Source organism: Bacillus sp. JHAA, from assembly GCF_036961585.1.
GTDB lineage: Bacteria > Bacillota > Bacilli > Bacillales > Bacillaceae > Bacillus > Bacillus velezensis.
On record NZ_JBAMDE010000007.1, the window covers coordinates 113,464 to 169,835 of the forward strand.

Genomic DNA, 56,372 nt, shown 5'->3' on the forward strand with positions numbered 1-56,372 from the left:
AGGACGGGAGCTGATTGAAATGCAAGGCCCGCGGTTTTTCTGAGCTCTCTGATGTCCCAGTGTCTTATTTCTTTTCCGAATACAAGCACTTCCCCTTCATCAGGTGTATTCATCAGATTGCACAGTGACAGCAATGTGCTTTTTCCCGCGCCGGAAGGGCCTATCAACGCCGTGATAGAACCTTTTTGAATATGTCCGGTTACACGGCTTAGGACATCAAAGGACGTATTGTTTTGTTCAAAGCGTTTGCCGGCTGACAGAAAAGATATTGCCGGAATTTCTTCTTTCATACAGGAGGACACCTTTCGTAAAAAAATCAGGAACCGGTGAGATTGGCTGACGTTTGCTCAGCCGTTTTCTGGTCTGTCTGCCGGGAAGCGAATGTATGCATGACCATTCCCGCAATAATAATGAACAGTCCGGCAAATGAAAGAAGTGACGGAAACGCCGCGGATAAAAAGACGATTTCGCCGATCAGTGCAAAAAGAACCTCTCCGGACTGCGTCGCTTCAACAGCAGCGAGCTTCTGCGGCTCATTCCTCACCATATCGGTGGCGCGGAAAAATAATACTGTTGCGATAACGCCAGAGCTGAGTGCGACGATAAAGGATTGGAATGACTGTCCCATTGACGGAAGCCCGTCTCTATGCCAGCCGAAAGCGGCGATCAAAAGCCAAAACGGAAGGCTTGCGAGCGTCATCCCGAGCACCCGCTGAAACGTATCGAGTTTTCCGCCGTATTGTTCCAGCATTTTGCGGTTGCCGAGCGGATAGGCAAAAGCGGCGATGACGACCGGCACCACGCTGAATAGTATCGTGCGGCCGGACAGAGAACCCGCATGCTGAAGCTGAATCAGACCGGCTCCGATCAGGATGATGACGGAAGTAACCAGCGAAATCAGCGGGATCTTTTGTCTGGCGGAAACCGGGCCCGCCGGTGAATGTTTTGTTTCGTAGAAAAACGGCGACAGAAGCACACCCGCGACAATTGTAATCTGCCACGTGCCGGCGATCAGCCAGCCCGGCCCATATGCCGCCGCAAACGTAATCGGGGCATAAAAAAGCACGAACCCGGTAAAACTCCACTTCAGCCAAAAAAACGGTTTTTTCCGGATTTCATGCCAGAGCGGCGCCCATTTTCCTTTCGCATAAACGATCAAAAATAAAAACGGAACCATAAAAAGAAAACGCAGGGAAGAGCTCCACATCCAGCTTCCGCCGGAAAGCTCCATCGCCCTGTTTAAAATAAATGTGACTGCAAAAAACAGAGATGCCAATATTCCGATCACGATGGCTTTCATTAAATCCCTCATTTTGACACATATTTTTTTATACTATACTATTCACCGGCAGGCTTCGCAATGGAATATGAGAAAATAGCGTTTTAACAAATGATGAATGGGAAACAGACATATACGGAGGTGAAAACAATGCAGAAAGAGGATATTCAAGTGCTTTATTTTGAAGATGACGGCCGCATTCCGAATAACCCGAATCTTCCGCTTGTTATTTATAAAGCGGTATTTAATGAAGAAACGGTGCAGAAAGCAGAGTCCGTCCTCAGCCGGCACGATTGGTCGAACAGCTGGACGGGCGGAGTATTTCCGTATCACCATTTTCACAGCACCACGCACGAAGTTCTTGTCGCGGTAAAAGGAAACGCGGTTTTGAGGTTCGGCGGGGAACAAGGAGCGGATGCCGTTCTTCAAACGGGGGACGCAGCGGTCATTCCGGCCGGCACCGGACATAAAAAACTGTCGGGCAGTTTTGATTTTACCGTGATCGGGGCTTATCCGGGCGGCCGGCAGTACGATACAAAAACGGAGAAAAATGATAGAACTTCAGAAGAAATCAGCCGTGTCCCCCTCCCGGAATGCGACCCCTTTACGGGAAAAACGGGCCCGCTATTAAAATTGTGGGAAAAATGACAGGGGAAAAGCGGATGGTCTGTAAAAAAATAGCCTAAAAGAAACGTTATTACACCCCCGCCATATAAATAATTTCATAAACGAAACAATTCACGTTCAAATTTTGTTCAAAAAGTGTTATTATATAAGAGTAAATCAAATTGGGGTTTTTTATGTTTGCTATTTTCAGAGAGGAAAAAGAAATTTTGACTTATTCAATTGTTTTTGTTGATATAAAAATAATACTGGATATGGCAAAGTGAAAAACTGGGTAGTAAACATTTATTTTTGTAAATGATTGTGCATGAATTCACAATCTTGCTTTTTCATGCTTTTCTGCATGAAGGGGGAAAGGCTACCCTTTCCAAAAAAATCAGCATACTGCTTATAGTAAAGGAGAATCGGATATGCCAGAAACAATCGATCAAACAAATGCATCTGTCAGCCAAGGCCAACGCGATCTTATTGATCAGCTGCTAAAACCTGAAGTTCAAGAATCACTGACTGTTTTAGTGGATCAGCTTCCAAAACTGACTGAGTTAGTAAATATTTTAACGAAGTCTTATGATTTTGCACAGTCTGTAGCGACAGACGAAGTATTGAAGAGCGATACAGTGGGTGCGCTTACAGAAATTCTTGAGCCGGTGAAAGAAACAGCGAAAGAAGTGGCGGCTACTGCGATCGAAGCAAAAGACCGCGCGGATGCAAGCAATGAAACGATCGGACTTTTCGGCCTGCTGCGCATGCTGAAAGATCCTCAAGCTCAAAAGCTGTTCCGTTTTGCTAACAGCTATCTTGAAATCATGAACGAAAAACAAAAATAATCTCAGATTCAAATTGATATAAAGGACGGAGGATATACGATGTCAAAACATATTGTCATTTTAGGCGCTGGTTACGGCGGAGTTCTTTCTGCTTTAACCGTTCGCAAACATTACAGTAAAGATGAAGCACGCGTAACCGTTGTGAACAAATACCCGACTCACCAAATCATTACGGAACTGCACCGCCTTGCAGCGGGCAACGTGTCTGAACAGGCTGTTGCTATGCCGCTTGAAAAACTTCTGAAAGGAAAAGACGTCGACATTAAAATCGCAGAAGTCAATTCTTTCTCAGTTGATAAGAAAGAAGTTGCCCTTTCTGACGGTTCTAAGCTGACTTATGACGCGCTTGTTGTCGGACTTGGTTCTGTTACGGCTTATTTCGGCATTCCTGGACTCGAAGAAAACAGCATGGTGCTGAAATCTGCGGCTGATGCCAACAAAGTATACAAACACGTGGAAGACCGTGTGCGTGAATACGCTAAAACGAAAAACGAAGCTGATGCAACAATCCTTATCGGCGGCGGCGGCTTAACAGGCGTTGAGCTTGTCGGTGAGCTTGCTGACATCATGCCGAACCTTACGAAAAAATACGGCGTAGATCCGAAAGCAATCAAACTGAAATTAGTAGAAGCAGGTCCGAAAATTCTTCCTGTTCTTCCTGATGACCTTATCGAACGCGCGACAAAAAGTCTTGAAAAACGCGGCGTTGAGTTCTTAACAGGTCTTCCTGTTACAAATGTTGAAGGAAACGTTATTGATCTGAAAGACGGTTCAAAAGTCGTTGCCAACACATTTGTATGGACAGGCGGCGTACAAGGCAACCCGTTAGTCGGCGAATCCGGCCTTGAAGTGAACCGCGGCCGTGCGACGGTTAACGATTTCTTACAATCTACTTCTCATGAAGATGTATTCGTTGTCGGAGACAGCGCTGTATACTTTGCGCCGGACGGCCGTCCGTACCCGCCGACAGCGCAAATCGCTTGGCAGATGGGTGAACTTGTCGGTTACAACCTGTTCGCTTACTTAGAAGGAAAAACGCTTGAAACATTCAAGCCTGTAAACTCTGGTACGCTTGCAAGCCTCGGACGTAAAGACGCGGTTGCCATCATCGGAGCGAACTCTACTCCGCTGAAAGGTCTTCCGGCATCTTTAATGAAAGAAGCAAGTAACGTACGTTATTTAACACATATCAAAGGATTATTCAGCCTCGCTTACTAATCCTTAAGATCACACAGAAGACATTGCCGGACTTTCTCGGCAGTGTCTTTTTTTGTATGAAAATGTTAACGGATGAAATTTTCTGAAAAATAAAATAAAAATGATTGATATGTGAGAAAGAGGAAGCTAAAATAAAAAAGAACCATTTTGTTAACGTTAACATTTTTTAAGAGGGAGGATGAAAGTGTGAAAGCTTTTATGGGTGATGATTTTTTACTGGATAGTACAACGGCCGTAAAGCTGTACCGGGAATACGCCGAAAACATGCCGATCATTGATTATCACTGTCACTTAAGCCCAAAGGAAATCTATGAAAATAAAACCTTCGCAACGATTACGGAGGCATGGCTTTACGGTGACCACTACAAGTGGCGGATCATGAGGGGCAACGGCATTGAAGAGCGCTGCATTACCGGAAACGCTTCAGATGAAGAGAAGTTTTTCGCCTGGGCAAAAACGGTGCCGATGGCGATAGGCAATCCGCTGTACAGCTGGACGCATTTAGAGCTGCAGCGCTGGTTCGGCATTTATGACGTATTGAATGAAAAAACGGCCGCGGCAATTTGGAAAAAAACGAATGAGCTCCTGCAGGGAGACGGGTTTGGCGCAAAGGATCTCATTCTGAAATCAAATGTCAAAGTCATTTGCACAACAGACGATCCTGCCGATGCGCTGACATACCACGAACTGTTGAAAGAAAGTGATTTTCCGGTTCAAGTGCTGCCCGGATTTCGGCCTGACAAAGGACTGGACATCAGCAGCCCGGGTTTTGCCGATTGGGTCCGTTCGCTGGAGAGCGCTTCCGGAATGGCTGTCACCACCTACCAATCGTATTTAGATGCGTTAGAATCCCGCGTCCGCTTTTTTCACAATGCCGGGGGAAGAGTGTCGGATCATGCGTTAGATCAAATGGTTTATGCCGAGACGACCGAAGAGGAAGCGGCCCGGATTTTTGCAGCCGGATTAAGCGGAGAGCATGTGTCTTTTGAAGATGAAAAGAAATTCAGAACACGGACGCTGCAATATCTTTGCGGTCTTTACGCCGAACTGGACTGGGCGATGCAGTTCCATATAAACGCGTTAAGAAATACCAATACAAATAAGTTCAGCAGCCTCGGTCCTGATACGGGATATGACTCAATTAATGATGAACGTATCGCAAAACCGCTTGCCCGGCTGTTAGATTCCGCCGAAAAAAAGCGGCAATTGCCTAAAACGATTTTGTATTCTTTGAATCCGAATGACAACTATATTATCGCCAGCATGATCAACAGCTTTCAGGATGGAAAAACACCGGGGAAAATTCAATTCGGCACAGCCTGGTGGTTCAATGACACGAAAGATGGAATGCTCCAGCAAATGAAAGCGTTATCAAACATGGGCCTGTTCAGCCGTTTTATCGGGATGCTGACGGATTCAAGAAGTTTCCTGTCCTATCCCCGCCATGAATACTTCAGGCGGCTTGTCTGCATGCTGATCGGCGGCTGGGCGGAACAAGGCGAAGCGCCTTACGATATGGAGCTTTTAGGAAAAATTGTCGAGGGTATTTGTTACCGGAATGCTGAGGAATATTTCCGCTTTTAAAAAATGGAATGAAAGAGGTGGCCTATGAGTAATGTGCCTGTCGTGACAGCACCTGCCGCAAAAGTGAAGGAGCATAAGCTGAGTCTGAAAGAAAAAGTATCCTATGGTTTTGGAGATTTTGGGAACGGATTTATGTTTGATCTCGGGCAGATCTATTTGCTGAAGTTTTTCACAGATGTCGCAGGCATTCCGGCAGCGTTCGCCGGCAGTATTTTTTTGGTCAGCAAGCTGTTTGCGGCTGTGACTGATCCGATTGTCGGCTCGGCCATTGACTACAGAAAAAAGATCGGCCCCCGGGGGAAATTCAGGCCGTACTTATTATTCGGAAGTATTATTCTTGCGGTCATGACCGTATTGATTTTTGTGTCACCGGACGTGAGCGTCACCTGGAAGCTTGTGTACGCCTATGCTTCTTACATGCTGTGGGGGGTCGCTTATTCTTTCGTCAATATTCCGTACGGCTCCCTCGGCGCGGCCATTACACAGGATGCGGAGGACAGAACGGCGCTTTCCGCATTCCGCCAGATCGGCTCCCTCGGCGCGCTGCTCATTACAAGTGTCATCGTCATCCCGATTCTTGTTCATTTTGATAACGTTCACATCGGCTACCCGGCAGTCATGGGAATGATGGCCGTAATCGGAATCGCGGGATTTATGATCTGCTACCGAAACTGCAAAGAAAGAATTATCGTCCGTGAAGCGCCGAAAGAAAAGCTTTCCGTCATGTCGGTTTTCAAATGCTTTATCGGCAACAAACCGCTTCTGACCGTCGTTTTCATGACGATTTTCTCAATATCGGCATACAACATTAAATCCGCAATGCTTGTTTACTTCGCCCAGTACAATCTCAACAATGCGGAGCTGATGTCCTACATGAGTTTTATCATCATCGGTTCTTCATTTTTAGGTGTTTTGTTTATGCCGAAACTCGTCAAACGTTTCGGAAAAAAGCAAACGGTGATGATCGGTTTCGCCGTCAGCGCCGCGGCTGATGCGCTGAATTTCTGTCTCCCGTCAAACGTATTTATCTTTACGGCGTTAGCGAGCATTGCTTTTATCGGGATCAGCATACCAAACGGCATTACGTGGGCGCTCGTGTCGGACATTATTGATTACGGAGAATGGAAGACGGGTGAACGGAAGGAGGCGACGACATATTCGCTTTTCAACTTCTCCAGAAAACTCGCCCAATCTTTATCAGGTTTTCTTTCAGGCATCGGGCTGAGCGTTATTGGCTATATCCCGAATGCATCTCAGACAAAAGGCACGCTGATCGGGATTAAAGCGCTTCTGCTGCTGTACCCGGCTTTCGCTTTAGCGTGCGCCATGCTGATTATCGGTTTGATGTATAAGCTGACGGACCGGCAGCATGCCGAGCTCGTTCAGGACTTACATCATGCAAAACCTTAACTTTAGTGATTTTATGGACTGCCCGTTAATGGTACAATAGAAATAAATGACAGTATACAGAAAGAAAGGAAAACCGAATGGTAACCATAAAAGATATCGCAAAACTCGCCAACGTATCCCACACAACCGTATCCCGGGCACTTAACGGCAGCCCCTACATTAAAGAGCGTACAAAACAGAAAATATTAGAGCTCGCTTCACAGCTGAATTACACACCGAATGTAAATGCAAAAAGTCTTGCTATGCAAAAGTCCCATACGATCGGACTGTTTTTTACAAGCATCACAAACGGAACCTCACACAGCTTTTTTTCCGACACCATCAAAGGTGTAAACCGCACAATCAGTGAGGAATACAATTTGTTCGTGCGCGCGATTGATGATCTGAAAAGCTTTGAAACCATTACGACTATGAGGTATGACGGAATCATCTTAATGAGCCAAAGCGACAGCGATAATTCCTTTATTTATCATATCCGCGAGAAAAACATCCCGCTCGTTGTGCTAAACCGGGACATTGACGACCGGAGCATCACCAATATTTTATCAAACGATAAAGAAGGTTCCAGACAAGCGGTCGACTGCCTGATTGCAAACGGACACAGAGATATCGCGATTATTGAGGGGAAGGAAGGATTCAGGTCAACAGCACAGCGGAAAGAAGGCTATTTGACGGCTTTAATTGATCATTCTATTCCGATTAAGCATGAATACAGTGTAAAAGGCCGCTATGATATGGAAAGCGGCAGTCAGGCGATGGAAGAACTATTAGCGCTTCAATCACCGCCCACGGCTGTTTTCTGTTCAAATGATGATATGGCGATTGGGGCGATGAATGCCATTTTCGCCAAAGGCCTGAACGTTCCGGAAGACATATCCGTTATCGGGTTTGATGACATCGGGATTTCCCAATATATGACGCCGAGGCTTTCAACAGTAAAACGCCCGGTTGAAAAAATCAGCATACTCGGCGCAGAGAAGATTTTGGCGCTTATCGCCGACCCGAATACGGCGGCGGAAAAAATGTATGAAAACACCGAGGTGATGATAAGAGATTCAATCAAAAAACTCACATAACGGCTCGTCTGAATAACCGGGTTTTCGCGAGAAAAAATGTTAACGTGTGCAAAAAGCAGAAGGAGGCGGACAGCTTGCGGCAGCTGAATAAAAAAATGTGCGGCGAATACATTCAATATCCTGAAAAAGTCCTTCAGTTCGGCGAAGGCAACTTTTTGCGGGCCTTCGCAGACTGGCAGATCGATCAATTGAATCAATTAACGGATTTTAACGGAAGCGTGGTCGCAGTACAGCCGAGAGGCTCTGAGAAAATCAAACGTTTAAACGAACAGGACGGTTTATTTACGCTTTTTTTGCAGGGGATAAAGGATGGAAAACCGGCTGAAGAACACACGATCGTCAAATCCATCAGCCGCGGCATTGATCTTTTTTCTGACTATGATTCCTTTAAACGGCTGGCAGCACAAGAGGAGCTTCGTTTTATCATTTCCAATACGACGGAAGCGGGAATTACGTTTGAGAAAGGCGACCGGCTTGAGGATAGACCTCAAAAAACATTCCCCGGGAAATTAGCGGCGTTCCTTTATTTCCGCTATAAGGCATTTGCGGGTGACGCCGAGAAAGGGTGCATTATGCTTCCATGTGAACTGGTCGAAGAAAACGGACGGAAACTGAAGGCGGCCGTGCTTCAATATGCCGGGCTGTGGGAGCTGGAACCTGGTTTTACTCAATGGATTCATGACGCGAACATCTTCTGCAATACCCTCGTGGATCGGATTGTTCCCGGATTTCCTGTTGATACCGCGGAAGAACTTACCGATTTTCTCGGATACGAAGACCGTCTGCTTGTGGTTGGTGAGCATTATTATTTGTGGGTGATAGAAGGGCCGGAACAGCTTCAGAATGAGCTTCCTTTTGCTGAGGCCGGGCTGAACGCACTGATCACGTCTGACCTTACGTCTTACAGGACAAAAAAGGTGAGAATCTTAAACGGCGCTCACACGGCATTGGCGCCAGTGGCTTTACTATACGGACTGCAAACCGTCCGGGAAGCGGCTGAGCACGAGGTGACGGGCAGATTCATTGAAGAGCTGATCAATGAAGAAATCCTCCCTGTGCTGCAAATGGAGGGTGTCATCCAATACGCGGCAGATGTGTTACAGCGGTTTAAAAACCCTTATATCCACCATTATCTGCAAAGCATTACCCTTAACGCCGCCGCGAAATTCAAAACAAGAAACCTGCCGACGCTGAAGGCTTATATCGAACAGGAGGGCCGGCTACCTGAGAAGCTGGTATTTTCGTTCAGCGCCATGATCTATTCATACTGGAACGGACCGAACAAACCGGCAGACGGCGAGGAGGTTCTTAACCGTTTTCAAATGGCGCGGTCCCGTTGCAAAGATGATATGTTTCAAGCGGCATCTGCCATATTAGGAGAAGAGCGATTGTGGGGGGAGAATCTGAATCATCTTCCGGGGCTTACTGAACGAACGGCTTTTTTTCTGTCTGTCATTCATAAGCGGGGTATGAAGCATGCGTTACATGAATGCTGCGGAAAAAAGGGGGAAGTGAAATGAAAGAGGTCATAAAAATCCATAAAAACGATAACGTGCTTCTCGCCATGCGCCATTTTAACAAAGGGGAGCGGCTGCATACAGACGGACTGACGATTGAAGTGAAGGACCCTGTAAAGCGGGGGCATAAAATCGCGCTGCAAACCATTGAAGAAAACGGCAGCATCATTAAATACGGTTTTTCAATCGGGCGTGCGACAAGGCGGATTTCGGCCGGCGAGCATATTCATACCCATAATCTGCAAACAAATTTATCCGATGTGCAAGAATACACGTATTCACCGCGCTTCGAGGACAATCCTTTTACAAATGAGAACCGGACATTTAAAGGCTACAGAAGAGAAAATGGTACATCCGGCGTCCGGAATGAACTGTGGATCGTGCCTACAGTCGGCTGCGTAAACGGCGTCGCTGAGAAAATCCTGCAGCGCTTCGTAAAAGAGGCGAAAGACATTGCGCCCTTTGACAATGTGCTGGTTTTAAAGCACCAATACGGCTGCTCCCAGCTTGGCGATGATCATGAGAATACGAAACAAATGCTGATGAACGCCATCCGTCATCCAAATGCTGGCGGTGTACTGGTTTTAGGGCTCGGCTGTGAAAATAATGAGCTTGCGGCGATTAAGGAAACGCTTTCTGAAGTGAATGGAGATCGGGTGAAATTTCTCGAATCACAAGCTGTCACAGATGAAATTGAAGCGGGTACTGCGCTTCTTAAAGAGATACACCTTGCGGCAAAGGGAGATAAACGTGAGGAGATTCCGCTGTCAGAATTGAGCATCGGATTGAAATGCGGCGGGTCGGACGGTTTTTCCGGCATCACCGCAAACCCTTTATTAGGGAGATTTTCAGATTACTTGATTGCACAGGGAGGGAGCACGGTCTTAACGGAGGTGCCTGAGATGTTCGGCGCTGAGACGATTCTCATGCAGCGTGCGGCGAGTGAAGAAGTGTTTCATAAAACAGTCCGATTGATCAATGATTTCAAGCAATATTTTATGAAGCATGAGCAGCCGATTTATGAAAACCCGTCACCAGGGAATAAGGAAGGCGGCATTTCAACGCTCGAAGACAAGTCGCTCGGCTGCACCCAAAAAGCCGGTCTTGCACCGGTTTCTGATGTGCTGACATACGGTGAAACACTGAAAACAAAGGGATTGACACTGCTCAGTGCGCCCGGCAATGATTTAATCGCTTCTTCAGCGCTCGCCGCGGCGGGCTGTCACATCGTTTTGTTTACAACCGGAAGAGGCACGCCGTTCGGCACATTTGTCCCGACTGTGAAAGTATCAACAAATACCGATTTATTTCAATCAAAGCCTCATTGGATTGATTACAACGCGGGCAGATTGGCGGAAGACCAAACAACAGAAGATCACATTGTAAGAGATTTTATTCAATACATTATTAAAGTTGCAAGCGGAGAATTCGTCAATAACGAAAAAAACGATTTTCGGGAGCTTGCAATCTTTAAGTCCGGTGTGACGTTATAAGGGAAAAGGCGATCTGACAACAGACCGCCTTTTTTATATTAGTTTTATTCCGCTGATTAAAATAATCGCCGCCATCACAAACTGCAGGGGGCGCGGTGAGAATTTCGGCGAAAAGAAGCTGCCGAGAAGCACACCCGGCACAGAGCCGATCAACAGATTCAATACAAGCAGGTAATCGACGCTTCCAAAGCTTGCGTTTAACAAACCGGCAGCAGTTACGAGCAGAAAGGCATGTGCGATATCCGTTCCCACCACTTCTGCCGTTTTCATTCTGAACAGGTATAACATGGCGATCGCAAATAATGAGCCGGATCCAATAGATGTCAGGCCGACGATGAAACCGAAAATGACGCCGATCAGTATCATGAGTGTCCGCTTTTCTTCAAGCGTTTTTTGCTGCCAGCGGTTCGGCCGCAGTCTTTTATCGAAAAAAAGGCGGGCGATAATGGAAATGGCGACAAGGGTCAGTACGTAGCCGAGCGCCTGTTTGATAATCTGCTCCTGATGCTGGTGAAAAGCGGGAAACACGTGAAGAACACCGATGGCGGCTGTTGCGCTGGGAATGCTTCCGAGCGCCAAGTAACCGACAAGTTTAAATTGAACGGTGCGCTGCTTCCAATGAGAAACGACACCGAACAGTTTGGTGATGGAGTTATATAAAAGGTCAGTGCCGACGGCGATTGAGGGGTTGATCCCCAAAACGATCAGTAAAGGAGTCAAAAGCGCTGCTCCTCCCACACCCGTCAATCCAACAAGCGTTCCGACAAAGAAACCCATAAACACAATGCTTACTGTCATCTGTGTGCCTCCTGAATAATCCTACTATTTTTATCAGATTATATATGATTAAGAGGCGGTAATCAATTAAATTTTCGGAAAATTTTATACAGAACAAAAAATCCGCCAGCCTGCTGTTATGTCGCAGACCGGCGGATGGCCGGATTATGATTTTTGCTGATAAAACGGAAGTTCCGTGTGGCCCATTTCTCTGACATACACGAAAAGATTGCCTTTATGATGAATTTCATGCTCCATGGCAAGCTGAAGGAGAGCCGCGCCGGTCACTTTTCTGCCGAAAGAGGCGGTCAGGTCAATTTCGCGGTTCAGCTGCTCTTCTGTCAGCTGTGACAGGATGTCTGTCGTTTTTTCAGTACACGTTTCAGCCAGTTTGACGAGGTCTGTTTCTGCTTCTTCTTTCGGTTTGTTCTGGATGGCTGATGCGTTTCCGTCGTTAATGACGTTTGCAAACATAAGAAAAGAATAAACCATGTGTTTTACAAGTTCCTGAGCGGACATTGATGTCTCTGCCGGCTTGTAATCGTAATGTTCGCGGCTGATTTTTTCCGCCAGCTCAATCGTCACGTTTCGATGTGACAGAAAGTGGCTGACCAATTGATTTTGTGCTGTCATGTGAAAACCCCCATTTAATACAGAATAAAAAGCTGCAAGGATATGCTATATCAACGGCACGGAAGAAACAAGCAATAAGCTTGTGACGGAGATAAATCGTTGCGGATATCCGAAATTCGACAATTGCGGTCTTTTTGCGTTCTTCTTTTTCTAGCAAATATGATAAAATATGACATATCTCGGTCATTCCAAAAGGGGGGATTTATTGAGGATGAAGCAGACTATTCCGTCCTCTTTTGTCGGGCTCAAAATTAATGAATGGTATACCCATATCCGGCAGTTTCACGTCCTTGAGGCGGAGCGCGTCAAACGTGAAGTAGAGAGAGAGATCGAGGATATGGAAGAAGATCAGGATCTGCTGCTGTATTATTCATTAATGGAATTCAGACACCGTGTCATGCTGGATTACATCAAGCCCTTAAAAGAGGACCCTTCTCAGCCTGAGTTTTCAGAATTATTGGAAGACATTGAAGGCAACCAGTATAAACTGACAGGACTGCTTGATTACTACTTTAATTTTTTTCGAGGAATGTACGAATTTAAACAGAAAATGTTCCTAAACGCCATGATGTATTACAAACGGGCTGAAAAAAACCTTGCACTCGTTTCTGATGACATCGAGAAAGCTGAGTTTGCTTTTAAAATGGCCGAGATATTTTACAACCTGAAACAAACCTACGTCTCCATGAGTTATGCCGTTCAAGCCCTTGAAACGTACCAATCGTATGAGACGTACAACGTCCGCAGAATCCAATGTGAATTCGTTATTGCAGGGAATTATGATGACATGCAGTATCCAGAAAGAGCATTGCCCCACTTAGAACTTGCTTTAGATCTTGCAAAACAAGAAGGCAATCCCCGTCTTATCAGTTCAGCCTTATATAATCTCGGAAACTGTTACGAAAAAATGGGAGACCTCTCTAAAGCAGCCGAATATTTTGAGACATCCGTTTCCATTTGCAGGTCAGAAAAGTTCGATAATCTTCCGCATTCTATTTACTCATTAACACAGGTTCTTTATAAACAGAACACTACAGCCGAAGCAGAGAAGCAATACCGCCTCGGGCTCAGTATCGCCCGCGAATACAATGATGAATTGTTTGTGAATCTGTTCCAATTTTTACATGCGTTATACGGCAAGGAAATGGATAACGCATCCGTCAGGCACACGTTTGATTTTCTGGAAGAACACATGCTGTATCCGTATGTGGAAGAATTGGCGCATGACGCTGCCAAATTTTACATGAAACACGGACAGCCTGAAAAAGCGCTCACGTTTTATGAAAAAATGGTGCACGCCCAAAAACAAATCCAGAGAGGAGATTGTCTATATGAAATCTAAACTGTTGTCAGGATTGCTGCTTGTTGCTGTCGGGTTCAGCTTTACACAGGTGATCGGCCATGAAAGCCATTTGGAAAACCAAGCGGACGGCACATTCCATATTGCCGCGCGCAACCAAACATAACATAAAGACCCTTCTGTGGAAGGGTCTTATTTTTTGCGTGCGTATCCATTCCATTTTTATCCGAATGCAGGGTCTATATGCTCAAGTTATCTGTCCTACGAATGCCACCTATTGATGAAAAAGGCATAAGGAGAGATGAAGAGTGGGGATTGAAGTGAAAAAACGGCTCGTATCGGCTGATAAATATGCGTTAAAATGTCCGAATCCGATGACGCCGGAGTATATTACCATTCATAACACGGCAAACGACGCATCCGCCGCTAATGAAATCAGCTATATGACGGGAAACAGCGAATCAACGAGCTATCATTTTGCGGTTGATGACAAAGAAGTGATCCAGGGAATTCCGTTGGACCGGAATGCCTGGCATTCGGGAGACGGCACGAACGGTACCGGAAACCGAAAGTCGATTGCTATAGAAATCTGTTACAGCAAGTCAGGCGGCGAACGGTACAGAGCCGCAGAAGAACTGGCGATTGCGTTCGCGGCGCAGCTTTTGAAAGAACGGGGCTGGGGGATTGACAGAATCAGAAAGCATCAGGACTGGAACGGAAAGTACTGCCCGCACCGCATTTTGTCTGAAGGCCGCTGGGATGAAGTGAAGGCGAAGATTGAAAAAAAATTAAGCGGGAGTATGCCGGCGAAAAAAGCCTCTATTGCTTCTTCCGCGTCTGATTACCATGTGAAAAAAGGCGACACCTTATCGGAAATCGCCGCATCGCACGGTGTCAGCGTAAAATCGCTGCAAAGCATCAACCATATCACCGATCCGAATCACATTACAGTCGGACAAGTGATCAAGCTCGCTCAGACGGGTTCTTCTTCAAAAAGTCAGGCTGTGTCTTCCTATCCGCTTCCATCCGGTGTGATCAAAGTGACGAAACCGCTGACGAAAGGGACAAACGTAAAACAAGTGCAAAACGCTTTATCCGCTCTTTATTTTTATCCCGATAAAGGAGCAAAAAATCATGGGGCGGACGGCGTTTACGGTCCGAAAACGGCAAATGCCGTAAAACGTTTTCAATCCGTCAGCGGATTAACGGCAGACGGAATTTACGGCCCGAAAACGAAGGCGAAAATTGAAGAAAAACTGTAATCAATAAAACGGAAGCCCCCCGGGCTTCCGTTTCTTCTTACATACAAACTGCTGCAAGGGCCTTTTGAATATCATAAATGCTTTCATCTTTTTTAAACTGCTTTGAGACAGCGGGAAGCTCCGCGCCTGAAATCCAAATTTTCAGCTCTGAATCAAGGTCAAAGCGGCCGGCAGTTTCTACGCTGAATCTGGAAATGCTCTTGTACGGAATGGATTGAATCTCCGTTTTCTTCCCTGTGAGTCCCTGTTTATCAACAAGAATAAGACGCTTATCCGTAAAGACAATGATATCTCGGACAAGCTTAAATGCGGCGTTGACATTCTCACCTTCCAGCAGAATACGAGCCAGTTCTGCTTTTGCTTCAGCCGTCGATATTGTCGACGCATTGCCCAGCAATCCATTGATGAACCCCATGATATATCCCCCCCTGATACGTATTCTATCAAATCATACTATAAAAAGGTTTCCATTCCCAGGTGAGTAGAGTAAACTGGTGCTGACTGGAAAAGGAGAGCATGTTACACATGAAAGATAGATATGATAATTTCGCAGCCCTATCTGCTGCTGAATCGGAATACAGAATTATTTATGAAGAAAAGGAGGGAAGTAAATGTATCGTCCTCGCTCCCCACGGCGGCAGGATTGAGCCGGGTGTCAGTGAGCTGGTGCGGGCATTTTCTGACCAAAGCTCAATTTATTTATTTGAAGGAACGAAGCGGTGCGATAACCGTTCTCTCCATTTGACAAGCACACGCTTTGACGAACCCCTGGCTTTAGAAAAAGTGACCGCCCATCATTACGGATTGGCTTTTCATGGGTATCATGATCTGAAAAAGGCAAATACACTCGTCGGGGGCGCGGATCTGGAAAAAGCAAGACTGATTTGTGATCTGCTGCGTGAAGCGGGGTTTGATGCCGAGCTGACAGAGAAGAATGATCGGCTGGCAGGTGTAAATCCCCGCAACATTGTCAATCGGACAAAAAGGAAAATGGGGCTGCAATTGGAAGTGAGCACGGCGCAGAGACACGCGCTGTTCAGCAATTTTGGCTGCCGGGGAGAAAAATATACGCCAACCGATCTGTTTTTTCGGTATGTAGAAGCCGTGAAGGCCGGTTTTTATGATAAATGAACAGGGGGCCCGTTCTTATATTTACTGGAGCTGCTATGCGGCGCAAGAAGTGCGTGGCGGGCAGCACGGTGAGAATGATGACATTCTGCCGGCTGCGTTCCAAGCCGGCAGAGTATCGCTAATTTTCAATAAAATACGGCGTTTTTTCTTCAGCGGCATGCAAGTGTGTCTGTCCGCTTTCATAATACACATTCGGCCGCTTGTCGGATAACAGACAAGCGAGCCGCTTCTGAAATTGAATACCTGCTTTACGCCGTTCAAACAGCTCCAGCCTTTTTTCCGCAAATGATGCCGTCACCCGGAAAGCGGCTGCGATTAAAATGACGGCGTGGCTCCTTCGCTGGGGAAGCTCCATGTTTAACAGCATAAAGGTCGGCACACAGAAGTGGTACATAAAATGGTTGGCCTGAAATTCCTGCAGTTCTCTGAACAGCTTGTTCATATGAAAATGGTTGCCGGTATGCTTCAGCACATGGCACAGTTCGTGCGCAAAATCCTGCCATTGCTCTTCGGGTGACTTTTTTTGATTCAGGACGATGCTGTACATGCCGTCCCGCTTCAGCATCATACTGTGCGTATCTTCAAAATGAATCCAAATGTCAAGCTCCTTGGCAATCATCTGCATATCAATATGGAGAGGGGCGGTCATTCCCATGCGGCAATATAAGTTTTTGACGTATTCCTCAAGATGTGTTAAAAAATCGCCCAATTGAATACACCCTTTCGAACATATGTTCTTTTTTAAGCGAGAAAGAAAAGCCCTGATCGGACTTTGAATCAATTCCCTTTTCTTTTAAAAATAAACATTCAGCTTTTATATCGGCTGAACGTTAAGCAGTTTAAAGGAAAAGAGCGGATTATTTATGTTTCGGCCTGCGGTTTTTCTCTTTTTCTTTTAAATAATTAATGAATTCAATGGCCTGCTGTTTGCTCTCCGGGGAAAAGTCCTGCATGTCCCGATATGCGATCTGCAGGTCGGGATCGGCAAACATGTCTTCATCTGAAGGTTCTTTTCCGGTTAACAAATAATCAGTCGACACTTTGAAATAATCCGCAAGCTTTTGCAGCGTGTCGTAATCGGGTTCAGATCGGCCGTTTTCATAATGAGAATATCTGGCGCGCGAGACACCGATATGATTTGCGACTTCTTCCTGTGTTTTCTTTCCTCTGAGACTCTTTAATCTTCCGCCTATCATCCGAATGACCTCTCTTTTTTCAACACCCTAAGTTACTTATGATTATAGATACAAAATGTATCAAAATAAAGAGATGATAAAAAAAGTATCAAAAAGGTCTTGATGATACGAAATGTATCGTATATAATCAACATCATAAGGATACAAAATGTATCAATGTACGATAAAAAATTGATCAGGAGGGTGAGAGATGCAGCCGATAATCATCCGTTTCAGCAGCGATCCGGCTGACCAGAGATGTTTAGGAAAAGCAGGCGGTTCGATATCTTTTACCGCTTGCGGACTTCCGGTATTCCGATTTGATAACCGATTGCAGTATGAACGCTATATAGGTCTGAAGACAAACGGAGACGTCCCTTATGAATCGTAAAAGCTACCCGTTTTTCATCTATTCCGGATTACTGAATTCAGAACATTATGACAAAATAGGGTCCGCCATTTGGCTGTTTTTATGGTTCATCAGCTCAACGACAAAGGAACACGTAAAAGACGGTGTAAAGTGGGGGATCGTCCTTGGTCATAAGCCCGTAAAAGCAAGAGAGATGGCCGATGTATTTGCCGTCAGCGAAAAAACCGTCAGACGGTGGCTTGAGGTTTTGGAACAGCATGAATATATCAAAACCGTCCGCGCCCCTTACGGACTCATCGTCTCCGTAAAGCACTCGAAAAGATTCACGCCGAAAAAGACATTGACCCGCCCGGAAGCAACTGACCGGACAATATCGGCGGATCACCGGGACAAAAATGTCCGGAGAGAAATAGATATAACAAAAAATCATACTGCTGAAGAAACGATTAACGACATTGCCGCCCATTTTATCAGATTAAGGTCTGCACAGGAGGGGCGGAGCGTATACCCGTCGCCCCGGGATTATCAGGCCATCGCCCGTATTGTTTCCCTCGGTGCGTCAGCACAAGAAGCAATCAAATGGCTCGGCGAATGCTTTACCGCTTTTGAACAGCGGCGCACAGCTTCAGCTGAAACGATCAAGGCTTTCAGCTATTGCGCCAAGTATATGGAAGACCGCTTGAATGCACGAATTGCGGGAAGGACAATCACAACAAAAAAAGAGAGGAATACGATACATGACAAAACGAACGATCGAGCAGATACTGGCCGACCTGAAAAACGGAAAACGTCCATTACTGGCGGACAGACCGGAAGAATCAGACGAAAGCCGCTTTGACTGTCCGCTCTGTAAAGATCAGGGCGGTTATCTCAAAAACCAGCTGGGAATGGATGTGTGGGTTAAGTGCCGCTGCGCCGCCGAACGAAAAGCAGAGCGCATCCTCAGCGCAAGTGAGATTACAGGCGCCTTTCGGAAGCTGGATTTCAAAGGATTTATCACGCGGGGCAAGCCTCAGGCAGTCGTCGACGCATATGAGTGCGCCCTTGAATATGTTGAAAACTTCGACAAGATTAAAAACTGCCGGAAAAACAGCATTGCCCTTTTAGGGCGTCCGGGGTCGGGAAAAACCCATCTTTTGACCGCTCTCAGCAATTATGTCATGAGACAGAAGCAGACACCCGTGCTGTATTTTCCTTTTGTGGAGGGATTTACGGATTTAAAAAATGATTTTGATCTGCTTGATGCAAAGCTTGGCCGTATGAAACAGGCGGATGTGCTTTTTATTGACGATCTGTTCAAACCGCTGAACGGAAAACCCCGGGCGACCGATTGGCAGATTGAACAAATGTACGCCGTCGTGAATTACCGCTATTTAAATCATAAACCGGTTCTTATCTCGAGCGAGCTGGCCTGTGACGGACTGGTGCAGGTTGATGAAGCCTTAGGCACAAGAATTTATGAGATGTGCAGCGATTATTTAGTCATCATTAATGGCAATTCATTTGACGTAAACCACAGATTAGAGGGGGCGAGATAATGTGTAAGCTGTGCGGGCCGAAGAAGGTCATTGTGACGGAAACGGGTTTCGGCGCTGTCTTTCACCCTTGCCCGAACTGCAAAACAGGCACTGATTTAACGCCGGTCATTAAACGTCTTGAGCGAATGGTTCAAGACGCAAAAGCGAGGCTTGATGCACGTGTATAAATATATTAAATGGCTTTTTTGCCTGCTGTTCAGGGCGAAACGGATAGAAAAGCAAATTGAAGCATGGCATGAGGCTGATGGAAAGTGAGGATAACCATTGCAAGAAAAACACAGCCCCGCTCCATGGCGGGCCGTACACAGCGGAGAAGAAAAAACCATTTACATTTATTCCGCTTACAGCGAAGCGGATAAAGAGAAGTTCCCTTATTCAAACGGAAGGCTCATCGCGGCCGTTTTCAACTTAAGTTCATACTCTCAGCAGATCAACGCGGCATTGATGGCAAAGGCTCCGGAACTTTTTGAGGCGGCCGAAACGGCTCTCCGCCTGCTCCGGTGAGAAAGTTCTGAAGAAAAAGAAGCGTTCATAAATGAGCTCGGAAGTCTCATACATGAAGTAAACATCCTGAAAAAAACGGAGGACGTAAAACATGAATCCTAAAAAACTGACTGACATTGAACATACAACATTACAAAGCCAGCTGGAAGAAGGCAAGGTTCGGGTGATTATTATAGACGGACTGAAGAAGGAAGCATGGCTCGCCGAAGCGCCGGAGCACGGCAAAACGCTTGTCGAAACGCGAAAAGGGGATCTGGCCCGGGTCGAATATGAAATCGGCTTTAAATTGAATTAATCGAAAAAAACAGAATACGTCCAAGACGGAAAGCCTGCGGACACTGATCAATCGCGTACATGCTGCGCATTGGTTGGTGTCCTTTTTTTGTTCCGAAAAAGAGGAGGATCTGCATGGAAGACTTACTATTTGAATATAAACGCACGCTGAAAGAGACGAAAAAGTGGTACAAGCAGCTGGAGGAAGCCGATGAAACGGTGCTTACTTCAGAAGAACTGAAAGATAAAAAAATCATCAGAACGATCATTACAGATGTGGAATATGTCATCGAATGGCTTGAAAAAGGCCGGCAGCCCGGCATAAGAAGAGCGATAGACCGCAGAGACGCTTATCAGAGAATGCTGATTAAAGATCCGAGAATCATAGAAACCTATTCGCAGGCGCTGATGTTTGAACCTTCCGGGAATGTGACTGAAGAAGACAGAATCAGACTGCGGGACGCATTAGCCGTTTTAACGGATAGAGAAAAAGAAATGCTGCTGCTCCACAAAGCGGAATGCTTTTCATATGAACGGATTGCCGCCTTGCTGAATGTAAAGAAATCAACCGTACAGACGACGGTCAAACGGGCGCTTCTGAAAATACAAAAACAGCAGGAACAAAGAAATCAATCGCCTGCTTCATAAGTTGTCATACGTTTGCCACCTAGAAGTGAACAGACGATCACAAAAAGCGGCCCGATTAGAAGCCGCTTTTTATTATAGACAATCATGTCGGAGGTGGCGGTGATGCCGTAGCATGAAAAACGCAAAAAGAGAACAGGCATTTACAATCTATCAGTCTCATAAAGGCCGCATCACAAATCGCGCCCTTGCCGGCAAATCAGGCGTATCCGCAAGAACGATCGGCAGATGGAAAAAAGAAGGGCGCTGGGACGAGGCGCTCCATAAGAACGCGGAAAGCGGCGGAAAAAGCACCCCGGGCGAAGGTGATGAGTTAAACGAACGCCAGCGGCTGTTTTGTCTTTATTATGTGAAAAGCTTTAACGCCACCCAATCTGCGATAAAAGCCGGGTATTCACCGGAAAGCGCGCATGTGACGGGAAGCAGGCTGTTAAAAAACGAAAAAGTCGCCAAAGAAATCAGCCGCATGAAAAAGGAAATGGTCAATAAAGTGTTTGTCGAAGCGATGGACGTTCTTCAAGTCTATGTGAAAATCGCTTTCGCCGACATTACCGATTATGTAACCTTCGGAAAAAAAGAGGTTCAGGCCTTCGGAAAATCAGGGCCGCTCTTTGACGAAAATGATAAGCCGATTATGCAGGAAATCAGCTACGTTGACGTTAAAGATTCGCACCTTCTGGACGGAACCATCGTCACAGAAGCAAAACTCGGAAAAGAGGGCATTGCAATAAAGCTTGCCGACAAGATGAAGGCTCTTGAAAAGCTGTCCTTGTACTTTGACCTTTTCCCTGATCAATTTAAACAAAAAATCGAAAATGAAAAATTAAAGCTGGCACAGCAGAAGATGGAAAAAACAGAAGACAGCCAAAAGCCGATTGACATTGTCATTACGCGGAAAGAGGAACGGTCATGATTGAAAAAGCGGTCAACCCGCGCTTTGAAGATTATTTGTTCAATTGGAATGAAACGTACCAATTTCTCGTCGGAGGCTACGGTTCGTCAAAAAGCTATCATACCGCGCTGAAAATCATCCTGAAGCTGCTTCGTGAAAAGCGGACGGCGCTTGTCGTGCGGGAAGTTTTCGATACGCACAGAGATTCTACGTTTGCCTTGTTTGAAGATATTATCGGGGAGCTTGAGCTGGGACTTGCCGTAAAAGCCGTGTCTTCACCGATGCAGCTGAGATTTTCAAACGGAAGCCGGATTATGTTTAAAGGGATGGACAACCCGGCCAAATTGAAATCCATTCATCATATTTCACTGATTTGGATTGAAGAATGCTCTGAAGTGAAGTATGAAGGCTTTAAGGAGCTGATCGGGCGTCTGCGCCATCCCGAGCTTTCGCTTCATATGATATGCACCACAAATCCCGTCGGCACCTCCAATTGGACGTACCGGCATTTTTTTCGTGATGAGCAAAAAAAACGCTTCGTATTGGATGATCAGACGCTGTATGAAAAAGGCACCGTCGTTAAGGGGGATACGTATTACCACCACTCCACAGCGTGCGATAATCTGTTTTTGCCGAAAAGCTATATTAAGCAGCTGGACAGTTTACGGCATTACGATCCCGATTTATACCGGATCGCCCGCAAAGGACAGTTCGGCGTCAACGGCATCCGCGTGTTTCCGCAGTTTCAGGTCATGGAGCACAACGAAGTAACGGAGCGGATTGCTTCCATCAGGCGCCCCCTGTTTCGGACCGGCATGGATTTCGGTTTTGAAGAGTCATACAATGCGGTCATCCGGCTTGCCGTCGATCCGGATCAAAAAGAGCTTTATATTTTCTGGGAGTATTACAAAAACAAAATGACCGATGATCAGACAGCTGAGGAGCTTCAGGAATTGGCGGATCAAAAAGAGCTGATCAAAGCGGATTCGGCTGAGCCGAAAAGCATCCAATATTTTCGCAGGCAGGGCTTTTGCATGGTTGCGGCCAAAAAGTTTCCGGGCTCAAGACTTCAGTATACAAAAAAACTGAAACGGTTCAAACACATCTATTGCTCAGACAGCTGTCAACATACGATCCGCGAATTGCAGAACTTAACGTACGCAAAAAACAAAAACGGCGTTCTGTCGGAAGATGAGTTTTCAATTGATCCCCACACACTTTCAGCCATTTGGTATGCGCTGGATGACTATGACGCGGCGGATTTGAAAGATGCATCACAAAAACGGAGACGTCCGAATCGGGAAAGGAGGAGGTAGGCGTTGCCGAACTATCAAAACGTTAGAGCCACCGTCTTTAAATCAAAAATGGCCGCGCCGCAGGCAAGGCAGATGAACGAAGATCAATTTGCCGATCTGTACGGCGAAGACATCATTTCACCGCCCTATAATCTCATTGAACTGAAAACAATCGCCGAATACTCGACGATTCTTCAGCAGTGCATTGACGCGTATCGGGTCAATATTACGGGTTTTGGGTTTGATGTGGAATATACCTTTGATGTAAATAGCCCAGATTGCTCCCCGTCAAAAAAGGCCCGGGCCGAAAAAAACTGGATGAAGCTGGAGAGCTTTTACAAATGTCTTCATTTTGATGAATCGGCCGAGACGATCCTCGGATATGCGATAGAAGACCGCGAAAAAACGGGCAACGGTTTTCTCGAAGTGCTTCGGGATGGGGCGGGAAAACCGGCGGGGATTGAATATCTGGATGTGAAACATATGCGCGTCTGCGGTGTGACTGATCCCGTTGAAGTTACATTTTCTTATGAAGAAAATGGCGCATCCAAAACGATTAAAAGGCAAAAACGGTTCCGTAAATATGTTCAGATGCTGAACGGTCGGAAAGTGTTTTTTAAGGAATACGGCGATCCCCGCATGATGGACATGAGAACCGGCGAATACGTAAAGACCCTGTCTGAAGAATACCGGGCAAATGAAGCCATTCACTTAAAAATCGGCAGCGGCACTTACGGAATTCCGCGCTGGGTCGGCAATATCGTCAATCTGTACGGCGCCCGGAAAGCGGAAGAACTGAATTTTATGTATTTCAAGCAGGGCCGTCACGTGCCGGCCGCCATTACGGTTGAAAACGGCATGCTGTCAGAAGCATCGTACAAAGAGCTCCAGGATTATATGAATGACCTGGAAGGGGTGGAAAACGCCCACAAATTTCTGCTGATTGAGGCGGAAGGCATTGCGAAGGAAAAAGACCTTCACGGAGGCGAAGACATTACGCCCGTGTCTGTGGAAATTAAATCACTTGCCGAAATTCTGCAGGATGATGCGCTGTTTCTTGAATATGACGACAAAAGCAGAAATAAACTCCGTTCCGCTTTCCGTCTCCCGCCGCTTTATACGGGCGAGGCGCAGGAATACAACAAAGCCACCGCCGATACGGCACGGAAAATAACGGAGGAGCAGGTGTTTCAGCCGGAGCGGAAAACGCTGATTAATAAGCTCAACACGTTATTTTTGCCTGAACTGGGGCTCCACGATGTACAGCTCACATTAAAGGGGCCTGATTTTCGCGATCCGCTTGAAATTGCGAAGGTGCTTACGCCATTTATTTCCGCCGGCGCGGTCTCTCCTAATGACCTCCGTGATCTGGCCGGAAGAGTGCTCGGCAAGACGCTTGAGGAATGGCCTGAAGAGTACTACAGCCGGCCGGTGCTGAAAGGGAAAAAGGAGCAATCCTGAAAGGGGGTGAAAACATCTCGTGCCGAGAGAATTGAGAAATGCCGTCATCAGTTTTGTGAGCTATGTCGATAAGGCGGCGAACCAAACGGAATTCTTTTTTACAAAATCAGCCGGAGGCCTTCCGTCATTTGAAAAAAAGGTGCAGGTGTTTACAAAAAGCGAATCGGATGAGCAGAAGCTTGTTTACGGCATCGTTTACGAGCCGGATGTCCCGGATGCCCATGGCGATTATATGACGGCTGAAGAGATTGAAAAGGCCGCTCACGGTTTTTTGGCGGACGCCCGCAACATCGATACAAATCATAATTTTGAAGGCGGGACCGGCGAGGTGGTGGAGTCGTACGTCGCCCCGGATGACTTTGAAATCGGGAATGCTGTGATCCGGAAAGGATCTTGGGTGCTTGTCACCAAAGCTTCCGATGAAGTATGGGATCAGATTAAAGCCGGTATCATTACGGGCTACAGCATGGCGGGAACCGCTGACGTTTACGAAGAGCCGGCAGAAAAGCAAGCCGGCTTATTCGGCGCGGTCAAGCAATTTCTCGACCGTGACCGCAAATCAAGAAACCGCAAGGGAGAGGACTTGAACAAGATGAGAAAAGAAGACGTTAGAGAATCGATTGAGCACGCGCTGCACCCGCTTTTAAAGCGGCTTGACAGCTTGGACCAAAACACGGAAGACAAAGACGGGGCGGCTGCGCCGTCTGATGAAGAAAAGCTGAAAACGCTTGTCGAGGACATGCTCGCGCCGATTATTAAACGCATTGAAGCGCTTGAAAAAGTAAGAGGCGCATCAAAGCAGCCGGAAGAAGAGACGGGCGGCCAAGAGCCTGTTAAAAAATCCATTTGGAGCGGACTGCTTTAAGCCCAGTCAGAAGGAGGAACTGTAGAGTGAGAAATCAAGATATCATCAGAAAGGCGGAAATGTCACTTTCCGCTTTAAAAAGCGGCGGTTTAATGAACCCCGCACAAGCTTCAGCATTTATCCGCATGGTGCAGAACACGCCGACCATTTTCAGCGAATCGCGTGTGATTCAAATGGAAAATGACTCGCAGAAATTTGAAAAAATCGGTTTCGGTCAGCGGATTCTGCGTGCCGCTGAGGAAGGAAAAGCCTTAACTGACGATCAGCTGACCGTCCCGGCAACAAGTACGGTGCAGCTGAATACGAAAGAAGTCATTGCGGAAATTAATATCACCTATGACACGCTTGAAAATAATATTGAAAAAGACGGCCTGCAGCAGACGATCATGCAGATTTTGGCGGAGCGGGCGGCAGTCGATATTGAGGAGCTTGTCGTAAACGGCGATACATCTTCTTCTGATCCGTACTTGGCACAGCTTGACGGAATCCGTAAGCAGACTGTATCTCACGTCATTGACGGAAACGGGGAAGAGCTGTCCAGAGCCACATTTAAAAAAGGCTTAAAAGCCATTCCGGCAAAATATTTGCGCCTGCCTCAGGAATTCAGATTTTACACATCTCAAGGCATGGAGATTGAATGGAAAGACCGTGTGGCTGACCGTCAGACCAATCTGGGGGATCTTGCGGTGCAGGGCGGTTTGTCTTCAGCATTCGGCGTTCCGGTCAAAGGAGTGTCCAATCTGCAGCCGTACTCGGTCGGAGAAGGTGACTCCCAGTACGATGCGTCTGACATCATTTTGACTCACCCGAAAAATATCATTCTCGGTTTTTCACGGAATATCCGAATCGAAGTAGATAAAGATATTCGCAGCCGCAAATTTATTATCGTACTGACGGCTAAACTTGACAGCAAATTTGAAGAAGAAGATGCAAGCGCCAAAATCGTAAACGTTAAAGAATAAGACGGAGGTGGCAGTTATGTTAATTCAGCCGTCTGACGTTGTTTCATATTCAGTTTATGATCAAGTCAAAAACAGGCCGGAGCCGCTTCTAATACAGGACATTCTGGAGGCGGAGGCGGAAGCGGCCAGAATGGCGGGGCATTCGTTCACTGACCCTATTTACTCACCGCTTCCCGAAGAGATTAAGCTTGCGTTATTAAAGCTTTCTCAATATTTTGCGCTGATCAACCAGAATGAAGCAGCCGCTTCCGCCTATCAATCTGAAAAGATAGGCGACTACTCGTATACGGTGGCAGGTGAAGGCGGAATCAGAAAACCGGCGGTGCACCATCTGCTCTGTGAATATATCACGCCGGGTTATTCCCCGGTTTCTGCAAACGCAAAGGTGAGACCTTTATGAGCTACGAACGGCTGCTCACTGACAGATGCGATATTTATCATGAGACGGTGTCAGTTCCGAAGGCCGGACGCTTCGGGATTCCCGCCGAAAAGCTCCAGCCTGTCTTTTCTTATCCGGAAGTGCCCGACGCTGAAGACGTGCCGTGTCTGTTTGTTGAAAAACAGCAGCAGCTTATTCAGCTTGCGCCTGATCATAAGGTATATCAGCGGTTTCTCGTTCATTTTCCGAAAGAGGCCGCTGTGCGTGTCAATGACAAAATCATTTGGGAAGGACAGGCGTATATTCTGGAAATGCCGAAGAAAGCAAGACAGCACCATTGGGAGGTTATCGCTGTGAGAGATGACAGACTATGAGCATAAAAAACCTTGAGCAATGGAATCGGTCGCTGCAAAAGGCATCATCCGGAGAATTTGCCCGTCAGGCAGGCGAATGGCTGGAACAGTCAGGAGAGGATTTTCTCGACATGGTAAGGGAGGAGCTTGTTCATTCGGGAGGAATTGAAACAGAAAACCTGCTGTCTTCTTTCCGAAAAGGAGCGCAGGATCATGTATGGATCATTGAAAACGGGGGACTGACCCTTGAAATCGGCACCAATGTAGAGTATGCCTCATTCATAAATGACGGACATTGGACCGTCTCAGATGAAAATGTCAGATGGGTGCCCGGGTATTTTCAAGGCTCCCGGTTCATCTATGATCCGTCAGCTTCAACGGGAATGGCGCTCAAAAAACAGTGGATCAGCGGGAATGGGTTTTGGGACAAAGCCCTTCTTTTGTATGAAACACTCTTCGCCGAATCGCTGGACAAGCGTTTCAATCAGTGGCTTAACACGTTGGGGGGAGATATCGGATGAATCGCGAAACCGGTTCAATCGCCGCTTTTTTGTATCAGCAGTGCGGCGTGCCCGTATATGAAAATGAACTGCCTGAACAATTTCAGGTACCGTCACTATACATTCCGCCCCCATTTGTTTTTGACGAAAATGATACAGTCTCCACTTATAAGAAAACGTACAGTCTGAATGTGAAGCTGTTCCATGCCGACTCGGTGCAGGCGCTCTATGCAGCCGACCGGATCGCTGATGCGGTGAGAGAATCAAGACAGCTGATTCCGCTGCTTACGGAATCAGGGGAGGATACCGGTGATTTCGTCCGCATCAGCCGTATCGAAACAAGAGTCGGAGACAAAGGCGAGGCAGTGATCACAATCCGCTGGACGAGCCGCTACTACTATCAGAAACAAACATCTCCCGCACTGCGGGATGTGGACATTAACAGCGGGGTGAAAGAAAAGTGAAACAACATAAAAAGAAAAATGCCGCAGCGGCGGAACGAGCGGTTCTTTATGACACGGCGGATTTAACAAAGCACGCGAAGGAGCTTTTCGGCGTAAAACCTGAGATTCTCCAGGGGGCTTTATTCGGCGTGAAGCAAAAACAAATGACAAAAGCGCAAGCCAAGTCTTACATTGAAGCATTTTTAACCAAGGAGGTCATGCAATAATGAACGGCGGAACATTTACGCAAGGAAAAGAAAAAGAACGTGCCGGGATCTATTTTAACTTTAAAACAACCGCCCAGGAACGGGTATCGATCGGTGAACGCGGGATTGTCGCCCTTCCCGTCGCATCCGGCTGGGGGGAAGCGAAAACATTCGTTTCCATTTCAAGCATTGAAGATTTGAATAAAAAAGTGGGGCTCAGCATTGAAGATCCGTCACTGATTCTGCTTCGTGAGGCGAAAAAGAAAGCAAAAACCGTTTTGATGTACCGTCTGACAGAGGGAATCAGAGCGAGCGCCGATCTTTCACAAGGTGTTAAAGCAACCGCTTTGTACGGCGGTTCAAAAGGAAATGACATCATCATCCGCATCAGTAAAAACGTCCTTGATCAGACCGCTTTCGATGTGACCACTTACATGGATGGAGCGGAAGTTGACAAACAAACGGTGAAAAAAGCCGAAGAATTAAAAGCAAACGGCTATGTCACATTCACGGGAACGGGCGAACTGTCGGCTTCCATCCCGCTGACAGGCACTGAGGAAGAATCCGGGGAAACGTTAAACCCGCAGGCAGGCATCCGTCTCGCGGGCGGAACTGATAAAGCACCGGTCAACTCAGACTATACGGATTTTTTAGCTGCTGCTGAAACGGAGAATTTCGATGTCATCGCTCTTCCTGTCGCGGAAAACGATCAGCTGAAAGCGACATTTGCCGCATTCATTAAACGCCTTCGCGATGCGCAGGGACAGAAAGTGCAAGGGGTGACCGCCCATTACAGCGGGGATTATGAAGGCATTATCAATGTAACTGAAGGTGTCCTGCTGGAAGACGGAACCGAGATTAAAGCTGAAGATGCGACCGCCTGGGTGGCAGGCGCAAGTGCCAGCGCCGCATTTAATCAATCCTTAACATTCGTTGAATACGAAGGCGCCGTCGATGTGCTGCACCGCCTGACTCATGATGAAGTGATCGAACGTCTTTCCAAAGGTGAATTCCTTTTCTCTTATGATGCCCGTGATAAGTCAGTCAGCGTTGAAAAAGATATCAACTCATTGGTGACATTTACGGCAGAGAAAAACAAAAAGTTCGCGAAAAACAAAATCGTCCGTGTGCTTGATGCGGTGAATAACGATTTGACACGTGAACTGAAAGCCTTAATTAAATCGAAAAAAGGCACGGGCAGCGATCTTCCTGCGACAAATGACGGCCTTCAATTCGTCAAAACGATGATCATTCAATATTTGACTACGCTTCAGGATGCGGGCGGCATCGCCAACTTTGATTCAGACAAAGACATTACAATCGGGCTGAATGAAGACCGCGACGGCTTTTTAATCGATCTCGCCGTACAGCCTGTGGATGCGGCAGAAAAATTCTACTTTAACGTGGAGGTAAACTAAGATGGCATTAAAAGCGCAAAACACGATTTCAGGAAAAGAAGGCCGTTTATTTCTCGACGGAGAAGAGATGGCGCATATTAAAACGTTTGAAGCAAACGTGGAAAAAAACAAATCAGAAGTAAACATCATGGGCCGCCGCATGACGGGACATAAAACAACAGGCGCCAACGGAACGGGCACGGCAACATTCTATAAGGTCACATCCAAATTCGCCGTCCTTATGATGGATTACGTCAAAAAAGGCAGCGACCCGTATTTTACGCTGCAAGCCGTTCTTGATGACAAATCATCGGGCCGCGGAACAGAACGCGTCACTCTGTATGACGTCAACTTTGATTCTGCAAAAATCGCCGGACTGGACGTAGACTCAGAAGCACTCGAAGAAGAAGTGCCGTTTACCTTTGAAGATTTCGATGTGCCGGAAAAGCTTTCTGAAACGTTTTAATTAAGATCGGTATGAGTGAAACAGGCCTTTTTACAGGCCTGTTTTTTATAAAAAAAGAGTAAGGGAGTTTTCATCATGAGCGAAAAAAACGAACAAGTATATGATCTATCATTCTTTATGCCAGGTAAAACAGTCGAGGCTGAGGAGATTCGGGTTCCGCTTTCAAAGCGTTTTGTCGATAAAAAAGGAAACATCGTGCCTTTTATTTTTAAAGCCATTACGACTGAGCGCATTGATGAACTGGAGAAGGAAAGCACGACATATAAAAATGTGAAGGGCAGAGGCCGCGTAAAAGACTTAGACAGCCAGCGCTTCTATGCGCGGATCGCGGTTGAATCTACGATTTACCCTGATTTCCGGTCTAAGGAGCTCCGCGACGCTTACAAAACGGCAGATCCGGTCGAGGTGGCAAAACGCGTGCTTTCAGTCGGCGGTGAGTATGCAAATTGGCTGAATAAAGCGATTGAGATCAATGGTTTTGAAGATGAATTAGAAGATCTGGAGCAAGAAGCAAAAAACTGATAAAAGATGGGAATAAGGAAGCCGTGTATCTCTATTACGCGATGCATGAGCTTCATTATTCTCCATCAGAACTGAAAGAGTTATATGAAGCACCGAGACATTTTAAGGCGCTGTTGTACGGTTTAATCGGTTACAAGCTGGACATTCTTGAAAAACAAGCGAAGAAAGGGGGAGCGACATCATGGCAAAGCTGACCGCCCGTTTTGAATTGGAAGATCGGGTTTCAAAGAAAATAAGGAAAATCCAAAATGGCTTCAGAGCGCTTGAGAAATACAGGAAAATGACAAAACGCCAAAGTGAAATTGATATACGCAAAGAGAGTAAATCAGTTTTAAGAACAATTGACCGCATTCAGCGCTCTATGAAAAGAAAGCTGGGCGCACAAATGATCTCTATTTCAGCTGAAGACGGAGCCAGTGCCGTCATTCAAAAGGTGCAAGCCCAATTAGCGGGTCTGCCTGCGTCTTTAACCATTAAAATAGGAGCAAAAGACAGCGCGACAGCGGCATTTGAGAGATTGCGGGATCTGGCTGCCGGTTTTAAAGGATTTACCGTTTCACTTTATGCGTCAGACGAAGTGACCCCTGCCATGGAACGTATCAAACGCTATATGCAATCTGCGTTAAAGAACGGGTACTCTGTCACTATACGCGTCATAGATCACGTCATGAAAACAGTCGGCCGAATTTCAGCGGGCATTGATTCGCTGACGGGAAAAAACAATGTTATTCAATTATCGTTAAACGAAAAGGTGACAGCACAGCTGGCTGCAATGCAAAAGAATATGCCGGACGTCGGAAAAGCTTCTGCATCTGCTGCTCCTGCTTCGCCGAAAAACGATTTTTCAATGCTTGACTCCATTGCAGACACCTTCATGAAAAAAGTCAATGACATCGCATCCAAATTTTATCCGGAAACAATCATAGCGGAACTGGATAAATTCGCTGCAAGCTTTATGAAGAAAGCGGACGAAATCGCAAGCAAATTCAGCCCGGAGACGATTTTAGCAGAACTCGATAAGTTCACAACGTCATTCATGGGAAAAGTGGACGAGATCGCGAGCAAATTCAGCCCGGAGACGATTTTAGCAGAGTTGGACAAGTTCACGAGCTCATTCATGGGAAAAGTAGACGAAATCGCGAGCAAATTCAGCCCGGAGACGATTTTAGCAGAATTGGACAAGTTCACGACATCATTCATGGGGAAAGTAGACGAAATCGCAAGCAAATTCAGCCCGGAGACGATTTTGGCAGAGCTGGATAAGTTCACAACATCATTCATGGGAAAAGTAGACGAAATCGCAAGCAAATTCAGCCCGGAGACGATTTTGGCAGAGCTGGACAAGTTCACGAGCTCATTCATGGGAAAAGTAGACGAAATCGCGAGCAAATTCAGCCCGGAGACGATTTTAGCAGAGCTGGATAAGTTCACAACGTCATTTATGGGAAAAGTGGACGAGATCGCAAGCAAATTCAGCCCGGCAACGATTTTAACCGAACTGGATAAGTTCACAACGTCATTCATGGGAAAAGTGGACGAGATCGCGAGCAAATTCAGCCCTGCAACGATATTAGCCGAACTGGACAAGTTCACGAGCTCATTCATGGGGAAAGTAGACGAAATCGCGAGCAAGTTCAGCCCTGAGGCGATATTATCAGAACTGGATAAATTCGCTGATTCGTTTATGAAAAAAGTAGACGGGGTCGTGAGTAAATTCAGTCCGGAAGCCATATTGAAAGAACTGGATAAATTCACTGATTCATTTATGAAAAAGATAGATGACGTTGTCAGCAAATTCAGTCCGGAGGCCATATTGAAAGAGCTGGATCATTTTACTGATTCGTTTATGAAGAAAGTCGACGACGTTGTCGGCAAATTCAGTCCTGATAAGCTAATCGATCGCGCCGAACAATTTGTAAATGACACGATTGACCGAATTTCTGAGAAATTCGATTTTCTCAATCCGGATAAGATTTTGGAAAAAGTGGAGCAGTTTACATCCTCACTGTTCGGAGGCATTGATAAAAAGTTCGGCAAATTCAGTCCTGATGCGATCATCGAAAAAGCCGAGGCATTTGTTGATAAAATTGTCAGCAAGATTGCCAAGAAATTTGAGAAATTCAGCCCGGACAAAATCATCGAAAAAGCCGGGGAATTAATAGAAAAAATATTTTCAGGAATCGCTGAAAAATTAGGCAAACTCAATATCGGCGGATTATTAGGAGGCGGCACGAAAAAAGAAAAGAGTAAGGGCGGCCTTACTGCCGGCGGCTCCAACGGCCCGAAGCGTCCTGATCTGACAAAGGGTTCACAGCGCACGGTAACAGCGTCAAAATCTTCAGGAAAGTCAGCCAAAAAAACCGGCGGGGCTTTGGGGGGCTGCTGCTGCTGTACCGGAGTGACGAGGGGCAAAAGCAGTAAAGTCGAAGAGCGGAATAAATCCTCGAAAAGAAGTTCCTCCGTAAAGGAAAGCAAACAGGCATCCGTAAACACGCCGAAAACAAAAGGGGCAGGTAAAGGCATCGGCGCGCTTTTGAAAGGCTTGGGAGATTCAAAGGCGCTAAAAGGCGGTATGAAAGGGTTAAAAGGTGCCGCTAAAGGAATTCCCGGCATAGGTGAATTGTTATCACTTACTGATTTAGCCGGCATCAATAAAGATAATGCAGGAGAGAAGGTCGGCTCAGCAGGCGGCGGTCTTGCCGGAGCCGCGGCCGGAGCGGCAATAGGAAGCGTTGTTCCTGGAGTGGGCACGCTAATCGGCGGCGCGGTAGGCGGCATCGCCGGCAGTTTAGGCGGTTCCAGCTTGGGAGAGGCCTTTGATTCAGGGGCTTTGAAAGACGCTTGGAATGATATTTCCAAAGCGGCGCAAAGTGCTTGGACAACAATACAAGATACTTGGGGAAGCGTTTCATCCTGGTTCATGGAAAATGTATGGACGCCGGTTTCATCAGCTGTCGTCGGAGTGGCGACAAGCATCTGGTCAAATATCGTGAATGCGTGGACGACGATTCAAGGGATTTTCAGCACGGTGTCATCCTGGTTCATGGAGAATGTATGGACGCCGGTTTCATCGGCTGTCGTCGGAGTGGCAACCAGCATCTGGTCAAATATCGTGAATGCGTGGACGACGATTCAAGGTGTCTTCAGCACAGTATCCGGCTGGTTTATGAGCACGGTGTGGGGGCCCGTAAAATCGGCTGTCGTCGGAGTGGCGACGTCCATTTGGAGTAAAATCACAGGAGCTTGGGATAAAATTAAATCCGTTTTCAGTACGGTTTCCGGCTGGTTCATGGATACTGTCTGGAATCCGGTGAAAGACATGGTGAAAAATGTCGGTAAAGGAATATCAGATGCTTTCCAGACTGCTTTAGATACGGTAAAGGGTATATGGAAAGGGTTAAGCGGCTGGTTTGAGAAACATATAAAAGAACCTCTTGTAAAAGTGGGAACAGCCATATCAGATGCTTTTTCTGCAGCATTCGACTGGGTGAAAAAGATTTGGGATAAAACCGGCGGCAAAATGATTTCAGGCATAATGAACTTTGTCACAGGAGGCGGCGGAGATAAAAAGAAAAAAACGGACAAAAACGCCACGGGCGGCTACATTACAAAGCCGACCATTTCCTGGATCGGTGAAGCCGGTAAAGAATTTGTCATTCCCGTTGACAACAATCGCGGACGCGGAAAGATGCTGCTTTCACAAGCTGCGTCTAAGCTCGGCATGCGTGTTGTCGATGATATGGGCGCGGCTTCGGCTCAGTCTTCTGCTGTTCCGGCGGGAGCGGGCGGTGTTTCTTCTTCTGCATCTGTGTCGGCCGCAGCGTCTGTAGAGACATCCGGACTTGGCGGGACGGCTTCATCACTCGGCAAACAGTTTACTGAAGGCTTTGACAGCGGAATCAGCAAAAAAGCGGTGGATATGGACGGCTGGAAGGAAAAAAACATCGGAATGCCGTTCAATGCCCTTATTTCGTCTTCATCCGGTTACGGAAAGCAAGTCGTTGCGGGCTATGCCAAAGGTCAGAATACTTCGCCGACGGGCACCGATTCATTTTTAAAAACAAAGGTGAAAACACCTTATCAATCGGCGGTTAATCAATCGTCATCATGGGGCGCCGCAACGGTGAAAGGATATTCGGCCGGACAGAATGCGAAAGATACGGGAACGTCGCAATACGTAAGCACACATATCAATAAACCGTTTGTGCAATCAAGAGATTCCGCGAACGGCTGGGGGTCAGGCCTGATCGGACACTTCGTATCAGGGATGACTGCAAAAGGAAGCGAAGTCAAACAGGCGGCCAAAGATATGGCCAAAAAAGTCGAGGACGCATTCAGAGAAGAGCTTGATATTCACTCTCCTTCCCGTGTCATGATGAGCCTCGGGCGCTTTGCTTCAGTCGGCGTCGTCAAAGGGCTCAGCTCAGTTGACGTGAAAAAATACGCCGAAAAACAGGCAGGCTCGCTTGCAGCAGCCTTTTCCGGCATGGGTGCAGCGGGAGGAAGCGTCAAAGAGTGGCTTTTGGCCGCAATGAAAGCAACCAATACGCCGATCAGCTGGCTTCCGGGATTAATGACGATCGCACAGCATGAGTCAGGCGGCAACCCTAATTCCATTAATCTATGGGACAGCAACGCCAAAGCCGGACACCCGTCACAGGGGCTTATGCAGACGATTCCAAGCACCTTTGAAGATCACAAAGCGCCGGGTATGAATGATATCAGAAATCCAATTCACAACGCCGCTGCCGCTATCGGCTATATTAAAAGCCGATACGGCTCGATCAGCAATGTCCCCGGGATTAAAAGTATGGCTCATGGAGGCCCTTACGTCGGTTATGCCAATGGGGGTCTGATTACCAAGGAGCAGATCGCCCGTGTCGGCGAAGGGAACAAACGGGAGTGGATCATCCCTGAAGAGCGGGGCATCCGCGGCCGTTATCTGCTGCAACAAGCCGCTCAAGCGCTCGGCATGGAAGTGTCCGATCCGTCCCAGACGGAACCGGCGGCGCTTTCAGCCGGCACGGTTTCCGCAGCCGTTAAAGGCGGCGGACAAACCGTTCAAAAAACGGGAACAAAAGAAATTAAAATCGAATTCAGCGGCGATCAGCATTTCCATAACGGACAGGACGCCGACAGCCTCGCCGCCAAAATCAAACAGGCGCTGATTGATGAACTGCAAAAAGACATTTATACCGGAGCAAAGGGGGCCGTTGCTTTTGACTAAATCTGTTTACGAATTTTGGCTGTCTCAGGGGAAGGACAAGCTCCGGCTTCCCGTTCTCCCTGAAGCGATTGATATCGCAAACAGCGTGCAGAATGATTCCGTGAAAGTCACCGGACTTGGAGAGGTGACGTTTATCGAAGAACCGGGAGCGAAAGAAATTTCGTTCTCTTCTTTTTTTCCGAAACGGTACAGCCCGATTGCCGAATATCAAAGCATCCCTTCGCCGGAAAAAGCCATTTCAATCATTGAAGCATGGATGAAAGCGAAAAAACCCGTTCAGTTTTTGATTACAGGGACAAAAATCAATGTCACATGCAGCATTGAAAGCTTTAATTACAGCGAAGGCGACAATGAAATCGGCGACTGGAATTTTGATATCGTACTGAAAGAATATAAAACTGCTTCGCCAAGAAAAATCAAACAAAAGAAAAAAACGAAAGCGAAGCGCCCGTCCAAAGCCTCACCCAAAACATATACCGTCAAAAAAGGGGATACGCTTTGGGACATCGCCGGCAAATTTTACGGAAACCATACGGAGTGGCGGAAAATCTGGAACGCGAATAAAACCGCCATGATTAAGCGCAGCAAACGGAATATCCGGCAGCCGGGGCATTGGATCTTCCCGGGGCAGAAGCTGAAGATACCGCAATGAAACGGGTGAAAAGATGATTGAACTATTTGTCATAAAAGAAACGGAGTGGCTCGAGCTTGTCACAGAAAGCGTCACGCTGGAAGGACACAGATATCAGGCGCCCCGCTCCATCGAAGCGACGATTGTCGTAAAGCAGGGCAGCCAGACGTATTACGGTGTATCGGAGGGGGATACGGTTTTGTTCAAATGGAACGGAAAAGAACTGTTCCGCGGCGTTGTTTTTGCAAGAACGCCCGATGAGCATACCGTCGCCTTCACCGCATACGATATGCTCCAATATCTTGTGAAAAACCAGGACGTTTACGTGTTTTCCAACAAGCGCGCCGATCAAATATTGAAAAGGATCGCCAGCGATTTTCAAATTCCCGTCACATCCATTGCCAACACAGGCCATACCATTAAATCACTCGTTTTTAAAAATGATACAAGCCTTTACGATATGATGCTAAAAGCGTTAAAGCAGACAAAAAGCCAGACGGGGCGCAATTATCAGCTCTATTCAGAAAAAGGCAGGCTCGGCTTGCGTGAATGGCCGGAGCCGTCTGACATATGGGTGCTGGAAACAGGAGTTAATATCACAGGGTATCAATACAGCACCTCAATTGATGACACCGCAACCCGTGTCGTCATGCGGCTGCAAAAAGACAATAAAACGATAAAGGCTTCCGCGTCAGACAGCGCGGGCATGAAAACATTCGGCGTTTTGCAGTATACCGAAACGGTTTCTGACGACATTAACGAAGCCCAGCTGAAACAGCGCGCAAAAGTGAAGCAGGCTGAGAAAAAAGGCGTTAAGAAAGAGCTGAAAAATATACAGGCGATCGGTATTCCCGGGTTGGAAAGCGGATTGCCTGTCTATATCTCAATTCCGGAAATCGGGCTGAAGAAAACCTATTATGTAGATACGGACCGCCATGAATTCCAAGGAACAAAACATACCATGACGATTGACGTCACGGAGAAAAATTCACTTCCGGAGGGGACATCCTGATGAGATTAAGTGATGCCATTAAACATTTAGCCGTCGGAGCGGTTGACGCCGAAGCGCCGGTGGAGCTGATGCCGGCCGAAGTGACCTCCGTTTCGCCGCTCGAGCTGAAACTGAAAGATCACGACAAACTTTTGATTCCGTCTGATGCACTCATTGTGCCGAAGCGGCTGAGATCCGGAGAAGATGATCAGCTCCAGGCGGGAGATCGGGTGATGACCGCCGCCTTAACAGGAGGACAGTCTTTCTTTGTACTGGACAAAATTTAACCGGCATCCGGACGGAGATGTACGAGAATATCAGCCTATTAAAGCCGCTTCATCTGCCGAAGAGGGCTTTTTTACATGAACAAATCTAAAAGGAGCGGGTGCAATGGCCCTGACACCGGAAATCGAATTTGAAGATTTGGAGGATGCGAGTGAGGCCGTTGAGACTTCACAAACCTACCGAATTGATTTTGAAAACAACCGAATTACCAATGAACTGATAAACGGACTGGACGCAATCAGACAATTCGTCTATATCGCTCTTCACACAGAACGGTATTCATATTCGGTTTTCAGCCATGATATTGGAAACGAACTTCAGGAAGTGCTTTCAGATCAGAACACGACGGATGCTTATAAAAAAATGGAGATTCCAAGACTGATAGAAGAAGCCTTGCTGTATGATGACCGTATTTTGGCCGTTACCAATTTTGAGATTGAGAAAAAAGATGATGCCTTCATCGTCTTTTTTACCGTTGAAACTGATGAGGGCATGCTTGAGATAGAGGAGGTGCTGGGTGAGGATGTTTGAAGCTCAGACGTTTGACGACATTATGGACAGAATGCTGGCGCGCATTACGGCAGATATTGATACGAGAGAAGGCAGCGTCATTTACAATGCGCTCGCGCCTGCGGCCGCTGAGCTCGCAAAGTCTTATATTTGGCTTGATACCGTGCTGGAGCTCGTGTTTTCCGATACGGCTCAGGGAGAATTTCTGGACAGGCGGGCTGCTGAAGCGGGAATTGAACGAACACCTGCCACAAAAGCGGTCAGAGCCGGAGAATTCACAGCGGGCATCACCATTCCGCCAGGCTCCCGTTTCTTCGTTGATAACCTGTATTTTCAATATACGGGGGATGGAACGCTTGAATGTGAAACAGCCGGTGAAGCGGGCAATGCCGGCATTTCAGGGCAGAACCTGCTGCCGCTTGATACGATACCCGGGCTTGAGAAAGCAGTCGTGCGCGATATATTAATTCCCGGCCGTGAGGAAGAAGACGACAACAGCTTAAGGGCGCGCTATTTTACCCGTGTCCGCCGGGAAGCAGTCAGCGCAAATAAACAGCACTATAAACAATGGGCCGAAGAGGTTGATGGCGTCGGCAGGGCGAAAATCTTTCCGCTTTGGAACGGAGCCGGAACGGTGAAGGTTGTCATCACAAATGCGAATTTGGAACCGGCATCAGATATTCTGATCAAAAAAGTAAAGGATTATATTGATCCGGACGAAGGGCAGGGAGAAGGACAGGCGCCGATCGGAGCGGCAGTAACGGTGGAAAGCGCCGTATGGAAGGAAATCGAAATCTCCGCTTCCGTGCTGCCTGAGCTGAACAGCTCGATCGATGACGTGAAAGCGGAGATTGAAAAAGGCGTCCTGAATTTATTTAAGAAAATGGCTTTTGAAGAAAACACCGTCCGTTTATCACAAATTAACAACATCGTTTATAACTCGGCATCCGTCAGTGACTACGCCGATATCAAAATGAACGGTGCGGCGGAAAACCTCGTGCTCAGTGACGTGGAAATTCCTAAACTCAAAGAGGTGACAATCCTTGAGCAGACTCGATGAGATGATGGCGTACCTCCCGCCGTTTTTAACCCGATTAAAGGAGATGGCACAACTGCTTGAGGCGGAAGCTCCCGAGTTTGAGCGGCAGAATAACGATATTTTCGATTTGACAGATCAGCTCTTTATCACGACGGCGACGTGGGGGCTTGAACGCTGGGAAAAAATATTAAAAATACCGCGGGAATCAGGTGACACGGAGGATATGAGACGGCTCAGGCTGATTTCAAAGATGTCGAATATTCCGCCCATCACACATCAAGCGATCGAGCAGGCGCTAAACCGTTTTTTAAAACATCCGTCAGCTTACGTTCGGATGTTTCCGGGGCAGTATCGTTTTTATGCCGATATCGGGCTTGATGACCTGCAGCACATGAACGAGCTGATTGAAACGCTTGAAAAAATCAAACCTGCTCATTTGGCGTATACACTGAGAGCCGCATTAAACGAAACACTGGAAATCAAAGACCGGGTCATTCTCAACAATCGGAGATACCGAAAAGTCAGTGAACTGAAGGTCGGTTATTCCGTCACACTCAACAATAACGAGGTGGTCTTACCATGATATCAGCCGCTTACAGACAGCGTGCCGCAGCCGATCTGAAAAACAGGATCACAAAAGTGCTGTTAAACGGAAAAGAAACTCCGATTGCGGACATTTCCGTAAAAGATGCCGCAGTCACCGTTCTCACACGCAGGGAAGAAGACGTCAAACACATTGAAACCGTGCAGATGCTTGACGAAACAGGAAGCGTCATCACAGAACGAAAAACAAATTTAGATCTCAGCAATAACAGAACGCTTGATTTAAGATTTACCTTTGAGGTGGTGTAACGATGGCTTACGAAGAAAAAACAGACTGGCTTCCGGACGATCCGATTAACGAAGATGACGTCAACCGCTGGGAAAAAGGCATAAATGACGCACACACGGATCTGGCGGCCCATAAAAACGACATGAACAACCCGCACAAAACGACAAAGGCGCAAATCGGCCTCGGAAACGTGGACAATGTCCAGCAGGCAGCAAAGAAAGATTTTGATCAGCACAATCAAGATCTGGACCGGCATGTGACGAAAGCTGAGAAGGATACATGGAATGCAGGACAGCTGTTTAAATTAACGGAAGATAATGGGTTGGCAAAGTATCGAAGCGGTGCTGACTTTAATACGGTAACGGATACAGGTTTATATTATATGAGCAGTGTCACGACCGCATTAAACGCGCCAGTGAATAATAACGGGTATTTGTTTGTTCACAACTACGGAACGTATGCTTATCAGGAATATACGTCCTATAGCAGCAGCGACTCAACGTCGTCAGGCCGCCGAAAGTTTATGCGTAATAAAATCTCAGGCTCGGATTCTTGGACGTCATGGCGTGAGTTTGAGTCAGTGGAAGGATCGCAGTCAAAGGTCGATGCACATGCTAATAAAACAGATATTCACGTAACAAAATCTGATAAGGATAAATGGAACAATGCGCAGTTAAATAAAATTTCGAATGATGACGGCCAGCCGTTATTTAATGTCACAACTGATCTTCATGCTGAATTGTTAAATTATCCTTCATTGACCTATTTCTCATATGAAAAAACTGCGGCGAATACCCCTCCTGCAGGCGGACGCGGGTTTTGGACCTGCAGTGTCGGAAAGTCATATGGTCATGTTCTTGCCATGACAAATGACAACAGAACATTCCGTAAGTCTTTGGCAAATAATGTTTGGAGTGATTGGGTTGAGTTGGACAACACAGAAGCTGTACAAAAACTAGTAGACGCTCACGCTAATAAAAAAGACATCCATGTCACACAGGCGGATAAAAATATGTGGAACGGGGCACAGCTTTCGAAAATAACAAACGATAACGGCGGCTATCTTCTTACAATTGGTGATGATGATAACTTTCTTGAAAAAATCGTTAAAAACGGCAGGGCGTTCGGCACCTTTTATTCAACCGGCAAAGCGGCAGACAGTCCGAGCAGCGCTTCGACCCGCGGCATGTTTCATTTTACCTCTCTTGACAGTGAGGGAAAGGGAACGTTTGGGTATGTCATTGCCGTCGATTATAAAAATAATATGTTCACGAACTATTTGGATTTGAACTTGGGCTGGCAGGGCTGGCGTCGCCTCATTACTGAACTTGATACTGAGAATGTACCTTGGATCAATGTTCCTTATAAAAATGGCGCTAAATCAGGAGACAGGCCGCTTCAATACCGCAAAGTGGGAAACACCCTTCACCTGAACGGACACGTTCTTACGGACAGAGAAGTGGTATTCGGGAGTGTGCCATCCTCTTGTGCGCCGGCCAAAGGCGTTGTGACGATGGTTGCAGCCAGCGGCACCACCGGTTACAGCAAATTTATTATTTATTCTAATGGAGATATGAAGCTGACGGGAATTATGGCCAATATAGAAAGTAATGTGAACGGCTATTATATTGACCTTGTTTTGGCACTCACGTAAAGGAGCGAGAATATGAAATTAATATTTCCGTATGACAATAACAACATTTATACAGGCACTCCGGTTGAGCTTTATCCGGATTCTGAGACAGGAAATTATATGCTGCCGCCTAACGCTGCGGACTTTCCGCCGGAAATAAACGGCGAAGGCATGTGGCGCCCATTTTTTGATGAAGAGAAACAAGAATGGGTGGAAACCGCTGGCGAAGCATATAAAGACAGCTTAAAAAAAGATACGGCTCCCGATTCAAACCAGCTTGCAGGCCTCGGCGGACAGCTGGCGAATGAGAAATTGGCCAGAAAAGCAGCCGAACAAGCGCAGCAGTCACTCGGCAGGCAATTAGCGTCTTTAAAATTAGAATTATTAAACGTAAAAGGAGAATGAAAAAATGAAGAGACTTAACTTTTGGGTTTACGCTTTGTTTTATAAGTGGGCCTCAATAGAAATGGTCAAACAAGCTATGGGCTATGATGACTGCTCTGCCGAAGATCTGGCTGAAGGTGTGGCCGCGAAGTATATCACGCCTGAGGAATTTCAAGAAATAACGGGTGAAACATACGAAAATTATAAAAATGCTGTGTCATAAGCCAAACGGCTTTTTTTATTTGTCATTTTTAATAAATGAGAAAAGGAGGACGGCCGATGAAAAAGCATTCATTTGAATTTCCCGCCGATCAACTTGGCAGACCCGGCGCCGTAAAAGCTTATCGCGGTAACAAAAACGATTATGTCACACCTGTTGCTGATTTGTCCGGAGTGGCAGAGCTTCTTACCAATACGCCGCTAGAAGCGATTGAAGTTTACAGCCAATTCGGACAAGACCGTTTAGGAGCCGTCTTAATAGACAGAGTACAGGGGTGGGCTTATTCGGACCGCAGCGGAACTCTTTTTATCGAAGAGAGCGAGGATAACAATTCGTGGACAGCTTCACATTTTGTCGCAGTCAAAGGCGGAGTGCTGACCGCTTCGGGGTGGGTCTGCCTGACAAAACGATATTACCGGTTCCGTTTTGAAAACGGAAATCAAAAGCAGTCCGAATTTGTTTTATACCAATCTGTCGGTACGGGCGGTGATATGGCGTTTTCATATACAGACGTGATTTTTCATGAAAATGCAGCAGAGGCGGGCGAGGGAAGCATCTTCTCGGCGGGCGCTTGGAAAAAACTTCTCGTCGAAATCACCGGCACGGCTGAGTCGGGCCATGTCGCGTTTTGGGGGAGATCCATCTCGGGAAAAAACGTGCCGATCAGAGGAATCAGGTCTGATGACGGGACATCAGCCGCCGGTACGTCAGGCACAGAAGAAGTGTGGTCATTTGATATTGCCGGCTTTAAGGAAATCGTCATGGAAATCCAGAGCATTTCCGGCGGGAGCCTTTCTGTCAAAGGCACGGCATTTTCGTAAGAATGAAGCTTCCGAAGGGAGGTGAGAACAATGTAAGAGGGGGGAGCGGAAGTGCTTCTGGATGAACAAGCGGTGCAAAAAGAATTCGCAGGCATCAAAGGTGAACAAAAGGTGCTTGAACAGCGGGTAGCCGCATTAGAGCGGGTATCCGACCGGCAGGATCAGCAAATCATGACGCTGAATGAAAAACTGAACAAAATTGACGAAAACACAACATGGATTAAGCGGACCATTACAGGAGCGATCGTGACAGCAATCTGCACGGGCGTCATTGGCGGAGCCATCGCCATCATGTACAATCTGCTGCAAAAGTAAGGGGGAAACCGATATGAAATTCGCGGACAAAGGCACGGTCGTCAGGACGGTGCTTCTTTTGCTTGCTTTATTGAATCAAACTTTGCTGATGTTCGGCAAATCGCCGCTGAATATTCAGGAGGACCAGGTCAGCCAGCTTGCAGATACGCTGTATGCCGCCGGGTCGGCCGTTTTTACAATCATAACGACTGCCGCCGCCTGGTTTAAAAACAATTACGTTACAGCAAAAGGGAAAAAACAGCAGGCTTTATTAAAAATAAACAATTTATCGAAATAGGAGAGATGAGAATATGGTAAAAATCACACAGGATTTTATCCCGGCAGGAAACAATAACCGCCCAGGCTATGCAATGACACCGATTTACATTACGGTGCACAATACAGCCAATACTGCAGTCGGAGCTAACGCCAAAAGTCACGCAAGCTATGTGAAAAATCCCGATACACCGACAAGCTGGCATTTCACAGTCGATGATACGGAAATTTATCAGCATCTTCCGCTGAACGAAAGCGGCTGGCATGCCGGTGACGGAAACGGGGACGGCAACCGTAAATCCATCGGTATTGAAATTTGTGAAAACGCAGACGGCAACTTTTCACAGGCCGTGGCAAACGCCCAATGGCTCATCCGCACATTAATGACCTCGCACGGCATCCCGCTTGCAAATGTCGTTGCGCACAAGCATTGGTCAGGAAAGCTTTGTCCGAGAAGACTGTTGGATACATGGGATGAGTTTAAAGCTGGAATCGGTTCTGGGGAAAGACAGACGTATACCGTCCAAAAAGGAGATACGCTGTCAGCGATCGCGCGGAAATTCGGCGTCAGCGTGGCCGATCTGCAGAAATGGAATAACATCGCTGACCCGAACCTGATTAAAGTCGGACAAGTACTGATCGTCAGCCCGCCGGTTGAAGCACTGTATTCTCTTCCGGACGAGGTGATTCAGCTGACAGAGCCGTACACGTCCGGCGAAAAGGTATACCAGGTGCAAAACGCGCTCGCCGCGCTTTATTTCTATCCTGAAAAAGGAGCTGTCAATAACGGAATTGACGGTATCTACGGTCCGAAAACCGCAGATGCCGTGGCCCGCTTCCAATCTGTAAACGGACTGACGTCTGACGGCGTCTACGGCCCCGCTGTAAAAGCGAAAATTCTGATGCAGCTTTAACAAAAAAGGCTGAGTCCCGTTCACATTGCGGGATTCAGCCTTTTTTCTTTTTTAACCGGTTCAATAGCCTGAGATTCCTCGCCCGCATCCTCAGCGAATAAGCGGAAAGCCCGAAGCGTCCGTAATCCACAAACTTTACGCGCCTGACAATTTTCTTCACATCATCACCTGTCGCATCTCTTTGTTGGTTTTATTATATGAAAGATAAGGAAAAAAGGAATAAGGACAAGAGCCGTGTCTCCTGTCCTTAGTGTAATCAAGCTTTTTTTTGTTTATACTTGTCAATCAGCCGCTCGTTTTCTTTGAAAATTCTGGCGGTATGAGGGCTGACCTGGTAACTTGCGATACTTGTCATTGAACGTTTTTTAAACATTTTGAACGGTTTCGCTCTTTGTTCCGGCTGCCCGTTTTGAAATGCCTGCTCCATTTAACCGTCACCTTCCTCTTCTATTGGCAGCATTAAATCATAAATGCTCGTTAGCGATGTGAAAAGCAAATAATCGAATTCCGTCAACAGGTTTTCCGACGTGAGTTTGATCACGTAATGGCGGTTCTGGACTGTAAACGGAATAAGCACAAGCCTGCCTTTTTGATCATAGTAGACATCTTTACGGTTAAGACGGGACTGAACGTCCGCCGCATCAGGCATATGCTCCGTCAAGCGGTCCTTATCCGATTGTGCGGAATAGTCGCACAAGGAAGCCGTGACATTCATTTTTTCGGCATAAGCGGCCAGCAGTCTGCTGATGCCTTCCGCATAAGCTTCTGTACTTCCATAATATACATGGATCGGTTCATTTTTCAACAGATATTGATAGGTTTTCAGTTTTTCAAGATAGGAGTGAAGCATTTCGTTATTTTCTTCTAAAATTTCCCGCGTATCCGTCTCTAATTCATTGCCGGCGAGCTTTTTGATATACGCGCTCAAAAAGATAAACGCATCAATAAGGGCAAAGCAGACGGCAACAATCAAATATTGTCTCCATGCGGCAAAGAGCGATTCAGGATCATATGTCCAATAGACCATGGAGCCCAGTACAAATAGTAAATACCACGTTTTACGGATGGCAAACATTTTTTCTTTTACCTTTGCCTCATACCGCCAGGATGCGTACACATATAAAATGAGCGCGGCCGCCATCGTCCACACCATGATCTGAAAAAACAAAAGCATGAGCATCCCTCACAATTTGAAAAATGGTCTGCTATGTTCATTCTATGTCATGACATCATTTTCCTGTCACAAAAAAAACCGCTTCTGTAAAGAAGCGGATGCCGTCATTAGAAAAAGAGATCTAAGATGAAAAAGGCGATGGCGCCGAGTGTACCTGCAATCGGCAGGGTGATGACCCATGTAATGAGCATCCGTTTAGCCGTTCCCCAGTTTACGCCTTTTACGCGGTGGGAAGCGCCCACACCGAGAATGGAAGACGAAATGACGTGCGTCGTGCTGACAGGGAGATGAATAAACGTGGCCCCGAAAATAATGGCTGCGCCGGTTAAGTCGGCAGATACGCCGTTTACCGGACGGATTTTCATAATTTTTCCGCCGACGGTTTTAATGATTTTCCAGCCGCCGATGGATGTGCCGAGACCCATTGCCAGGGCACAAGAGAGCTGCACCCAAAAAGGAATGGCATCACTTTTATGTAAATTGGCCGTCATAAGCGCCATCGTAATGATACCCATCGCTTTTTGCGCGTCGTTCGTTCCGTGTGTATAGGACTGAATGGCAGCCGTCAAAATCTGCACTCTGCGGAAGCGTTTATTTGTTTTCGCCAGATTGCTGTCTTTAAAAATCAGCTTCACGATCGAATATACGATAAAGCCGAGAACAAAGGCGATGATCGGTGATAAAATAAGTGCTTCGATAATTTTAATGAACCCTTTATAATTAAGCGTTGCAAAACCTGACGCTGCAATGGCCGCTCCGGCGATCGCTCCGATAATCGCATGTGAAGAGCTGCTCGGAATGCCGAAATACCATGTGATCAAGTTCCAGACGATTGCGGCGAGTAAAGCCGCCAGAATGACAACTGACCCGTTGTCTAATGTATAAGGATTCACAATGTCCTTTGTAATGGTTTTCGCCACACCGGTAAATGTCATCGCTCCGAGAAAGTTCATGATGGCGGCCATAACGATTGCGTGCCGCGGCTTCAGCGCTTTTGTCGAAACTGAGGTGGCGATTGCGTTTGCGGTATCGTGAAATCCGTTAATGAAGTCAAATACCAAAGCGCATATGACAATTAATATCGTTAAAAGTAATAGAGTATCCATTATAACCCCTCGTTACGCGTTTTTCATAATAATGGTTTCAAGGTTATTGGCAACGCTTTGGCAAGAGTCGGCAATTTCCTCAAGCGTTTCGTAAATTTCGCGGTACTGAATCACTTTAATCGGATCGGTTTCTGTGCCGAACAGATTTTTTAATGATTTACGGTGCAGGTTATCACAGCTGTGCTCGTATTCCTTAATTTTAATGGCGTGAGGGTGAATGTCCTTCAATCGGTTTTCTGCAAGAAGTTCAATCGTGATTAAAATTTCCTTCGCGCACTCTCTGATGTATCCGCTGAACTTATCGATATGCTCATCGGAAGAAGTGATCGAGAAAATCTCCATCATTGCTGAAAAATGTTCGATTCCGTCAAGCACGTCATCGAGGCTGTTTGTCAGCTCAAGGATGTCTTCACGTTCAATGGGAGTGATAAAAGCTTTGTTCAGCTCTTTAATCATAACATGAACATGATTATCTCCTTTTGTTTCAAACTCTTTTAACGTATCGGCAAATTCCTTTAAAGTCGTCTGGTTCGTCACTTTAAAGTTGACAAAATATTCTGCGGTTTCGTCTATGTTTTTTGCGATTTCTGTTAAAAGGAGTGAGAACTTATCTTTTTTTCTTTTTATCATTAAAAACCCTCCATTGTTTGAATGAGACAATGCACACATCAAATTATTATATAGCCTTTTGTCGAAAAAAAACAGATAAAGTCGAAAAAAACGCCTCTTGATTTTTTCGTAAAAACGTGTCTCATCCTGTTTTTCTTATGTTACCCACTTCGCCAAAAAAACGTAACATACTTCGAATTCAGACATCTTGCTTAAAAAGTATAACAAAAGATGTGAATTTGCTGTCAACTTTTGCACGTGATTTTGCCAGAAAAAAAACGGCTCCCGTAAAAGGAACCGTTTTTGTCAGTTTTTTCTGCCGTTTTTCAGCCAAAAATAAAGCGGCAGCCCGGCGAGGCCGATCAAGAGGGACAGCACGCAGCTCAGTGTATCTGTAATGATCGTGCTGATCAGCACAAACAGTGAACCCGCGATGGCCAAAACAGGAATGATCGGATACAAAGGCACGCTGTAGGCGCGCGGTTTTCCGCCGCTTTTTTTTCTGAGGATAAACACGGCGAAAAAGGCCATGACGTAAAAAATATAAATCATGAAAATAGAGATTTCAGACAGCTTATCGGGATTGCTGGCGATCATAAAAATAATGGCCAGCGCGATCTGAAATGACACGGCAATCCACGGGGTGCGGAACGTCGGGTGCACCCGCGAAATCTGTCCGGCAAACGGCAGCTGTTTCCGTTCCGCCATCGCAAATGAGACACGCGGAAAAGCGAGAATCTTTCCGTTTAAACAGCCGAAGATGCTGACGATGATTCCGACGCTGATCAATTTTCCTCCGATGTCGCCAAATAGCATTCCGGCAGCGGTGCCGGTCGCATTTTCACCGAGTTTGACGATGTCGGTCGCAGGAAGAATGTGCAGCAGCGCAAAGTTAATGAAAAGATAAATGGCGGTGACGACCAGCAGTCCGCCCGTCATCGCTCTCGGGAGCAGCTTTTCCGGATTTTTCATTTCGCCGCCGAGTGCCGCAAGCAGAATCCAGCCGTCATAAGCAAACAAGGTGGCCAGTATGGCAGCGCCGAAATTCATGTCCGACATGCTGCTTGTAACGGCTGTGAAAATATGCTGATCGCCTTTCCAAAGGCCGAACACGATCATGCAGATAATCGGAATCAATTTGCCGACAGTCGTAATTCCCTGGACGATGCCGCCATATTTCGTTCCGATAATGTTAATGATGCTTAAAAACAAAACGGCTGAAATCCCGATCAATTTAGACCAGCCGGAATCCCAATTGAACAAGTGCGCCATCAAAGAGCCGAAATACAAGCCGATTGCTCCGATAATGGCGGGGCCGTAAATGATAATTTGAACCCATCCGCACAAAAAGCCCCAAAATTCGCCGTACACTTCTTCTAGATATGTATAAAGTCCGCCCGTTTTCGGAATCTGAGTGCCGATTTCCGCAACGGTCAAGCCGCCGGCAAGCGTCAAAATGCCTCCTAACAGCCACGCGATAAGCGCAGTTTTCGCATCACCGGAGTAGGCAAGCACGGCGCCTGGTTTCATAAATACGCCGGAACCGATGATGGTGCCGATAACAAGTGAGAGGGCGATGGTAAGGCCGATCTCTTTTTTAAGTCCGTTCTCTTCAATCTGCATATCCTATCCCTCCAGATGTAAAATCGTCATGCTGAAAAAACTATTTTCCATATTGTAAACCCTAATTGCTGAAACACGAATAAAATAAATTTTCTGATTTTGTTGTTTTCCCTAAAAGATAAAGGTTTCTGCTTTTGAGAAGGAAAAAATACTGTTTTAAAAGCGAACATTAATGGTTTTTTAATATCGAAGGTTCGTTATTTGGAGAGCGACAGTCTGCAGACCGTCTGTGAAGCAGATGGGTTGACTTTGCGATCCGGATAACATAAATTGTATATATATAAAATATCTCGAAATCGAGATAATTGACTGGAGGATAACATAATGAAAGTTAATGGAATACACCATGTATCAGCATTGACGGCTGATGCGCAGAAAAATTTAGATTTCTATCGGAACATCCTGGGATTGAAGCTTGTGAAAAAGTCCGTAAACCAAGATGAACCGACGATGTATCACTTATTTTACGGTGATGAAGCAGCCAATCCGGGATCTGAATTGACGTTTTTCGAGATTCCGCGGATCGCGCCGTTTCATGCGGGAACAAACAGTATTTCTTCAATCGGCCTGCGTGTCCCGGATGCACAAGCGCTTCAATATTGGAAAAAACGATTTGAAGAGCATCAGGTCGCTCATGGCGACATCATGACAATAGCGGGCAGGGACACACTCGCTTTTTGGGATCATGAAGGACAGCGGCTTGTGCTGACAGCTGACGAAAAAGGAAAAGACATCGGTGAAGCGGTGAAGCAAAGCGGCATACCGGAAGAATATTCTTTCCGCGGTCTTGGTCCCGTTGAATTGACCGTCCCGTATGCAGAACCGACGCTGCGTGTGTTAACCGATGTGCTGGGCTTCACTGAAATCGGGAAAGAAACGCATGAAGACCGGGGCACGGTTACGGTGCTCGAATCCGGAAACGGAGGCGCGCGCACAGAAGTCCATCTCATTGAAAGAAACGATCTTCCGCGCGAGCGTCCTGGAAAAGGCAGCGTCCACCATGTGGCCTTCCGCGTTCAGAATGAAGAGGAGCTTGCTTTATGGCACCGCATCATTACGAAAGAAGGTTTCAGCAACTCAGGCATTGTAGAGCGTTATTATTTCAAAGCGCTGTACTTCCGGGAGCCGAACGGAATTCTGTTCGAATTGTCAACAGACGGTCCGGGATTTATGGTTGATGAAAAACCTGAAGAGCTAGGCAAAACGGTTGCGCTCCCGCCTTATCTCGAACACCGCCGTTCTGAAATAGAAGCACGGCTGAAACCGATACAGTAAATCAGAAATCATGACAGATGCCTCCCGGCTTGACGGGGGCATCTTTTTTTTGCTTTTTTACCCGTTTTGTCATTCTTTTTACCTATTTGTAAACGGCAAAATAATTGTCTTTGTTTATTAATAAATTTTTCACATTTGGTTGTTACACTTGTTCAAAGTTAAACAAAAGGAGTGAAAACACAGGTGAAAATGAAAAAACGCGAGATAGACGCAGTCTTAATTCTCATTTTACTCGCTTCCGCATTCTTGAATATGTACAACATCTGGAATGACGATACGGTGAATCCTTATTACACCGCAGCGGTAACGAGTATGCTTCAAAGCTTTCATAATTTCTTTTACGCTTCATTTGACGCAGCCGGGTTTATCACGGTAGATAAACCGCCTGTTACATACCAGATACAAACGATCAGCGCGCTGATATTCGGTATGCACGGGTGGAGCGTCATCCTGCCTCAGGCATTGGCGGGTGTAGGTTCAGTTCTATTCATGTACTTATTAATAAAGCCGACGTTCGGAAAAACGGCGGCGCGCATCGCCTCATTTGTCATGGCGTGTACACCGATCGCAGTAGCGGTCGCGCGGACGAATAATGTCGATGCTTTACTGGTCTTTTTCCTCTTGTTCGCCACATGGCTTCTCTTTAAAGCGATCAGAAAAGGCAGACTGATCTGGCTTTTGGCGGCATTTTTTGTCGTCGGAGCAGGCTTTAACACAAAAATGCTTCAGGCTTATATGATTTTGCCGGCCTTCTTGCTGTTCTATATGATTGCGGCAAACACCACGATTAAGAAAAAAATCATTTCATTGGTAAGCGCGTTAGCCGTTTTAGCAGCCGTTTCATTGTCATGGCCGCTCATTGTTGATAATATTCCAGCCGGCAAAAGGCCATATGTCGGAAGCAGCCAGACAAACTCCGTATTGGAATTGGCTTTCGGATATAACGGGATTCAGCGGCTGACAGGGCAAAGTTCCGGCGGCGGTCAGGGCGGGCCGGACGGAAACGCATCGAAAGAGATGTCTTCTTCCGATGGTTCTTCACAAATGCAAAAACCGCCTGGCCAGTCTTCAAGCAGCAGTTCAGCAAGCGGAGACAAACCACAAAACGGCAGTATGACGGCACCTCCATCTAACGGGAAAATGCCAAGCGGCGGTCAAGGAGGTCCTACAAGCGGCGGAGATGGTCCCGGTGGCGGAGGAAAAAGCGGTACAGGCACCGGCTCGAAAATGCAATCAGGTTCAGGAATGTTCGGAACGGGAACTCCTGGTCCGCTGCGCCTTTTCCAAACGGAATTATCTGATCAGATCAGCTGGCTCCTGCCGTTTGCGATTTTTGGAATGGCCGGTTTATTGACCGCCGGGGCGAGAGAAAGAAGACGATTATCAGCAGAACAGAAGGAAACGATCTTTTGGGCAGCGTGGCTTGTGCCGATTGCCGGATTCTTCAGTGTGGCGGAATTTTTCCACCATTATTATCTCATTATGCTGGCGCCTCCGATCGCGGCACTTGTCGGTGCGGGATGGGTCGCCCTCGTTCATCTGTACCGCAAGCAGGCGGGATGGAAAACTTGGCTATTGCCGGCCGCTATTCTTGTGACAACCGGATTTGAGCTGTTTATCCTCAGAAACTACAATGATCAAATCGGCGCAGGCTGGAGCATCGGAGCAGGCGTTCTCGGCGCAGTGGCAGCAATCGCCCTGTTCGTATTCAAACAGCGCCAAAAACCGCTAAGTTATTATGTTTCACTTGCAGCCCTTTTCGTCTTGATGGTCATGCCGATTTATTGGGCGAGCACACCGCTTCTGTACGGAGGCAACAGCTCATTGCCTGAAACAGGCCCTCAGCTCGCTTCAACAAGCGGAAAAGGCATGGGAATGGATAACGCATCTGTCAATACAAAACTGATCAACTATTTAGAGAAACATAACGCCGGAGCGGACTATCTATTTGCTGCAACCGATTCCAACACGGCGGCGCCTTACATTATTAAAACGAAAAAAGCGGTCATGGCGATCGGCGGTTTCAGCGGGTCTGACCCGGCCATTACGCTGACTCAATTTAAAAAGCTCGTAAAAGAAGGGAAAGTAAAATACTTCTTAACATCCGGAATGGGCAAAGGCGGAAATAACGATATTGTGCAGTGGGTTGAGAAAAACGGAAAGAAAGTATCTTCAGATAAATGGCAATCAAGCACAGATCAGAAAACGAAAAATAGTGATCCGGCTGATACAAAAAGCAGCAAGGCCGTGGGTAAAAACAGCCGAATGAGCGGCGGGCCGGGCGGAATGAATCAGTCAGTTTCACTATACGAACTTCAATCTGATGAATAGGAGGAAAAAACATGAGCAGACATATTCAATATTCAATAGTCGTCCCGGTTTATAACGAGGAACCCGTCATTCAGACAACCTATCAGCGCCTGAAAGAAGTCATGGATCAAACAAAAGAGCATTATGAATTGATCTTTGTCAATGATGGAAGCAAAGACCGCAGTATTGAGATTTTAAGAGAGCACAGTCTGATTGATCCGAGAGTGAAAATTATTGATTTTTCCAGAAACTTCGGACATCAGATCGCGATCACAGCGGGTATGGATTATGCAGAGGGGAATGCAATCGCCGTCATTGACGCCGATTTGCAGGACCCTCCTGAATTAATCCTTGATATGATTGAGCAGTGGAAAGAAGGCTACGATGTGGTGTACGCCGTCAGAACGAAACGAAAGGGAGAAACCTTTTTCAAGAAACAGACGGCCTCTATGTTTTACCGGCTGCTGCGGAGCGTGACTGATATTGATATTCCGCTCGACACCGGAGATTTCCGCCTGCTGGACAGAAAAGTCTGTGATGAGATGAAAAGATTAAAAGAAAAAAATCCTTTTGTCAGAGGACTCGTCAGCTGGGTCGGCTTTAAGCAGACTGCTGTAGAATATGAACGTGATGAGCGGCTTGCGGGGGAAACGAAATACCCGCTTAAAAAAATGCTGAAGCTTTCCATGGACGGGATCACAACGTTCTCTCATAAACCGCTCAAGGCGGCAAGCTATGCGGGAATGATCATGTCCGGAGCGGGTTTTCTCTATATGTTTATCGTTTTATACATGAAGCTGTTTACGAACAGCACCATTACGGGCTGGTCCTCTCTGATTGTGATACAGCTGTTATTCAGCGGCATCGTTCTATTAATGCTTGGAATGATCGGCGAATATATCGGAAGGATTTATGACGAAGCAAAAGACCGTCCGCTCTATATCGTGCAAAAAGCGTACGGCATGAAAAACGAAAAGATTTATCGGGACCAGCATATGTCTTAACCGAAACACCCTGTCCGGCCAGCGGACAGGGTGCTTTTATGTGAAATAAAAGCCGCGGGATGACAGAATGTCCCGCGGCTTTTTTCATTCATCTGCGGCCGGTCTGCGTGTGCAGAGAGCGCATGATCAGTCCGGTTCCCGAAAGGTTCAGTAAAATGCTTGCGCCAAGCGTCATACCCCAAGCAGCGTTTTGCTGAGGAAACTGAATGCTCAGCTGCAGCAAGATCAGGCCTGTAACGACCAGCAAAAGTCCTGTTTGTTTCATGTGTAAGTATCCTCCTTTGTACACTAAGTCATACGGCTGATCCAGGCCTAAAGTTTCCGCTATACATAAAAAATCCAAGGCGGCTGCCTTGGATTTTTGTTAAGAAGATGTTTCTTCTTTTTGAGTCAGTTTCATTTTTTTCGTCATTTCCTTGCCGTTTCTGATAATCTTCACGTCAACGGTGCTGCCGACTTTCGTATTCTTGTAGAGAATATTGCGAAGTTCGCTGCCCGTGCCGGTTTCTTTCCCTTTTAAGCTGATAATGATGTCTTCTGCTTTTAATCCGGCTTTGGCAGCAGGTGAGCCCTGCGCCACTTCTCGAATATAAACGCCTTTATTCAGCTGTTTGCCGAAAAGCCCGAGTGTGCCTTCCTGATAGTTTTGCGGCACTTGTTCCAAGTCGATCATGCTCACGCCGATATAAGGGCGCTCCACCTGTCCTTTCGTGAGAAGCTCTTCGGCGATCGGTTTTACATCGTTGCTCGGGATGGCAAAGCCGATGCCTTCTACATCACTTTCGCTGATTTTCATGCTGTTGATGCCGATGATTTTGCCGTCTGTATTCAAGAGCGGTCCGCCGCTGTTTCCGGGATTGATGGCGGCATCGGTTTGGATGACGTTGATGCTCGACTCGCCGGCTGACGTAGAGATCGAGACGGTTCTGTTTAAGCCGCTCACGATGCCTTGTGTGACGGTGCGGGAAAGGTCTTTTCCGAGCGGATCACCGATGGCGATGACGGATTCACCCGTTCTGAGAGCGGATGAGCTGCCGAAGCTTGCCGTTTTTGTCACGTGTTTATCACTGATTTCTAAAACGGCCAAGTCTGTCAGAGAGTCGCTGCCGACGAGTTTAGCTGTTACATCGGTGCCGTCAAATAATGACACTTTAAGGGAAGAGGCGCCTTCGACCACGTGGTTATTCGTAATGATATACGCTTTGCCGTTTGCTTTCTTAAAAATAACGCCTGAACCCGATCCCGTTTCCGCATCACCCGACGAATTAGAGTTTGAATCTGAGCTTGATCCGAATCCGAATAAATCGGAACTGCTTTGCTGCTTCTGCAGATTGGTGATCCCGACGATCGCCGGTGAAATGTCTTCCACCATATTCGAAATGCTGCTTGAATTTGCCGATGAGCTGTTTGCCGATTTGCCGCTGTCTGATTCAGAAGATGTCTGCTTGGCGGTTACCGATGACGTTTCCTGAGCGGGAGCCGGATTGGAAGTATCTTGAGTCTGATGGTCTCCAAGCGGCGTAAATGTATAGATGCCGAGGGCGAGCCCTCCGCCGATCACTCCGCCGAGAAGCGGTCTGAACCAGCCGAAGCTTCGTTTTTTCTTGTCCTCGTCCGGCGCGGAATATCCGGCCGGCTGCGGGTTTTCTTTTACTAAAAGGACTTCCTGTTCTTTTTGGTCTGTCCGATTTTCATCACGATAGTTATCCATCATGTTCACTCCGTTTCTCTATTTCATCATAGCATGATTTGCCTATTATTACTGACTCCATCTTAAACAAAAAGTGTGGGATAATAATGAAAAGATTGTGGGAAATTGTGAAAAAGACGAAATCGGACGCGCGGCGCTTTATATTGACAATTTCCATCGGATTTGAAATAATAAATGAGATATTATGTTCAATCCTTCACATGAAAAGATATGAAAATTCTGTCAAGCTAATGGGGGAGATCTGTTAGCTTTTTCACTTTGTCAAATAGTCAGAAAGGAGCTGTCACATGAAAGAAAAACATCACTGGATTATTTCTCTGCTCGCTGTATTGGCGGTCGGGCCGGGGCTGATGTCGAATACCGCTCTTTCGGCTGTCCAAAGCCTTGTCCGGCAGACGGTCGGCGGGGAAAACTTTGACTCTTTTCATCCGATTATTATCGGTAATATGGCATTTGCCTTATTCGTGCCGGCGGGGCCGTATTTAAGAAAAAGATTCGGCTCCCGGCCTGTCTATATGATTTCGATGGCCGCGGGTGTCATCGGAGCGCTCCTTGCTGCTGTGACAAATGATATTTATCCGCTCGCCGCGGGCCGTTTTTTACAGGGAGCTGCGGCGGGCACTATGCTGATGATTATGATCCCGATGCTGGTGCTTTCGTTTCCGATTGAGCGCCGGAATTACGCATTATTTGTGTTAATCGGCGGATTTTACGGGTCCGTCATTATGGGAACCGTTTTAGGCACGGCGGCGGCAAGCGCCGGCCATTGGCATTGGCTGTTCGGCATTTTTGGCCTGCTGTCTTTTTTCGGCCTCATTTTCAGTTATATGTGGCTGCGGGATGACGCTTATAAAAATGCTGAAAAATCTCCATTTGACGGCATCGGTTTTCTGTTAGCGGGTGTATCAGCCGTGCTGACCGCCTATACATTTATTCATCTGCCGAAATGGGGCTTTTCATCATGGCAGACATTGGCGGGATTTGGAGGAAGCATCGTCATTCTTCTGATCTTGCTGATCATGCAGTACAGAAACGAACATGCGCTGATTTCGATTAAACTTATGCTGATTCCAAAGCCGATTCTGGGTGTTTTCATGATCGCTGCGGGCAGTATTTCCATAGCGGT

Annotated in this window: 66 protein-coding genes and 1 pseudogene (2 of these 67 only partly in view); 52 read left to right on the plus strand and 15 right to left on the minus strand. The window is 46.7% G+C overall.

The genetic code is table 11. The features are described 5' to 3' along the window. Both V7728_RS16365 and V7728_RS16370 read right to left on the minus strand, forming a co-directional pair. On the minus strand, positions 1-290 hold the 5' portion of the coding sequence (locus V7728_RS16365) for an ABC transporter ATP-binding protein (RefSeq protein ID WP_025284590.1). The gene continues 448 nt to the left of window position 1, outside the view; only the first 290 of its 738 coding nucleotides appear in the window; the start codon lies at positions 288-290; its stop codon lies beyond the left edge, outside the window. A gap of 26 nt (positions 291-316) precedes the next feature. After that, on the minus strand, positions 317-1,300 hold the full coding sequence (locus V7728_RS16370; protein WP_032871245.1) for a DMT family transporter: 984 nt from the start codon (positions 1,298-1,300) through the stop codon (positions 317-319). Positions 1,301-1,429: 129 nt separating this feature from the next. On the opposite strand from V7728_RS16370, the gene V7728_RS16375 reads away from it, so the two are divergent. The 8 genes from V7728_RS16375 to V7728_RS16410 all read left to right on the plus strand — a co-directional run bounded on the left by V7728_RS16375 (position 1,430) and on the right by V7728_RS16410 (position 11,028). Then, entirely contained in the window at positions 1,430-1,927 is a 498-nt protein-coding gene (locus tag V7728_RS16375; protein ID WP_025284592.1) for a cupin domain-containing protein, read from the plus strand. A 386-nt stretch (positions 1,928-2,313) separates the two neighbouring features. Continuing rightward, entirely contained in the window at positions 2,314-2,730 is a 417-nt protein-coding gene (locus V7728_RS16380; protein WP_003154908.1) for a DUF1641 domain-containing protein, read from the plus strand. Positions 2,731-2,769: 39 nt separating this feature from the next. After that, the gene (locus V7728_RS16385) at positions 2,770-3,948 is read left to right on the plus strand and encodes an NAD(P)/FAD-dependent oxidoreductase (RefSeq protein ID WP_012117352.1); all 1,179 of its coding nucleotides are present in this window, start codon (positions 2,770-2,772) and stop codon (positions 3,946-3,948) included. A gap of 186 nt (positions 3,949-4,134) precedes the next feature. Then, entirely contained in the window at positions 4,135-5,532 is a 1,398-nt protein-coding gene (gene uxaC, locus V7728_RS16390; protein WP_099566655.1) for a glucuronate isomerase, read from the plus strand. A gap of 24 nt (positions 5,533-5,556) precedes the next feature. Continuing rightward, positions 5,557-6,942: an MFS transporter gene (locus V7728_RS16395; RefSeq protein WP_099566656.1), complete on the plus strand. Its 1,386-nt coding sequence runs from the start codon at positions 5,557-5,559 to the stop codon at positions 6,940-6,942. Between the two features lie 77 nt (positions 6,943-7,019). Then, a complete protein-coding gene (locus V7728_RS16400; RefSeq protein ID WP_099566657.1) occupies positions 7,020-8,018 on the plus strand; it encodes a LacI family DNA-binding transcriptional regulator in 999 nt (332 codons plus the stop codon). Between the two features lie 74 nt (positions 8,019-8,092). Further along, positions 8,093-9,538, plus strand: a complete 1,446-nt coding sequence (locus V7728_RS16405; RefSeq protein ID WP_099566658.1) for a tagaturonate reductase — start codon at positions 8,093-8,095, stop codon at positions 9,536-9,538. Further along, positions 9,535-11,028, plus strand: a complete 1,494-nt coding sequence (locus tag V7728_RS16410; protein ID WP_099566659.1) for a UxaA family hydrolase — start codon at positions 9,535-9,537, stop codon at positions 11,026-11,028. Before V7728_RS16405 ends, V7728_RS16410 begins: the two co-directional genes overlap by 4 nt. Positions 11,029-11,061: 33 nt before the next feature. On the opposite strand, the gene V7728_RS16415 is transcribed toward V7728_RS16410, so the two are convergent. Further along, positions 11,062-11,826, minus strand: a complete 765-nt coding sequence (locus V7728_RS16415; RefSeq protein ID WP_085341915.1) for a sulfite exporter TauE/SafE family protein — start codon at positions 11,824-11,826, stop codon at positions 11,062-11,064. A gap of 144 nt (positions 11,827-11,970) precedes the next feature. Next, positions 11,971-12,438, minus strand: a complete 468-nt coding sequence (locus tag V7728_RS16420; protein WP_025284602.1) for a DinB family protein — start codon at positions 12,436-12,438, stop codon at positions 11,971-11,973. A gap of 205 nt (positions 12,439-12,643) precedes the next feature. On the opposite strand from V7728_RS16420, the gene V7728_RS16425 reads away from it, so the two are divergent. The 3 genes from V7728_RS16425 to V7728_RS16435 all read left to right on the plus strand — a co-directional run bounded on the left by V7728_RS16425 (position 12,644) and on the right by V7728_RS16435 (position 15,000). After that, positions 12,644-13,780: a Rap family tetratricopeptide repeat protein gene (locus tag V7728_RS16425; protein WP_087920760.1), complete on the plus strand. Its 1,137-nt coding sequence runs from the start codon at positions 12,644-12,646 to the stop codon at positions 13,778-13,780. Continuing rightward, on the plus strand, positions 13,770-13,904 hold the full coding sequence (locus V7728_RS16430; RefSeq protein WP_003154881.1) for a PhrA family phosphatase inhibitor: 135 nt from the start codon (positions 13,770-13,772) through the stop codon (positions 13,902-13,904). The genes V7728_RS16425 and V7728_RS16430 overlap by 11 nt, the downstream gene beginning before the upstream one ends. Before the next feature lie 142 nt (positions 13,905-14,046). Next, positions 14,047-15,000 carry an N-acetylmuramoyl-L-alanine amidase gene (locus tag V7728_RS16435; RefSeq protein WP_099566660.1) on the plus strand — a complete coding sequence of 318 codons (954 nt, stop codon included), beginning with the start codon at positions 14,047-14,049 and terminating at the stop codon, positions 14,998-15,000. A 37-nt stretch (positions 15,001-15,037) separates the two neighbouring features. Here V7728_RS16435 and V7728_RS16440 read toward each other — a convergent pair whose 3' ends face one another. Beyond that, positions 15,038-15,415 carry a PH domain-containing protein gene (locus V7728_RS16440; RefSeq protein ID WP_007610770.1) on the minus strand — a complete coding sequence of 126 codons (378 nt, stop codon included), beginning with the start codon at positions 15,413-15,415 and terminating at the stop codon, positions 15,038-15,040. A gap of 110 nt (positions 15,416-15,525) precedes the next feature. Between V7728_RS16440 and V7728_RS16445 the strand changes: the two genes are divergently transcribed. Beyond that, on the plus strand, positions 15,526-16,131 hold the full coding sequence (locus V7728_RS16445; protein WP_047935636.1) for a poly-gamma-glutamate hydrolase family protein: 606 nt from the start codon (positions 15,526-15,528) through the stop codon (positions 16,129-16,131). Positions 16,132-16,249: 118 nt separating this feature from the next. Here the strand turns inward: V7728_RS16445 and V7728_RS16450 are convergent, their stop codons facing one another. Next, complete coding sequence (locus tag V7728_RS16450; RefSeq protein WP_007610775.1) at positions 16,250-16,840, minus strand: ImmA/IrrE family metallo-endopeptidase; 591 nt, start codon at positions 16,838-16,840, stop codon at positions 16,250-16,252. 148 nt (positions 16,841-16,988) lie between these two features. Then, positions 16,989-17,327, minus strand: coding sequence for an HTH-type transcriptional regulator Xre (gene xre / locus V7728_RS16455; RefSeq protein ID WP_003154871.1), 339 nt, complete (start codon positions 17,325-17,327; stop codon positions 16,989-16,991). Positions 17,328-17,517: 190 nt separating this feature from the next. On the opposite strand from xre, the gene V7728_RS16460 reads away from it, so the two are divergent. The 36 genes and pseudogenes from V7728_RS16460 to V7728_RS16635 all read left to right on the plus strand — a co-directional run bounded on the left by V7728_RS16460 (position 17,518) and on the right by V7728_RS16635 (position 44,434). Then, on the plus strand, positions 17,518-17,697 hold the full coding sequence (locus V7728_RS16460) for a hypothetical protein (protein WP_099566661.1): 180 nt from the start codon (positions 17,518-17,520) through the stop codon (positions 17,695-17,697). Beyond that, on the plus strand, positions 17,687-18,514 hold the full coding sequence (locus tag V7728_RS16465; RefSeq protein WP_099566662.1) for a phage portal protein: 828 nt from the start codon (positions 17,687-17,689) through the stop codon (positions 18,512-18,514). Before V7728_RS16460 ends, V7728_RS16465 begins: the two co-directional genes overlap by 11 nt. Beyond that, the gene (locus V7728_RS16470) at positions 18,414-19,214 is read left to right on the plus strand and encodes an ATP-binding protein (protein WP_014417520.1); all 801 of its coding nucleotides are present in this window, start codon (positions 18,414-18,416) and stop codon (positions 19,212-19,214) included. The genes V7728_RS16465 and V7728_RS16470 overlap by 101 nt, the downstream gene beginning before the upstream one ends. Continuing rightward, positions 19,214-19,381, plus strand: a complete 168-nt coding sequence (locus tag V7728_RS16475) for a hypothetical protein (RefSeq protein ID WP_003154863.1) — start codon at positions 19,214-19,216, stop codon at positions 19,379-19,381. Before V7728_RS16470 ends, V7728_RS16475 begins: the two co-directional genes overlap by 1 nt. 97 nt (positions 19,382-19,478) lie before the next feature. Continuing rightward, positions 19,479-19,820, plus strand: a pseudogene (locus V7728_RS16480) (phage portal protein). Next, a complete protein-coding gene (locus V7728_RS16485; protein WP_032871270.1) occupies positions 19,810-20,013 on the plus strand; it encodes an XtrA/YqaO family protein in 204 nt (67 codons plus the stop codon). The pseudogene V7728_RS16480 and the gene V7728_RS16485 overlap by 11 nt, the downstream one beginning before the upstream one ends. Positions 20,014-20,126: 113 nt before the next feature. Continuing rightward, positions 20,127-20,639, plus strand: coding sequence for a sigma-70 family RNA polymerase sigma factor (locus V7728_RS16490; protein ID WP_007407279.1), 513 nt, complete (start codon positions 20,127-20,129; stop codon positions 20,637-20,639). A gap of 112 nt (positions 20,640-20,751) precedes the next feature. Beyond that, positions 20,752-21,549 carry a terminase small subunit gene (locus V7728_RS16495; protein WP_099566663.1) on the plus strand — a complete coding sequence of 266 codons (798 nt, stop codon included), beginning with the start codon at positions 20,752-20,754 and terminating at the stop codon, positions 21,547-21,549. After that, entirely contained in the window at positions 21,546-22,844 is a 1,299-nt protein-coding gene (locus V7728_RS16500; RefSeq protein WP_099566664.1) for a PBSX family phage terminase large subunit, read from the plus strand. Before V7728_RS16495 ends, V7728_RS16500 begins: the two co-directional genes overlap by 4 nt. A 48-nt stretch (positions 22,845-22,892) precedes the next feature. After that, a complete protein-coding gene (locus V7728_RS16505) occupies positions 22,893-24,284 on the plus strand; it encodes a phage portal protein (protein ID WP_094031916.1) in 1,392 nt (463 codons plus the stop codon). A 19-nt stretch (positions 24,285-24,303) separates the two neighbouring features. Then, entirely contained in the window at positions 24,304-25,149 is an 846-nt protein-coding gene (locus V7728_RS16510; protein ID WP_007407275.1) for an XkdF-like putative serine protease domain-containing protein, read from the plus strand. A gap of 26 nt (positions 25,150-25,175) precedes the next feature. Then, a complete protein-coding gene (locus tag V7728_RS16515) occupies positions 25,176-26,111 on the plus strand; it encodes a phage major capsid protein (RefSeq protein ID WP_007407274.1) in 936 nt (311 codons plus the stop codon). A gap of 16 nt (positions 26,112-26,127) precedes the next feature. Further along, positions 26,128-26,511 carry a protein YqbG gene (gene yqbG / locus V7728_RS16520; RefSeq protein WP_099566665.1) on the plus strand — a complete coding sequence of 128 codons (384 nt, stop codon included), beginning with the start codon at positions 26,128-26,130 and terminating at the stop codon, positions 26,509-26,511. Continuing rightward, on the plus strand, positions 26,508-26,864 hold the full coding sequence (locus tag V7728_RS16525) for a DUF3599 family protein (RefSeq protein WP_007407272.1): 357 nt from the start codon (positions 26,508-26,510) through the stop codon (positions 26,862-26,864). The genes yqbG and V7728_RS16525 overlap by 4 nt, the downstream gene beginning before the upstream one ends. Further along, a complete protein-coding gene (locus V7728_RS16530; protein ID WP_025284607.1) occupies positions 26,861-27,364 on the plus strand; it encodes an HK97 gp10 family phage protein in 504 nt (167 codons plus the stop codon). The genes V7728_RS16525 and V7728_RS16530 overlap by 4 nt, the downstream gene beginning before the upstream one ends. Beyond that, complete coding sequence (locus V7728_RS16535; RefSeq protein ID WP_015417289.1) at positions 27,361-27,807, plus strand: hypothetical protein; 447 nt, start codon at positions 27,361-27,363, stop codon at positions 27,805-27,807. Before V7728_RS16530 ends, V7728_RS16535 begins: the two co-directional genes overlap by 4 nt. Further along, positions 27,804-28,013: a hypothetical protein gene (locus tag V7728_RS16540; RefSeq protein WP_007610809.1), complete on the plus strand. Its 210-nt coding sequence runs from the start codon at positions 27,804-27,806 to the stop codon at positions 28,011-28,013. The genes V7728_RS16535 and V7728_RS16540 overlap by 4 nt, the downstream gene beginning before the upstream one ends. Then, positions 28,013-29,410 (plus strand): phage tail sheath family protein, encoded by a 1,398-nt coding sequence (locus V7728_RS16545; RefSeq protein ID WP_099566666.1) that lies wholly within the window; start codon positions 28,013-28,015, stop codon positions 29,408-29,410. Before V7728_RS16540 ends, V7728_RS16545 begins: the two co-directional genes overlap by 1 nt. Before the next feature lies 1 nt (position 29,411). Beyond that, positions 29,412-29,855 carry a phage tail tube protein gene (locus V7728_RS16550; protein WP_003154837.1) on the plus strand — a complete coding sequence of 148 codons (444 nt, stop codon included), beginning with the start codon at positions 29,412-29,414 and terminating at the stop codon, positions 29,853-29,855. A gap of 75 nt (positions 29,856-29,930) precedes the next feature. Then, positions 29,931-30,377: a phage tail assembly chaperone gene (locus V7728_RS16555; protein ID WP_003154836.1), complete on the plus strand. Its 447-nt coding sequence runs from the start codon at positions 29,931-29,933 to the stop codon at positions 30,375-30,377. A 41-nt stretch (positions 30,378-30,418) separates the two neighbouring features. Then, positions 30,419-30,571, plus strand: a complete 153-nt coding sequence (locus V7728_RS16560) for a hypothetical protein (protein ID WP_015239684.1) — start codon at positions 30,419-30,421, stop codon at positions 30,569-30,571. Beyond that, positions 30,559-35,604, plus strand: a complete 5,046-nt coding sequence (locus V7728_RS16565; RefSeq protein ID WP_099566667.1) for a transglycosylase SLT domain-containing protein — start codon at positions 30,559-30,561, stop codon at positions 35,602-35,604. The genes V7728_RS16560 and V7728_RS16565 overlap by 13 nt, the downstream gene beginning before the upstream one ends. Beyond that, entirely contained in the window at positions 35,597-36,256 is a 660-nt protein-coding gene (locus V7728_RS16570) for a LysM peptidoglycan-binding domain-containing protein (RefSeq protein WP_052827320.1), read from the plus strand. The genes V7728_RS16565 and V7728_RS16570 overlap by 8 nt, the downstream gene beginning before the upstream one ends. Before the next feature lie 13 nt (positions 36,257-36,269). Then, complete coding sequence (locus tag V7728_RS16575) at positions 36,270-37,247, plus strand: XkdQ/YqbQ family protein (protein WP_015239687.1); 978 nt, start codon at positions 36,270-36,272, stop codon at positions 37,245-37,247. Then, positions 37,247-37,513, plus strand: a complete 267-nt coding sequence (locus V7728_RS16580; RefSeq protein WP_007610818.1) for a DUF2577 family protein — start codon at positions 37,247-37,249, stop codon at positions 37,511-37,513. The genes V7728_RS16575 and V7728_RS16580 overlap by 1 nt, the downstream gene beginning before the upstream one ends. Before the next feature lie 103 nt (positions 37,514-37,616). Continuing rightward, complete coding sequence (locus V7728_RS16585; protein ID WP_025284611.1) at positions 37,617-38,042, plus strand: DUF2634 domain-containing protein; 426 nt, start codon at positions 37,617-37,619, stop codon at positions 38,040-38,042. Next, positions 38,035-39,081 carry a baseplate J/gp47 family protein gene (locus V7728_RS16590; protein ID WP_060561805.1) on the plus strand — a complete coding sequence of 349 codons (1,047 nt, stop codon included), beginning with the start codon at positions 38,035-38,037 and terminating at the stop codon, positions 39,079-39,081. Before V7728_RS16585 ends, V7728_RS16590 begins: the two co-directional genes overlap by 8 nt. Next, the gene (locus V7728_RS16595) at positions 39,065-39,643 is read left to right on the plus strand and encodes a YmfQ family protein (protein ID WP_099566668.1); all 579 of its coding nucleotides are present in this window, start codon (positions 39,065-39,067) and stop codon (positions 39,641-39,643) included. The genes V7728_RS16590 and V7728_RS16595 overlap by 17 nt, the downstream gene beginning before the upstream one ends. Next, the gene (locus V7728_RS16600; RefSeq protein WP_003154822.1) at positions 39,640-39,912 is read left to right on the plus strand and encodes a hypothetical protein; all 273 of its coding nucleotides are present in this window, start codon (positions 39,640-39,642) and stop codon (positions 39,910-39,912) included. Before V7728_RS16595 ends, V7728_RS16600 begins: the two co-directional genes overlap by 4 nt. A 2-nt stretch (positions 39,913-39,914) precedes the next feature. After that, entirely contained in the window at positions 39,915-41,546 is a 1,632-nt protein-coding gene (locus tag V7728_RS16605) for a hypothetical protein (RefSeq protein ID WP_052827325.1), read from the plus strand. 12 nt (positions 41,547-41,558) lie between these two features. Continuing rightward, a complete protein-coding gene (locus tag V7728_RS16610; RefSeq protein ID WP_099566669.1) occupies positions 41,559-41,930 on the plus strand; it encodes an XkdW family protein in 372 nt (123 codons plus the stop codon). A 4-nt stretch (positions 41,931-41,934) separates the two neighbouring features. After that, the gene (locus V7728_RS16615) at positions 41,935-42,132 is read left to right on the plus strand and encodes an XkdX family protein (protein ID WP_007610833.1); all 198 of its coding nucleotides are present in this window, start codon (positions 41,935-41,937) and stop codon (positions 42,130-42,132) included. A gap of 56 nt (positions 42,133-42,188) precedes the next feature. Continuing rightward, on the plus strand, positions 42,189-42,950 hold the full coding sequence (locus V7728_RS16620) for a phage portal protein (RefSeq protein WP_099566670.1): 762 nt from the start codon (positions 42,189-42,191) through the stop codon (positions 42,948-42,950). A 51-nt stretch (positions 42,951-43,001) separates the two neighbouring features. Further along, positions 43,002-43,265: a hemolysin XhlA family protein gene (locus V7728_RS16625; protein ID WP_003154815.1), complete on the plus strand. Its 264-nt coding sequence runs from the start codon at positions 43,002-43,004 to the stop codon at positions 43,263-43,265. A gap of 13 nt (positions 43,266-43,278) precedes the next feature. Next, a complete protein-coding gene (locus V7728_RS16630) occupies positions 43,279-43,542 on the plus strand; it encodes a phage holin (protein ID WP_003154813.1) in 264 nt (87 codons plus the stop codon). A 13-nt stretch (positions 43,543-43,555) separates the two neighbouring features. Then, the gene (locus tag V7728_RS16635) at positions 43,556-44,434 is read left to right on the plus strand and encodes an N-acetylmuramoyl-L-alanine amidase (protein ID WP_025284614.1); all 879 of its coding nucleotides are present in this window, start codon (positions 43,556-43,558) and stop codon (positions 44,432-44,434) included. A gap of 34 nt (positions 44,435-44,468) precedes the next feature. On the opposite strand, the gene V7728_RS16640 is transcribed toward V7728_RS16635, so the two are convergent. The 6 genes from V7728_RS16640 to V7728_RS16665 form a co-directional block, all read right to left on the minus strand. Next, a complete protein-coding gene (locus tag V7728_RS16640) occupies positions 44,469-44,594 on the minus strand; it encodes a hypothetical protein (RefSeq protein WP_023356844.1) in 126 nt (41 codons plus the stop codon). Positions 44,595-44,690: 96 nt separating this feature from the next. Then, positions 44,691-44,861 carry a type II toxin-antitoxin system SpoIISB family antitoxin gene (locus V7728_RS16645; protein WP_003154807.1) on the minus strand — a complete coding sequence of 57 codons (171 nt, stop codon included), beginning with the start codon at positions 44,859-44,861 and terminating at the stop codon, positions 44,691-44,693. Further along, positions 44,862-45,608 carry a type II toxin-antitoxin system SpoIISA family toxin gene (locus V7728_RS16650; protein ID WP_007407256.1) on the minus strand — a complete coding sequence of 249 codons (747 nt, stop codon included), beginning with the start codon at positions 45,606-45,608 and terminating at the stop codon, positions 44,862-44,864. A 107-nt stretch (positions 45,609-45,715) separates the two neighbouring features. Further along, a complete protein-coding gene (locus tag V7728_RS16655; RefSeq protein ID WP_007407255.1) occupies positions 45,716-46,714 on the minus strand; it encodes an inorganic phosphate transporter in 999 nt (332 codons plus the stop codon). Between the two features lie 12 nt (positions 46,715-46,726). Next, entirely contained in the window at positions 46,727-47,344 is a 618-nt protein-coding gene (locus V7728_RS16660) for a DUF47 domain-containing protein (protein WP_003154804.1), read from the minus strand. A 285-nt stretch (positions 47,345-47,629) separates the two neighbouring features. After that, the gene (locus tag V7728_RS16665; RefSeq protein WP_007407254.1) at positions 47,630-48,946 is read right to left on the minus strand and encodes an APC family permease; all 1,317 of its coding nucleotides are present in this window, start codon (positions 48,944-48,946) and stop codon (positions 47,630-47,632) included. 324 nt (positions 48,947-49,270) lie between these two features. On the opposite strand from V7728_RS16665, the gene V7728_RS16670 reads away from it, so the two are divergent. The 3 genes from V7728_RS16670 (at position 49,271) to V7728_RS16680 (ending at position 53,535) form a co-directional block, all read left to right on the plus strand. After that, positions 49,271-50,221, plus strand: a complete 951-nt coding sequence (locus tag V7728_RS16670) for a ring-cleaving dioxygenase (protein ID WP_099566671.1) — start codon at positions 49,271-49,273, stop codon at positions 50,219-50,221. Between the two features lie 183 nt (positions 50,222-50,404). Continuing rightward, complete coding sequence (locus V7728_RS16675; protein WP_099566672.1) at positions 50,405-52,552, plus strand: ArnT family glycosyltransferase; 2,148 nt, start codon at positions 50,405-50,407, stop codon at positions 52,550-52,552. An 11-nt stretch (positions 52,553-52,563) separates the two neighbouring features. After that, complete coding sequence (locus tag V7728_RS16680) at positions 52,564-53,535, plus strand: glycosyltransferase family 2 protein (protein ID WP_099566673.1); 972 nt, start codon at positions 52,564-52,566, stop codon at positions 53,533-53,535. A gap of 88 nt (positions 53,536-53,623) precedes the next feature. Here V7728_RS16680 and V7728_RS16685 read toward each other — a convergent pair whose 3' ends face one another. Together V7728_RS16685 and htrA are read right to left on the minus strand one after the other, a co-directional pair. Then, positions 53,624-53,800: a hypothetical protein gene (locus tag V7728_RS16685; RefSeq protein ID WP_164463354.1), complete on the minus strand. Its 177-nt coding sequence runs from the start codon at positions 53,798-53,800 to the stop codon at positions 53,624-53,626. Between the two features lie 99 nt (positions 53,801-53,899). After that, positions 53,900-55,246, minus strand: coding sequence for a serine protease HtrA (htrA, locus tag V7728_RS16690; RefSeq protein WP_149917105.1), 1,347 nt, complete (start codon positions 55,244-55,246; stop codon positions 53,900-53,902). 287 nt (positions 55,247-55,533) lie between these two features. On the opposite strand from htrA, the gene V7728_RS16695 reads away from it, so the two are divergent. Then, positions 55,534-56,372: the 5' portion of an MFS transporter gene (locus V7728_RS16695; RefSeq protein WP_099566675.1), read on the plus strand. It continues 721 nt past the right edge of the window; the window shows 839 of its 1,560 coding nt (coding positions 1-839); its start codon is at positions 55,534-55,536; its stop codon lies off the right edge, out of view.

Bases quoted from the DNA above. Each gene is read 5' to 3' on its own strand.
- V7728_RS16370 (WP_032871245.1), bottom strand. From the start codon at position 1,300: ATGAAAGCCATCGTGATCGGAATATTGGCATCTCTGTTTTTTGCAGTC.
- V7728_RS16375 (WP_025284592.1), top strand. From the start codon at position 1,430: ATGCAGAAAGAGGATATTCAAGTGCTTTATTTTGAAGATGACGGCCGC.
- V7728_RS16380 (WP_003154908.1), top strand. From the start codon at position 2,314: ATGCCAGAAACAATCGATCAAACAAATGCATCTGTCAGCCAAGGCCAA.
- V7728_RS16385 (WP_012117352.1), top strand. From the start codon at position 2,770: ATGTCAAAACATATTGTCATTTTAGGCGCTGGTTACGGCGGAGTTCTT.
- V7728_RS16395 (WP_099566656.1), top strand. From the start codon at position 5,557: ATGAGTAATGTGCCTGTCGTGACAGCACCTGCCGCAAAAGTGAAGGAG.
- V7728_RS16400 (WP_099566657.1), top strand. From the start codon at position 7,020: ATGGTAACCATAAAAGATATCGCAAAACTCGCCAACGTATCCCACACA.
- V7728_RS16410 (WP_099566659.1), top strand. From the start codon at position 9,535: ATGAAAGAGGTCATAAAAATCCATAAAAACGATAACGTGCTTCTCGCC.
- V7728_RS16415 (WP_085341915.1), bottom strand. From the start codon at position 11,826: ATGACAGTAAGCATTGTGTTTATGGGTTTCTTTGTCGGAACGCTTGTT.
- V7728_RS16420 (WP_025284602.1), bottom strand. From the start codon at position 12,438: ATGACAGCACAAAATCAATTGGTCAGCCACTTTCTGTCACATCGAAAC.
- V7728_RS16430 (WP_003154881.1), top strand. From the start codon at position 13,770: ATGAAATCTAAACTGTTGTCAGGATTGCTGCTTGTTGCTGTCGGGTTC.
- V7728_RS16440 (WP_007610770.1), bottom strand. From the start codon at position 15,415: ATGGGGTTCATCAATGGATTGCTGGGCAATGCGTCGACAATATCGACG.
- V7728_RS16445 (WP_047935636.1), top strand. From the start codon at position 15,526: ATGAAAGATAGATATGATAATTTCGCAGCCCTATCTGCTGCTGAATCG.
- xre (WP_003154871.1), bottom strand. From the start codon at position 17,327: ATGATAGGCGGAAGATTAAAGAGTCTCAGAGGAAAGAAAACACAGGAA.
- V7728_RS16460 (WP_099566661.1), top strand. From the start codon at position 17,518: ATGCAGCCGATAATCATCCGTTTCAGCAGCGATCCGGCTGACCAGAGA.
- V7728_RS16465 (WP_099566662.1), top strand. From the start codon at position 17,687: ATGAATCGTAAAAGCTACCCGTTTTTCATCTATTCCGGATTACTGAAT.
- V7728_RS16470 (WP_014417520.1), top strand. From the start codon at position 18,414: ATGACAAAACGAACGATCGAGCAGATACTGGCCGACCTGAAAAACGGA.
- V7728_RS16475 (WP_003154863.1), top strand. From the start codon at position 19,214: ATGTGTAAGCTGTGCGGGCCGAAGAAGGTCATTGTGACGGAAACGGGT.
- V7728_RS16485 (WP_032871270.1), top strand. From the start codon at position 19,810: ATGAATCCTAAAAAACTGACTGACATTGAACATACAACATTACAAAGC.
- V7728_RS16490 (WP_007407279.1), top strand. From the start codon at position 20,127: ATGGAAGACTTACTATTTGAATATAAACGCACGCTGAAAGAGACGAAA.
- V7728_RS16495 (WP_099566663.1), top strand. From the start codon at position 20,752: ATGAAAAACGCAAAAAGAGAACAGGCATTTACAATCTATCAGTCTCAT.
- V7728_RS16500 (WP_099566664.1), top strand. From the start codon at position 21,546: ATGATTGAAAAAGCGGTCAACCCGCGCTTTGAAGATTATTTGTTCAAT.
- V7728_RS16505 (WP_094031916.1), top strand. From the start codon at position 22,893: ATGGCCGCGCCGCAGGCAAGGCAGATGAACGAAGATCAATTTGCCGAT.
- yqbG (WP_099566665.1), top strand. From the start codon at position 26,128: ATGTTAATTCAGCCGTCTGACGTTGTTTCATATTCAGTTTATGATCAA.
- V7728_RS16525 (WP_007407272.1), top strand. From the start codon at position 26,508: ATGAGCTACGAACGGCTGCTCACTGACAGATGCGATATTTATCATGAG.
- V7728_RS16530 (WP_025284607.1), top strand. From the start codon at position 26,861: ATGAGCATAAAAAACCTTGAGCAATGGAATCGGTCGCTGCAAAAGGCA.
- V7728_RS16535 (WP_015417289.1), top strand. From the start codon at position 27,361: ATGAATCGCGAAACCGGTTCAATCGCCGCTTTTTTGTATCAGCAGTGC.
- V7728_RS16545 (WP_099566666.1), top strand. From the start codon at position 28,013: ATGAACGGCGGAACATTTACGCAAGGAAAAGAAAAAGAACGTGCCGGG.
- V7728_RS16550 (WP_003154837.1), top strand. From the start codon at position 29,412: ATGGCATTAAAAGCGCAAAACACGATTTCAGGAAAAGAAGGCCGTTTA.
- V7728_RS16555 (WP_003154836.1), top strand. From the start codon at position 29,931: ATGAGCGAAAAAAACGAACAAGTATATGATCTATCATTCTTTATGCCA.
- V7728_RS16560 (WP_015239684.1), top strand. From the start codon at position 30,419: ATGCATGAGCTTCATTATTCTCCATCAGAACTGAAAGAGTTATATGAA.
- V7728_RS16565 (WP_099566667.1), top strand. From the start codon at position 30,559: ATGGCAAAGCTGACCGCCCGTTTTGAATTGGAAGATCGGGTTTCAAAG.
- V7728_RS16575 (WP_015239687.1), top strand. From the start codon at position 36,270: ATGATTGAACTATTTGTCATAAAAGAAACGGAGTGGCTCGAGCTTGTC.
- V7728_RS16580 (WP_007610818.1), top strand. From the start codon at position 37,247: ATGAGATTAAGTGATGCCATTAAACATTTAGCCGTCGGAGCGGTTGAC.
- V7728_RS16585 (WP_025284611.1), top strand. From the start codon at position 37,617: ATGGCCCTGACACCGGAAATCGAATTTGAAGATTTGGAGGATGCGAGT.
- V7728_RS16590 (WP_060561805.1), top strand. From the start codon at position 38,035: ATGTTTGAAGCTCAGACGTTTGACGACATTATGGACAGAATGCTGGCG.
- V7728_RS16600 (WP_003154822.1), top strand. From the start codon at position 39,640: ATGATATCAGCCGCTTACAGACAGCGTGCCGCAGCCGATCTGAAAAAC.
- V7728_RS16605 (WP_052827325.1), top strand. From the start codon at position 39,915: ATGGCTTACGAAGAAAAAACAGACTGGCTTCCGGACGATCCGATTAAC.
- V7728_RS16610 (WP_099566669.1), top strand. From the start codon at position 41,559: ATGAAATTAATATTTCCGTATGACAATAACAACATTTATACAGGCACT.
- V7728_RS16615 (WP_007610833.1), top strand. From the start codon at position 41,935: ATGAAGAGACTTAACTTTTGGGTTTACGCTTTGTTTTATAAGTGGGCC.
- V7728_RS16620 (WP_099566670.1), top strand. From the start codon at position 42,189: ATGAAAAAGCATTCATTTGAATTTCCCGCCGATCAACTTGGCAGACCC.
- V7728_RS16630 (WP_003154813.1), top strand. From the start codon at position 43,279: ATGAAATTCGCGGACAAAGGCACGGTCGTCAGGACGGTGCTTCTTTTG.
- V7728_RS16635 (WP_025284614.1), top strand. From the start codon at position 43,556: ATGGTAAAAATCACACAGGATTTTATCCCGGCAGGAAACAATAACCGC.
- V7728_RS16645 (WP_003154807.1), bottom strand. From the start codon at position 44,861: ATGGAGCAGGCATTTCAAAACGGGCAGCCGGAACAAAGAGCGAAACCG.
- V7728_RS16650 (WP_007407256.1), bottom strand. From the start codon at position 45,608: ATGCTTTTGTTTTTTCAGATCATGGTGTGGACGATGGCGGCCGCGCTC.
- V7728_RS16655 (WP_007407255.1), bottom strand. From the start codon at position 46,714: ATGGATACTCTATTACTTTTAACGATATTAATTGTCATATGCGCTTTG.
- V7728_RS16660 (WP_003154804.1), bottom strand. From the start codon at position 47,344: ATGATAAAAAGAAAAAAAGATAAGTTCTCACTCCTTTTAACAGAAATC.
- V7728_RS16665 (WP_007407254.1), bottom strand. From the start codon at position 48,946: ATGCAGATTGAAGAGAACGGACTTAAAAAAGAGATCGGCCTTACCATC.
- V7728_RS16670 (WP_099566671.1), top strand. From the start codon at position 49,271: ATGAAAGTTAATGGAATACACCATGTATCAGCATTGACGGCTGATGCG.
- V7728_RS16680 (WP_099566673.1), top strand. From the start codon at position 52,564: ATGAGCAGACATATTCAATATTCAATAGTCGTCCCGGTTTATAACGAG.
- V7728_RS16685 (WP_164463354.1), bottom strand. From the start codon at position 53,800: ATGAAACAAACAGGACTTTTGCTGGTCGTTACAGGCCTGATCTTGCTG.
- htrA (WP_149917105.1), bottom strand. From the start codon at position 55,246: ATGGATAACTATCGTGATGAAAATCGGACAGACCAAAAAGAACAGGAA.